Annotated in this window: 37 protein-coding genes (1 of these 37 running past the window's edge); 7 read left to right on the forward strand and 30 right to left on the reverse strand. The window is 56.9% G+C overall.

The genetic code is table 11. The annotated features are described in order from the left end of the window. The first annotated feature begins 264 nt into the window (after window positions 1-264). From WCO56_03745 to WCO56_03755, 3 genes are all read left to right on the forward strand, one after another. Window positions 265-876 (forward strand): site-specific integrase, encoded by a 612-nt coding sequence (locus WCO56_03745; GenBank protein MEI7728653.1) that lies wholly within the window; start codon window positions 265-267, stop codon window positions 874-876. A 956-nt stretch (window positions 877-1,832) separates the two neighbouring features. After that, entirely contained in the window at window positions 1,833-2,501 is a 669-nt protein-coding gene (locus WCO56_03750) for a hypothetical protein (GenBank protein ID MEI7728654.1), read from the forward strand. A gap of 92 nt (window positions 2,502-2,593) precedes the next feature. Further along, entirely contained in the window at window positions 2,594-2,869 is a 276-nt protein-coding gene (locus WCO56_03755; protein ID MEI7728655.1) for a hypothetical protein, read from the forward strand. A gap of 82 nt (window positions 2,870-2,951) precedes the next feature. Here WCO56_03755 and WCO56_03760 read toward each other — a convergent pair whose 3' ends face one another. The 3 genes from WCO56_03760 to WCO56_03770 all read right to left on the reverse strand — a co-directional run bounded on the left by WCO56_03760 (window position 2,952) and on the right by WCO56_03770 (window position 4,481). Beyond that, window positions 2,952-3,578, reverse strand: a complete 627-nt coding sequence (locus WCO56_03760) for a choice-of-anchor R domain-containing protein (protein MEI7728656.1) — start codon at window positions 3,576-3,578, stop codon at window positions 2,952-2,954. A gap of 396 nt (window positions 3,579-3,974) precedes the next feature. Further along, the gene (locus WCO56_03765) at window positions 3,975-4,124 is read right to left on the reverse strand and encodes a hypothetical protein (protein MEI7728657.1); all 150 of its coding nucleotides are present in this window, start codon (window positions 4,122-4,124) and stop codon (window positions 3,975-3,977) included. Window positions 4,125-4,169: 45 nt separating this feature from the next. Then, complete coding sequence (locus tag WCO56_03770) at window positions 4,170-4,481, reverse strand: hypothetical protein (GenBank protein ID MEI7728658.1); 312 nt, start codon at window positions 4,479-4,481, stop codon at window positions 4,170-4,172. Window positions 4,482-4,783: 302 nt separating this feature from the next. On the opposite strand from WCO56_03770, the gene WCO56_03775 reads away from it, so the two are divergent. Next, window positions 4,784-7,198: a glycoside hydrolase family 2 TIM barrel-domain containing protein gene (locus WCO56_03775; GenBank protein ID MEI7728659.1), complete on the forward strand. Its 2,415-nt coding sequence runs from the start codon at window positions 4,784-4,786 to the stop codon at window positions 7,196-7,198. Between the two features lie 159 nt (window positions 7,199-7,357). On the opposite strand, the gene WCO56_03780 is transcribed toward WCO56_03775, so the two are convergent. From WCO56_03780 to WCO56_03845, 14 genes are all read right to left on the reverse strand, one after another. After that, window positions 7,358-7,549 (reverse strand): hypothetical protein, encoded by a 192-nt coding sequence (locus WCO56_03780; GenBank protein MEI7728660.1) that lies wholly within the window; start codon window positions 7,547-7,549, stop codon window positions 7,358-7,360. 432 nt (window positions 7,550-7,981) lie between these two features. Then, window positions 7,982-8,407: a hypothetical protein gene (locus tag WCO56_03785; GenBank protein ID MEI7728661.1), complete on the reverse strand. Its 426-nt coding sequence runs from the start codon at window positions 8,405-8,407 to the stop codon at window positions 7,982-7,984. A gap of 7 nt (window positions 8,408-8,414) precedes the next feature. Continuing rightward, a complete protein-coding gene (locus WCO56_03790) occupies window positions 8,415-11,744 on the reverse strand; it encodes an RHS repeat-associated core domain-containing protein (GenBank protein ID MEI7728662.1) in 3,330 nt (1,109 codons plus the stop codon). Further along, window positions 11,650-13,581, reverse strand: coding sequence for a tetratricopeptide repeat protein (locus WCO56_03795; protein ID MEI7728663.1), 1,932 nt, complete (start codon window positions 13,579-13,581; stop codon window positions 11,650-11,652). Before WCO56_03795 ends, WCO56_03790 begins: the two co-directional genes overlap by 95 nt. A 202-nt stretch (window positions 13,582-13,783) precedes the next feature. Next, on the reverse strand, window positions 13,784-14,185 hold the full coding sequence (locus WCO56_03800; GenBank protein ID MEI7728664.1) for a hypothetical protein: 402 nt from the start codon (window positions 14,183-14,185) through the stop codon (window positions 13,784-13,786). Next, window positions 14,176-17,541, reverse strand: coding sequence for an RHS repeat-associated core domain-containing protein (locus WCO56_03805; protein MEI7728665.1), 3,366 nt, complete (start codon window positions 17,539-17,541; stop codon window positions 14,176-14,178). The genes WCO56_03800 and WCO56_03805 overlap by 10 nt, the downstream gene beginning before the upstream one ends. Next, on the reverse strand, window positions 17,447-19,378 hold the full coding sequence (locus tag WCO56_03810; GenBank protein ID MEI7728666.1) for a tetratricopeptide repeat protein: 1,932 nt from the start codon (window positions 19,376-19,378) through the stop codon (window positions 17,447-17,449). The genes WCO56_03805 and WCO56_03810 overlap by 95 nt, the downstream gene beginning before the upstream one ends. A gap of 21 nt (window positions 19,379-19,399) precedes the next feature. Beyond that, window positions 19,400-24,619, reverse strand: coding sequence for a LamG-like jellyroll fold domain-containing protein (locus WCO56_03815; GenBank protein MEI7728667.1), 5,220 nt, complete (start codon window positions 24,617-24,619; stop codon window positions 19,400-19,402). 497 nt (window positions 24,620-25,116) lie between these two features. Then, window positions 25,117-25,860, reverse strand: coding sequence for a hypothetical protein (locus WCO56_03820; protein ID MEI7728668.1), 744 nt, complete (start codon window positions 25,858-25,860; stop codon window positions 25,117-25,119). A 139-nt stretch (window positions 25,861-25,999) separates the two neighbouring features. Next, complete coding sequence (locus WCO56_03825; GenBank protein ID MEI7728669.1) at window positions 26,000-27,019, reverse strand: cysteine synthase A; 1,020 nt, start codon at window positions 27,017-27,019, stop codon at window positions 26,000-26,002. A 15-nt stretch (window positions 27,020-27,034) separates the two neighbouring features. Continuing rightward, on the reverse strand, window positions 27,035-28,027 hold the full coding sequence (epsC, locus tag WCO56_03830; protein ID MEI7728670.1) for a serine O-acetyltransferase EpsC: 993 nt from the start codon (window positions 28,025-28,027) through the stop codon (window positions 27,035-27,037). Window positions 28,028-28,029: 2 nt separating this feature from the next. Then, window positions 28,030-28,566, reverse strand: a complete 537-nt coding sequence (locus WCO56_03835) for a rhodanese-like domain-containing protein (GenBank protein MEI7728671.1) — start codon at window positions 28,564-28,566, stop codon at window positions 28,030-28,032. 51 nt (window positions 28,567-28,617) lie between these two features. Continuing rightward, on the reverse strand, window positions 28,618-30,303 hold the full coding sequence (locus tag WCO56_03840) for a cysteine desulfurase (GenBank protein MEI7728672.1): 1,686 nt from the start codon (window positions 30,301-30,303) through the stop codon (window positions 28,618-28,620). Beyond that, window positions 30,284-31,288, reverse strand: a complete 1,005-nt coding sequence (locus WCO56_03845) for a family 2A encapsulin nanocompartment shell protein (protein MEI7728673.1) — start codon at window positions 31,286-31,288, stop codon at window positions 30,284-30,286. Before WCO56_03845 ends, WCO56_03840 begins: the two co-directional genes overlap by 20 nt. Window positions 31,289-31,544: 256 nt before the next feature. On the opposite strand from WCO56_03845, the gene WCO56_03850 reads away from it, so the two are divergent. Next, window positions 31,545-31,730 (forward strand): hypothetical protein, encoded by a 186-nt coding sequence (locus WCO56_03850; GenBank protein ID MEI7728674.1) that lies wholly within the window; start codon window positions 31,545-31,547, stop codon window positions 31,728-31,730. A 22-nt stretch (window positions 31,731-31,752) separates the two neighbouring features. Here the strand turns inward: WCO56_03850 and WCO56_03855 are convergent, their stop codons facing one another. The 10 genes from WCO56_03855 to WCO56_03900 form a co-directional block, all read right to left on the reverse strand. Next, complete coding sequence (locus WCO56_03855) at window positions 31,753-32,406, reverse strand: sulfatase/phosphatase domain-containing protein (protein MEI7728675.1); 654 nt, start codon at window positions 32,404-32,406, stop codon at window positions 31,753-31,755. Next, entirely contained in the window at window positions 32,403-33,233 is an 831-nt protein-coding gene (locus WCO56_03860) for a sulfatase-like hydrolase/transferase (protein MEI7728676.1), read from the reverse strand. Before WCO56_03860 ends, WCO56_03855 begins: the two co-directional genes overlap by 4 nt. A gap of 3 nt (window positions 33,234-33,236) precedes the next feature. After that, a complete protein-coding gene (locus tag WCO56_03865; protein MEI7728677.1) occupies window positions 33,237-34,667 on the reverse strand; it encodes an arylsulfatase in 1,431 nt (476 codons plus the stop codon). 66 nt (window positions 34,668-34,733) lie between these two features. After that, entirely contained in the window at window positions 34,734-35,138 is a 405-nt protein-coding gene (locus WCO56_03870) for a YeeE/YedE thiosulfate transporter family protein (protein MEI7728678.1), read from the reverse strand. Next, window positions 35,135-35,716 carry a YeeE/YedE thiosulfate transporter family protein gene (locus WCO56_03875; GenBank protein MEI7728679.1) on the reverse strand — a complete coding sequence of 194 codons (582 nt, stop codon included), beginning with the start codon at window positions 35,714-35,716 and terminating at the stop codon, window positions 35,135-35,137. Before WCO56_03875 ends, WCO56_03870 begins: the two co-directional genes overlap by 4 nt. 63 nt (window positions 35,717-35,779) lie before the next feature. Beyond that, window positions 35,780-37,078, reverse strand: a complete 1,299-nt coding sequence (locus WCO56_03880; protein MEI7728680.1) for an outer membrane protein transport protein — start codon at window positions 37,076-37,078, stop codon at window positions 35,780-35,782. A 189-nt stretch (window positions 37,079-37,267) separates the two neighbouring features. Then, a complete protein-coding gene (locus WCO56_03885) occupies window positions 37,268-39,163 on the reverse strand; it encodes a sulfatase-like hydrolase/transferase (protein MEI7728681.1) in 1,896 nt (631 codons plus the stop codon). Between the two features lie 46 nt (window positions 39,164-39,209). Further along, window positions 39,210-46,181, reverse strand: coding sequence for an autotransporter-associated beta strand repeat-containing protein (locus WCO56_03890; protein ID MEI7728682.1), 6,972 nt, complete (start codon window positions 46,179-46,181; stop codon window positions 39,210-39,212). Between the two features lie 761 nt (window positions 46,182-46,942). Next, window positions 46,943-47,830 carry a hypothetical protein gene (locus WCO56_03895; protein ID MEI7728683.1) on the reverse strand — a complete coding sequence of 296 codons (888 nt, stop codon included), beginning with the start codon at window positions 47,828-47,830 and terminating at the stop codon, window positions 46,943-46,945. Continuing rightward, window positions 47,791-51,888 (reverse strand): PQQ-binding-like beta-propeller repeat protein, encoded by a 4,098-nt coding sequence (locus WCO56_03900; protein MEI7728684.1) that lies wholly within the window; start codon window positions 51,886-51,888, stop codon window positions 47,791-47,793. Before WCO56_03900 ends, WCO56_03895 begins: the two co-directional genes overlap by 40 nt. 557 nt (window positions 51,889-52,445) lie before the next feature. Between WCO56_03900 and WCO56_03905 the strand changes: the two genes are divergently transcribed. Continuing rightward, window positions 52,446-52,751, forward strand: a complete 306-nt coding sequence (locus WCO56_03905; protein MEI7728685.1) for an EF-hand domain-containing protein — start codon at window positions 52,446-52,448, stop codon at window positions 52,749-52,751. Between the two features lie 405 nt (window positions 52,752-53,156). After that, window positions 53,157-53,459 carry a DUF2325 domain-containing protein gene (locus tag WCO56_03910; GenBank protein MEI7728686.1) on the forward strand — a complete coding sequence of 101 codons (303 nt, stop codon included), beginning with the start codon at window positions 53,157-53,159 and terminating at the stop codon, window positions 53,457-53,459. Between the two features lie 133 nt (window positions 53,460-53,592). On the opposite strand, the gene WCO56_03915 is transcribed toward WCO56_03910, so the two are convergent. The 3 genes in view from WCO56_03915 to WCO56_03925 are tightly spaced (at most 23 nt apart) and all read right to left on the reverse strand, a layout consistent with a single transcriptional unit that may run on beyond the window. Continuing rightward, window positions 53,593-54,354, reverse strand: coding sequence for a tetratricopeptide repeat protein (locus WCO56_03915; GenBank protein MEI7728687.1), 762 nt, complete (start codon window positions 54,352-54,354; stop codon window positions 53,593-53,595). Continuing rightward, entirely contained in the window at window positions 54,351-56,156 is a 1,806-nt protein-coding gene (locus WCO56_03920; GenBank protein ID MEI7728688.1) for a BatD family protein, read from the reverse strand. The genes WCO56_03915 and WCO56_03920 overlap by 4 nt, the downstream gene beginning before the upstream one ends. Before the next feature lie 23 nt (window positions 56,157-56,179). Then, window positions 56,180-57,671, reverse strand: the 3' portion of a protein-coding gene (locus WCO56_03925; protein ID MEI7728689.1) for a VWA domain-containing protein. The gene runs 464 nt beyond the window's last position; only the last 1,492 of its 1,956 coding nucleotides appear in the window; the start codon falls outside the window, past its right edge — the gene reads right to left on this strand; its stop codon occupies window positions 56,180-56,182.

The following is a 57,671-nucleotide window of genomic DNA, read 5'->3' on the forward strand; positions in this document are numbered from 1 at the left end:
CAAAACAACAAAAAACAAAACAAAAAAACATTTACACAATTATATTTACAAAACCACCAGCCTATGAATGGCCTTTTTTTCTTTTCTGCGGGTCAGTTGGCTCGGAATGAATAATCATTGCCGGGGATGCCGAACACCCAGGCATTAGAACGCCCCAAGGCATCGGTGACGTTGGGCAACACTTGGCTATTCGGTCGGGGCATAAACTGGAATGGTCAGCATGGTCCCCATTTTTTGGTTCCTGGCGGTCGAACTTGCAAGTCATTGTTCGAGTTTGACCCCTTTTACTATCTGGCCATTGGCGCGTTTGCAGGGCTGCGGAGCGCGGAAATCGAGCGGCTGGACTGGGCCGAGGTTCACCTGGCCGACCGCTTCATTGAAGTGAAGGCCGCCAAGGCCAAGACCGCTAGTCGCCGGCTGGTCCCGATCTCCGACAACCTGGCGCAGTGGCTGGCCCCGTACGCCCAGGAAGCCGGACGCGTGGCGCCCGCTGACAACATTCAGAGCAACATCATGCGCCTGGTCAAAGAAACCAACGAGGCGTTGAAGGCCGCCGCACAGACCGCCGGCAAGGACCCGGCCATGGCCAAAACCGTGAAATGGAAACAGAACGCGCTACGGCACTCCTTTATCAGCTACCGCGTGGCCGAGGTTCAGGACGTGCCCAAAGTGGCGTTGGAAGCCGGTAACAGCCCGGCCATCATCTTCCAGCACTACCGCGAGCTGGTGCGGCCCGCAGAGGCCAAAGCGTGGTTCTCCATTGCCCCAGGCCAAGACGGGAAAATCATTTTCTTTGAGCCACCCAAGAAAGGTGCGAAGGCGGAGCCCGTGGCAGAGAAAGCAGTCCCGGCGGCGGCGGCCGCTCAGGGGGCTTAGAAAAAAGCGGACGCCAAAAGACGGTCGGTTACCCGGAAAGATTCGCCCAGGAGGCGCTGGTGTTCCTTTCGCCAGGCTTTTCCGCATTTCCCGCCGATTCTGCTCATTGGAAATGGGTGCTTGCCCCGTATCTACATCGGCGTAAACTCTCGGCCATGCGCACAACCTGTGTGATATTTGATGGCGAGCCAAACGCAATGCTTCCTTACCGCAAGGCGACAAGTGAAAGCATCCAATGTGCCAAAAAGTTAATTCCTATCAATTCAATAGCAAGCAAGGTAGGGCGCGGTGTCGCCACTGCGCCGGGGCCAAGGCGGAGAAAAACCCCAACGGGGTTTCGTCCCAAAGCCCACCAGTGGTCCGCAGGGCTGAAAGCCCGTCATGTGATAGCCCGGGCAGAAGGCCCGGGTTATCGTTCCCCAAAGCCACCCCAGTCCTGTAAGCGGCGCCACACTCCTTGCTCTCAATTATCAACCCTCAACTCTCAATTACTGGCAACTTGATTAGTTGAATACCTCGGGACAAAGCCGTATGTTTGCCACATGAAAATTGAGTTGGGCGTTTTATTTGGATTTACCCTACTGCTTCTGAGGTGGAGCATGGCTCCTCTCTCGGCAGGCGAAGTTGTGGTATGGAGTGGAACGGGTGGCTCAATGCACGTTGCTCATGCCCAAATACCGCGCGCAGCATCCAACATTGTCGCTTTGGCAGCAGGTTCCCAACACACTTTGGCTCTACGGGATGATGGGCGCGTCTTCGCATGGGGAAGGAATTCTGATGGGCAATGCGCCGTGCCCGCCGGTTTGAGCAACGTCGTCGCCCTTGCAGGGGGAGATTGCGCCAGTTATGCACTGCTAGCCGATGGCACTGTGACAGCATGGGGAACATTCGCCTTGCCCCCCGGGCTAACTGGAGTGCGCGCCATCAGCTGCGGATCCACGTTAAACGCAGCTGTTTTGAGCAACGGCACCGTTGTCTGCTGGGATCACATAAGTGGTGAACCATTTGCTGAGGCGCTATCTGATGTCACGAATGCGGTGGCGGTGGCAGCTGGGCTTTGCCATGTGATCGCTCTTAAAGATGACGGTACAGTGACGGCATGGGGCTGGGCGTACGCCCCCGTGATGGCTGTCCCTCAAAATCTTGCTGGGGTTAAGGCCATAGCAGTGGGGCAGAACCACTCGGTGGCGTTATTGAGTAATGGCACCGTTCGGGCCTGGGGGATTGCTTTCGGCGGCCCGACTAACATCCCACCGGGATTGAGCAATGTAGTTGGAATCTCGGCACGATCAGGGCATTCCCTGGCTCTGACATCTGAGGGAAAATTAGTGGCCTGGGGTAACAGTTGCTCTGGAAAGGACCGGATTCCGCCTAGCCTGGAAAAAGTTTCACTCATCGCTGCAGGGGATAGCCATTTTGCAACTGTCGCGATGGTGAGTCCAGCACTGTCAGCAGAACAAAATTACGATGGTGCGACGCTGTGTTGGCCCAACATGCGTTTGAGGTATGTACTTGAGCAGGCGTCGTCGCTTACCAAGACGAACTGGCTTACCATCACAAACCTCTCGCCGCAGTATCTGCCGGTTTCAGGGAGTGTGGGTTTTTTCAGGCTCCGGGTGCCGTAGAGCATAGAAGTCGAAAAGCTCCCGCCACTTGTTTGGACTGTAATTGTGTTTTATTACCCCCCCCTTTCCCGAGCCCGCCGCCGCGCCAGTATGTGAGCGGTGAGACGCACCGCTACCTGGGGCGGCAATACCGGCTGAAGGTGGTGGAAGCCGGGGCGGCAGAGGTGAAAATGCGGGGCCGATTCATCTGGGTACAACTACCGCAGAAGGGGGACACGGCGCAGCGGGGTGTGGCTGAACCCGGAGCTGGTGAAGACACCGGCGGCTTGCATGGACTATGCGGTCACCCACGAGTTATGCCATGCGGTGCATGGCCAATGGAAAAGGCCGCCCAAGCGGTGGAGTCACCCAGCGCCCAGGCAGCCTAAGTCCCCTACGGCCTCACCGCCGCCTTGATCGCCGCACCCACCAGTGATTACCGGCGGGGATGATAAAGATCCAAAGCCAACCTCACTTCCGGCGGCGGTACTGCCAGAGCATTCCCAGCCCGCCCAGAGCGGCCAAGGCCAGCGGCGAGGGCTCCGGTACAGCCGAAACGGAGACCTGCATGAGAAAACATTCATTAGAATAGGGATAGATACCATCATGGTACAGGGTGTGGTTAGCTGCCACACCCGTGCCATCAAAACCTGACGTCGATCCCCAAAAAATATAGCCATCGTTTGTGGTCGAGATTGTGATCCAATACTTGGTACTTGCTGCCAGTGTCGGTTGGTTGAGAGCCAAACTGACGTCGTATAGGTTGAAGGCGCTGTTATGGGTGAGCGAGCCCGTCGCGATCGTTCCCAGCAAGGCTCCGGGGGCACCTGAGTTATCCGAGAAAAGCTGAGCTGTGTAGGTGGCGACTGAAAAGGCTTCGTAGTAGAAATTTAGCTTAAGGCCACTGATCACGCCCGCTTCGCTGTCGCTCGTGAACAACTGGGAAGCGGAACCGAATGAACTGATCTCCCAATCATCATCTTGGTTGTTGCCTGTGCTGTCAAAGACGACGGCGGCGTTCGCAGAGAAGGTGAAGAGCGTCGGCGCGAGCATTAGTGCCGCCGACCATGGTTTTAATGTTTTAAATTTTAGTTTCATATATAATACATCGGTTTATGTTTGTGCCACCCGCACCACCACCCCCGACTTAAAAATAGCAGGAGTTGAGTTTTACCTCCTGTCTCCGGACTGGCGGTGATGCGGTTCTAAACCAGTCGTTTCATGCTCACAACTAGCTTTACTTCTTGCTAACCAGCTCGGGCTGGCACCCCTGTCCTGCTTACTGGGAAAAACCATTTTCTGGCGTTCCTCGGTGTGTCCGGAAATCTTGCCGAAAGACCCGCATCGGGGAAACTTCTGGGCCCCGGACTGCGCCGCTGCGCCGAGTTATTCGGCACATCTTCACTGTCCCGCTATTCTAGGAGCCAAGCTACGCAGCCACACTAATGCAGCCAGCGCGGATGACAATAGCTAAAACTAACTAAAAACTACCTTTTATAAGGTAGTCTCAAGAGAGGCGGGCGGCGAAAATAAACGATAATAATGACCGTAAACTCCTGCCCCCAACCTTCTATTTTCTTCGGTCTGGTTTTTCTGCAAAAGGAATTGGATTCCAATCTTTTTGCCAGCTAATTTTTTTGCCATGTCCGGTCCCATTTTCCTGCAAAAGTTCTTTCAGCGTTCGCGCCGTTACGGCCTCACCGCCGCTTTGACCGCCGCGCCCACCACCGATTCCACCAGGGCATTCAGGTTGGTCCGGGCGTTGGCTTCGAGTTCGAGGTTCCCGACGCTGTCCCCCTGGGTCTTGTCGGTCTGGCTGGCCTTCCAGCTTGCCAGACTCGACTTGCCCGCAAAGAACGTCGAGGCCGTGGCGTGCGTGGTGATCTCCCTGGCTGGCTGTCCCTCTTCATAGCTCAAATCCGTTTGCGTGGTGCTGAATCGCGCGCACCCAGCCGCCAGCATCAGCGCCGCAGCCTCCATTATTCCAATCATTCGTTTCATGCTTCTGCCTTTCGTTTCTGTTTTGCCATCAACTAACAACTTTAACTAAAGAAGATATGAGCCAGGGAGTTGGTGTGGCAGGAATCTGGAATATGAACAAACCCCGCCGAGAGAAAAACGAACCATACTATGAATGAACCCGTTACGAACGGTATGAGGACGTGGACCCGATGCCCGATTACGAGAATGTTATCAGTTCAGTTATTAGTGACTTTGCTGTCTCACACCCCGCTTGACTTTCATTCAGAATGTTTCACTCTCAAGTTAAAATTCTGAATGAAAAACGAAATACAATAAACAAGATGAATAAGCGAATCGTGACTGCCGTGGTGTGGTTGGGCCTTTTTGCGGGAAGTGGGTATATTCATGCGGAAAGTGCAAGGTCCAAGGATTTGTTTGATTACGATTGGCGATTTGCCAGCGGCGATGTGGCGGGTGCGGAGGCACCTGCGTTTGACGACGCGGCGTGGCGGCGAGTGGACCTGCCGCATGATTTCAGCATCGAAGGCCCCTTTACTGCCAAAGATATCAAGGGCGCACCCATGAATGGCTATCGTCCCCTTGGAATCGGCTGGTACCGCAAGTCCTTTGTCACCCCGCCCAATCTGGCGGGCCGCCGGATGTGGCTGGAGTTTGAGGGTGTGTATTGTGTCGCCAAGGTCTGGGTCAACGGCCAACTGCTCACCGAGCATCGCAATGGTTACCTGGGCTTCGCCTGCGATCTGACGCCCTTCCTCAACCCTGCGGGACAGCCGAATATTCTGGCGGTGTCGGCTGATAACAGAGCGCCCGACACCTCCCGTTGGTACACCGGAGGCGGCATCTATCGGCATGTCTGGCAGATGGTGTCGGGAGACGTCCATGTGGCACGCTACGGCACGTATGTGACCACGCCGAAGATCACGGATGCCGAGGCGCGGGTGGACGCACAGACTGAGGTTTGGAATGAGAGTGGCGCGGATATGCCAGTTGTATTGACCAGCGAGGTCTTGGATCCGTCAGGCAAGGCTGTCGCAAGCGCGAAGACCGAACTATCCGCACCCAAAGGCGGCCGAGTTGTCTTCAATCAGCAGTTCGCCGTTCCACAACCGCAGCGGTGGGATTTGGAGACGCCGCGCCTGTATCGGTTGGTTTCGCGCGTGCGTTCCGGCGGCCAAGAGACCGATGTCTATGCAACCACGTTCGGCATTCGTGAAATCCGCATCACGCCAGATGGGTTTTTCCTGAACGGTCGGCGGCAGTTTCTCAAAGGGTTCTGCATCCACCACGACAACGGTTGTCTGGGCGCGTCCGCGTTCGACCGCGCGATTGAGCGTCGTTTGGAAATCATAAAGGAAATCGGCTGCAATGCCGTGCGGCTTAGCCACAATCCGCACGCCACCGCGATGCTTGACTTCTGCGACCGCATGGGACTGCTCGTGTATGACGAGGCCTTCGACAAGTGGAACGATCAGTTTTACGCCGGCAGTGGGCTCTGGGGGAAGTTCTGGGAAAAGGATCTAACCGACTTCGTGCGGCGCGACCGCAATCATCCAAGCGTCTTCATCTGGAGCGTCGGCAATGAGGTGTGGGACGGCATGAAGGCTCCGGACTATGGCGTGAATCAGCTCAAGGCGATGATGGAAGTGGTCCACAAACTCGAACCGTCGCGTCCGGTCACCACGGCGCTCTTTCCCATGCGCAAAGATGGTGGACGCTCCACCACCAAGGATCATCCGAACTGGCAGAGCTACCCGCCGCACCAAATGGGGCTGGTCATGGACGTGATGAGCGCCAACTACATGGAGAACTTCTTCACCCGCGACCGCTTGCAGTACCCGGAACTCCGTTACATCGCCAGCGAGAGCAGCTCCAAAGAAGGTGGACGCCCGGCCTGGAACAGTCTGGATCGCGACCACGCTGTCGGCCTGTTTTACTGGGGCGGCATCAACTACCTCGGCGAGGCAAACAAATGGCCCAGCAAAGGCTGGACGGCAGGATTCGTTGATCGGACGGGATTCCGCCGACCGGCGAGTTGGGACGTGCAGAGTTACTTCAGCGGCAAACCGATGGTGCACATCATGGTTCTGGACAATCGTCCCCAAGCCAGTATCATCTGGAACGAGGTCAAGACGGTTCAAAATCAATCACAGTCACATTGGAACCTGGCTGGGCAGGCTGATGTTCGTGTGGAGGTGTTTAGCAACTGCGAGGAAATAGAACTTTTTCTCAACGGCAGGAGTCTCGGTGTCAAACTTCGCGTCGGCGAACCAGGCGTGGGGCCGCGTTTGACGTGGGATGTGCCGTTTGCACCGGGAGCGTTGTTGGCCGTGGCCCGAAATGGCGGGAAGGAAGTGGCGCGGCATGAAATCAAGACCGCAGGCGCGCCCAAGGCATTGCGGCTGACGCCGGATCGCGCGGAACTGCGGGACGACGGGCAAGACTTGTCGCACATTACAGTCGAGATCGTGGACGCGCAAGGGGTTGTGGTGCCGGACGCGAAACAGCGCATCATCTTCAAGGTTTCAGGTGCGGGTACAAACGCGGGCGTGGACAACGACGACCCGACCACCGAAGAGTTCTTCCAAGGCGATCAGCGTACGGCCTTCGGTGGCCGCGCCCTGTTGGTGGTGCGCAGCAAGCGCCAACCGGGCGAAATTGCCGTGGAAGCAACGGCTGAAGGACTGGAATCGGCGAACCTCAAACTACAAACAAAAACAGTTATTCGGACCAACTAAACAATACAGTTCAGACATTAACATAGATCGACTTTTTTAGAAAAAGTTACTGATAGGACTTTCCTTTTTGGCACATTGGATGCTTTCACTTGTCGCGTTGCGGTAAGCGATTGTGCTCGATGAAGGCGCGGAGTTCCTTTTGAAACCCCGGGTGTTGAGCTACCCAAAGTGGTTCTTGGTAGAGCCAAGGTTTGGGCGCAGGTGCCAGGCGTAGAGGTTGCTGAGAATAAACGCCACAGCCACGTAGAGGGCGAGCAGGCCGGACCGGTAGAGGTGACGCAATTCGCGGGCCGGGAACGCGGGCAGCACGGCCCAGATGAGACTGCCTGCAAAGGCGACAATTACCCACATTTGCACGAGATGAACGGGATGGACAGGATTGAATAAATCCGAAGCGCGAAAATGGAAATCTGAAGGAACTTTTGCAGAAAAAGGGGGGCGGACATGGCAGAAATATTATCTGGCAAAAAAATTGGGGACAAATTCATTTTTGCAGAAATATGAACGGGCAGAAATATGAAGAACGGAAAAGCAGAAATCGAAAGACAGGATGAACGGGATGGCCAGGATTGAATAAGACCGGAGCGCGAAAACGGAAATCAGAAGGAACTTTTGCAGAAAAATTTGACTGAAGAAGATAGGAGCTTGGGAGCCAGGGAGTTGGGGTGGCAGGAATCTGGAATCTGAACACCCCGGCTAGAGAAAAACGAACCTCCTTCGGTCGGGGCATAAACTGGAATGGTTATCATGGTCCCCATTTTTTGGTTCCTGGAGGTCGAACTTTCAAGTCATTGTTTTAATGCCCCCTTTTCCGTTATCATTCCGCATCTCGCAGTAGCAGGAGATTGCTACCGGCAATTGAAGCTCATGAAGCTGAGCGATGATGGATTCTGATATTTCAAAATTACACTGTTCATCATAGATGACGTCAATTCTTAAGGTAACAATTTCAGCGCCAAATTTTTTCCAAACCGGCAAGCATTGATGCACTCTGTTTAAAAAACCAAGCGCGCGAATTTCCAAGCTTTCATTGTCGGTTTCACATTCAAATGCTCCAAAACCAAATGGTTGAGGCTTTCCTATGTAGCGTCCGCAACGCCCATGTTCACCAGCCTCATTTTTTTCTACGAACACGATGCCAAGTTCTTTTTCAGCCTCAGTAGGCCGGAAATTGTCACCTTGTAATGCGCATGTGAAAATAATTTTCATAGGGGGGCTACGGGACAAATAATGATGGAGATAATCCAGTTGGAATCACAATCCCATTGGGACATTGAAGTACAAGATTTCCATTCGGATCAATAGCCATGTTAGGATTCGTGCATCCAGCTTTCTTAAGTTCTTTGCTAAACTGTTTCAGTACCTGGTTCTTAATTGCGTGAATATTTTTGCCCCAATATTTTTGAAGCTGATTTTGGGTGAGTCTGACACACTGTTTTGCCGCTGCTTTCAACGCTTGCTGCCTTGCAATGTTAGCCAAAGCAGCGCGCCCCATAGCAGTCTGTGCTGGCGACAGAATGCCTTCATAAGCGGTTAGTATCGTTTCGATCTGAACCGCATCTCCTGCTGCGATAGCCGTAGTAAGTTCAACTCCCGGTTCTTCTCCGAATGGATCAAGCCAATATACCGGATTATTCCGAACAAACTGGTAAAAATTAAGTCCTCCCTCTTCTTCGATAGGATCGTGGTTTAGCCATCGTTGCAATTCGGGATGATAAAACCGGTAACCATAATAACTTAATCCGGCGGTGCGATCACGTTCCTTGGAAGAGAACTTGAAGCGGCAAAGGTCCAGACCTGTCTGGGAGCGGATTGCGCCAAAGGGCGCGTAATCCAGTTCGAGCACTGTGGCCACCGTCCCGCCATCACTGCGTAGTGTGACAACATCCCCGCGATGATTGTTATGTGCGTAAAATGTACCGTTGGTCGTGGCACTCGCAGCATGGTGTGTCACCGCCACCAGCGTGCCAACGTCCCCAGCCAAGCCCACCCCACGGGTGAAGGTCTCGATCACCTGGCCGTTATCATTCAAAACGGCAATGATCTGCAAACCATCATACACATACATGCACTTATTGGTCACGCCGCCCCCCACTTCCAGTTTGGCCACCCGCCGCGACAACGCATCATACCAGTTTTGAAGCACCACCACGCCGTTGCTACTGACCCTTATCAGCCGGTCGGCCCAATCCCATTCATACTGCCAATTCACTACTCCGGTGTTCCAATTGGTCAAGGCCCCGTTGCCATCATGCCGGAAGTCTTCCACGCTTTGCTTGAAAACTGTGTTGGTCAACCGGCTTTGGTTCCCCGACACATCTGTCACCGTCACCACCAACTGGTTGGTGCCGGCTTCCAGCGGCACAAAGTTCAACACAAAAGTGCCGTCATTGGTGCTCACGCGCGCCCGCACCGCGCGACATTCGGCATAGGTTTGATACCATTTGTTGCTGCGCGGGCCGGGCGATACGGAACCGCTCACAGTGACCGAGTTGGTGGTGCTGGTGGAGGTGCAGACCAGTTCGTTATCCGAGTTATAAACCCGCCGCAACTGCCCTGGCGAACCGGTCCAGTTGCCCGCCTCGTCATATTCCCAGGCATTCGTCAGGACGCCCGTGATTACCTCATTGGTCAACTGGTTGGCAGCATCATAACTGTACTGGCTGACCTGGGTGCCGTTGGTGATGGCCAGGATTTGCCCGCTAGCATCCATCTGGTAGCCATACCTTTTGACTTCAGCAGTGCCGTTGCTGATAGTCAAGGACCGCAAGCGGTTTTCCAAGTCATACTCGTAATGCACTTGGTCCCCGTTGCCATAAAGCTTGTCCGTCAAGCCTTGCCCCGGCGCGTACCGATACCCGGCCTGGGCGGCCTGGACTCCATTGGTGCGCTGGATGACATTGGTCAGTTGATTCACGGGGTTGTAACGGTACTCGGTTTGCAGGCTGCCTGTAAAGCTCTGCAAGCCGGTAAGCTGGCGGTTGGTGACATTCCCCACGGCGTCAAACTGGTAATCCAGTTGATACTGCACGGCAGCAAAGCCGGGGATGTTGGTGAGGGTGCAGACCATGGACGTGGCCCGGTTCAAGGCATCATTGGTGAACTGGAACACGGAGTATTCACTGGCCACATAGACTGGCTGTCCCAGCATGGTGTAGCCCAGTTCCATGACCGTCTGGTTGCCAACGCTGACGGTGGCAAGACCGCCGAGCAGGTTGTAATCCAAACTGACCACCTGGCCATTGCCATTGGTCATGCGGGTCAGTTGGCCCCGGAATGAATACCCGTAGCCGGTGGTTTTGCCCAGCGGCGTAATCACCTGGCGCAATTGGGTCAGCCCGTTGGTCGGGGCATACTCGAACTGCTTCACCCGCGCCTGGCCCCCAACGTGGGTGATCAACTCGGATACTTGCTGCGCGCCATTATAATGAAACTCGGTGATCCGGTTCAGGGGATCGGTGACCTGCGATACCCGGCCCTCGACATCGTGAAGCAGATAGGTTGTCTGTCCAATCCGGTTGCGGATCAGTTCCGGTCCGCAACAGCCGTACTGGACATAGTTGCTGGTGGCATCGGGGAACACGGTGCTGGTGACGCGGTCCAGATCGTCACGGGTAAAGTTCAAGACCAGGCCCGTGTTTTGATTGGTGACGGACATCAGCCGGCCAATGGCGTCATGTTTTTTGCCAAGGCGGCTGCCATCGGGGGCGATGGATTCGAGTTCGTAGCCGCTGGGACCGTACACCCAGGCATTAGAACGCCCCAAGGCATCGGTGACGTTGGTCAACTGACCGCTGCCACTATATGCGAGGGTGGTGACCTGGTTCAACGCGTTGGTGACGGCTACCAATTGGTCCGCCTCATCGTAGCCCAAGTTAAGCGTTTGCCCCAAGGAGTTGGTGGTGGCGAGCAGGTTGTCGTGGGCGTCGTAGGCGTTGGTGACCGCTGAAACCAGCACCAAGCCGGTTTCCGGAATATTGGTATAAACCAGGGTGCGCAACACATTATGGTGGGTATCGTAAACATGGTGAACTTGCAGGTTGGTCTGGCTGGTCGTCCAATCGAAGACCGCAGGCAAGACATCCAGCGCATACGCCACGGAAGTCAGGTTCATTTCCGCGTCGTAATCCGCTTCTGCCCACGGGTTGGCATAGTAGCCAGTACGCGCCGAGCCATTGACCCCGGCAAAGTAGAGCAGGTCGCCGCCCCGGTCGCCGCCCACGGTTTTCTTGGCAAAATACCAATCATTGCCGCCGGGATCTTTTATGCCGATGGGGCCTTCCTCCGTGCTGGCGTGATAATAATACTCATGGACATGGCCGGAAGGGTCGGTGATGTTCATCAGAAATGCATCACCGAGCCATTCGGTGTTGGTGGTGTTGAGCATGGGGTAGGTGAAGGTGAGGGACTGGCCGTTGGGATAGGTGACACTCGCGGGCCAGAGATTGGTATTATAGGCAATGGTGGTGGTGAGCCCGCCCATGTCCGTAAGACTGGTCAGGGTGGATTGGGCATCGTACGCGAACCGGGCGGAACGGCCCAGCAACGGTGTTATTGGTGACCAACCCCGCCTCACTATACGCCAGCGCCAACGACCGGCCCACGGCATCCACCAAGTTGGTCAGCCGCCAGGCAGCACCGCCGCCGTATTGCAGGGTGACGGCCTGGCCGTAACGATCCTCGATGCGTTCGAGGCGCTGGCCCAGATCGGTGCCGGTCTGGAAATACCAGCGCTCCTGGTTGCCATGAAATTCAAGGACAAAGTAATTATTGGTACGGTATAGTCGGTTCTGGTTCCAGACATCGAACGGCTCGTAGGTATTGTTGGTGGGGGTGAAGATTTGGACGAAACCGCCCGGCAGGTTGATCCAGACATTGCTTTCCGGGGTTTCGGTGAGGTAGCTGGCGAAGTTGAACTGCCATTTGGGACCAAAGGCGTAATAATTGACGTTGCTATACGTGGCCATGCGGGCGGTGGCGACGCGGTTATAGGCCAGTTGCACTTCGAGGGCCGGCCCCACTGCCGGGGGATACCAGATGGGGCTGTCGAACAGCACCAGGTTGGCGTAGCTGGGATCAATCTGATACGCGGGAGCCCCGACCCCAACATTTAGCCAGCGACGACCGCCACCACCACCGCACGCGGGACAGCCCGGTCCGGGGCCGCTGCCACCAAACATGCCGCCGAAGTTGCCGCCGAAACTCCCGCCCGAACCACCCGCCCCGCCGCAACCAAAATTGCCAGGACCGTTTGGGGGATGCGGATCGGGCGGCGGCGCGCCGCAGCAACCGCCGCGCAACGCCCCGGCTGCGGCGTCACTCAACGTCCGCCCGGCCACCCGTTGACCCGGCACCGACAGCACCAGACCGGACCAGCGGTACAGGAATTGACCCAGCGTCCAGCGCATCCGCCCGTCATCCGGATCGAGCAGCTCCACCAAGTTGTCCGAAACCCGTTCCACCACCACAAAGTGGCCGGTTCGTTTGGGCTCTTTCGCCGACTTTGGGCGGGACAACACCGCGAAGGCGCGCGGGGCGGGCGGCGGTTTGAGATACACCAGCAACGGGTGGCCGGGGCGCGCCTGGCGGCGCAGTTCCGCCAGCGTCACTTCCAGGACCTGGCCCCCGCCCAACCGGGCCAGTTCCCTGGCGGAATAACCGTCGGGATGTTCCGCCGGGCGCTTGGCCCACTCATACCGGGCATACACTTTCGCCAGGGGAACGTTGCGCAGGGAGTCCCCCGCCGCGTTTTGCGAGGCGAGCGTGAGCGCGAGGGCTTTGGTGCCGCACCGACGGTTGGCATCCTCGGCCAGCAACGCCTGCTGGTACACGCGGGTGTAGTTTTCGAGGAACTGCCGTTCCTGCCAGTTGTCGGCGGTCTCGGCCAAATGCCGCAACACGTCCCGCGCCGCCTCCAGACGGCCCGTGCGCGCATAAATATCCGGCAGGTAATGCAGCACTTTGCGGCGCAGTTCCACCGCGCCCGGATGCCGCTGCAACAGCGAGAGAAACCGTTCCTCCGCCGCGTCAAACTGCCCGCGATATTTGAGATAGCAGGCTTCGTGCAGTTCGGCTTCCGCCGCCCACGGGCTCTCGGGATGGTTCTGCCAGAGGCGGCGAAACGCCGCCACCGCGTCATCCCATTGGTGGCGGTTCCACAGCTCCATGGCCTCGCCCATCGCACGGTTATGCGCGGCGGTGAAATTGGTGCCCAGCGCCAACAGCATCCCGCCCCGCTCGCCCGCCTCGCGGATGGCCTCGACGCTGTAACCCCGTGCCGAGGGGGCCACCACATGCTGGCCCACCGGCTGGGCCGACCGGGCAGACTGGCCCCAGCCACTTCCCGCGCAGGCAACCATGACAATCAAGATTTTGGTCTTCATAAATTATTCAAACCAGCGAGGTGCCGATCGGTCAATCTCCCCACACCGCATAAAAATTGTAAAGCTTGTCGGCCAGGCCCAGCCCCGGCGCGTAGAGACACTGCAAGTCGGCAATCTGGCGATTCAGCAAGGGCATAAACTGGAATGGTTATCATTGTCCCCAGTGTTTGGTTCTTGGCTGGCGAGTTTTTAAGTCATTGGTCTAGTTTGACTCTTTCTTTTCCGGCATTAAAGGATAACCATCAGGTTGTGGAAATAGTTTCTGATTTTTTTTAAAAGGCTTTTCTTTCAAACAAATAGTATAATAATTATTTATAGTGAAATACAATATGGAATTAGGTGTGTACTGTGGAGGTATTGGTTTTATTTTGTAGTAATTAGTAGTTTTAGAATTAGCTATTGAAAAACCTGCAACATCATCCGCTAGTGGAAATTTTTTTGAAGTGTTTGTTTCTATTCGAATTACTTTAGCACCGCAACTTACTACAATGGTGTCACCTGTGTCGTTATACAAAGAAACACAAGGCATAGGCGTACATGCTATAAAAATACAAATGCAAAAAATATAGAAGCGCCATTTCATAAAGCCTAGCATTACGGCCATGGATTTGGTGGGTTTGAATTTGGCCCTATTTCGAGCCAATTTCTTTCGTTATAGGTTCCGGAGAGAATTTCGGAATAAGTGATGGCAGATAAATGCAAAGGAAAATACAACGGACCTAACACCTGACCCTGGTAAGTATGTTGTTTTTCATGCCACCCAACTGGCAGCCCATTATATCTATTTGTGTTTGACGGACCAAATCCTTTAGGATAGCAGACGACGTTACCGTACGTTGTAGCGTATCGACCTTGCATAAAGTGGTTTGTAAACTGAATAGAGTTATTTGCAAAACTTACTTTCGCCCCAAAAGGAAGTGCAATGCCACCCCACAGTACACCTACAGCAGTATTAGGCAAATTCCATATTTTCCCAAAAAAACCACCAATTGCATTACCCACTGCTGTGCCATCAAAACCCAAATAATCAACGTAACAAATAGGATTATTGTTGCAAAAATAATACAAATTCAAACTTCCATTTTCTCCAATCGGATCCCGATTCACCCATCTCTGCAACTCGGGATGATAAAACCGGAAGCCGTAATAATAAAGTCCCACACTTGCCTCACGTTCCTTGGAAGAGAACTTGAAGCGGCAAAGGTCCAAGCCCGTTTGAGAACGGATTGCGCCGAACGGCGCATAATCTAATTCGAGCACCGTGGCCACCGTGCCGCCATCACTGCGCAACGTGACAACATCCCCGCGATGATTGTTATGCGCGTAAAATGTACCGTTGGTCGTGGTACTGGCAGCATGGTGTGTCACCGCCACCAGCGTGCCAATATCCCCGGCCAGTCCCACCCCGCGTGTGAAGGTCTCGATCACCTGGCCGTTATCATTCAACACGGCAATGATCTGCAAGCCATCATACAAGTACATGCATTTGTTCGTTATGCCTCCGCCCACTTCCAGTTTGGCAATACGCCGCGACATGGCATCGTACCAGTTTTGAAGCACCACCACGCCGTTGCTACTGACCCTTATCAGCCGGTCGGCCCAATCCCATTCATACTGCCAATTCACTACTCCGGTGTTCCAATTGGTCAAGGCCCCGTTGCCATCATGCCGGAAGTCTTCCACGCTTTGCTTGAAAACTGTGTTGGTCAACCGGCTTTGGTTCCCCGACACATCTGTCACCGTCACCACCAACTGGTTGGTGCCGGCTTCCAGCGGCACAAAGTTCAACACAAAAGTGCCGTCATTGGTGCTCACGCGCGCCCGCACCGCGCGACATTCGGCATAGGTTTGATACCATTTGTTGCTGCGCGGGCCGGGCGATACGGAACCGCTCACAGTGACCGAGTTGGTGGTGCTGGTGGAGGTGCAGACCAGTTCGTTATCCGAGTTATAAACCCGCCGCAACTGCCCTGGCGAACCGGTCCAGTTGCCCGCCTCGTCATATTCCCAGGCATTCGTCAGGACGCCCGTGATTACCTCATTGGTCAACTGGTTGGCAGCATCATAACTGTACTGGCTGACCTGGGTGCCGTTGGTGATGGCCAGGATTTGCCCGCTAGCATCCATCTGGTAGCCATACCTTTTGACTTCAGCAGTGCCGTTGCTGATAGTCAAGGACCGCAAGCGGTTTTCCAAGTCATACTCGTAATGCACTTGGTCCCCGTTGCCATAAAGCTTGTCCGTCAAGCCTTGCCCCGGCGCGTACCGATACCCGGCCTGGGCGGCCTGGACTCCATTGGTGCGCTGGATGACATTGGTCAGTTGATTCACGGGGTTGTAACGGTACTCGGTTTGCAGGCTGCCTGTAAAGCTCTGCAAGCCGGTAAGCTGGCGGTTGGTGACATTCCCCACGGCGTCAAACTGGTAATCCAGTTGATACTGCACGGCAGCAAAGCCGGGGATGTTGGTGAGGGTGCAGACCATGGACGTGGCCCGGTTCAAGGCATCATTGGTGAACTGGAACACGGAGTATTCACTGGCCACATAGACTGGCTGTCCCAGCATGGTGTAGCCCAGTTCCATGACCGTCTGGTTGCCAACGCTGACGGTGGCAAGACCGCCGAGCAGGTTGTAATCCAAACTGACCACCTGGCCATTGCCATTGGTCATGCGGGTCAGTTGGCCCCGGAATGAATACCCGTAGCCGGTGGTTTTGCCCAGCGGCGTAATCACCTGGCGCAATTGGGTCAGCCCGTTGGTCGGGGCATACTCGAACTGCTTCACCCGCGCCTGGCCCCCAACGTGGGTGATCAACTCGGATACTTGCTGCGCGCCATTATAATGAAACTCGGTGATCCGGTTCAGGGGATCGGTGACCTGCGATACCCGGCCCTCGACATCGTGAAGCAGATAGGTTGTCTGTCCAATCCGGTTGCGGATCAGTTCCGGTCCGCAACAGCCGTACTGGACATAGTTGCTGGTGGCATCGGGGAACACGGTGCTGGTGACGCGGTCCAGATCGTCACGGGTAAAGTTCAAGACCAGGCCCGTGTTTTGATTGGTGACGGACATCAGCCGGCCAATGGCGTCATGTTTTTTGCCAAGGCGGCTGCCATCGGGGGCGATGGATTCGAGTTCGTAGCCGCTGGGACCGTACACCCAGGCATTAGAACGCCCCAAGGCATCGGTGACGTTGGTCAACTGACCGCTGCCACTATATGCGAGGGTGGTGACCTGGTTCAACGCGTTGGTGACGGCTACCAATTGGTCCGCCTCATCGTAGCCCAAGTTAAGCGTTTGCCCCAAGGAGTTGGTGGTGGCGAGCAGGTTGTCGTGGGCGTCGTAGGCGTTGGTGACCGCTGAAACCAGCACCAAGCCGGTTTCCGGAATATTGGTATAAACCAGGGTGCGCAACACATTATGGTGGGTATCGTAAACATGGTGAACTTGCAGGTTGGTCTGGCTGGTCGTCCAATCGAAGACCGCAGGCAAGACATCCAGCGCATACGCCACGGAAGTCAGGTTCATTTCCGCGTCGTAATCCGCTTCTGCCCACGGGTTGGCATAGTAGCCAGTACGCGCCGAGCCATTGACCCCGGCAAAGTAGAGCAGGTCGCCGCCCCGGTCGCCGCCCACGGTTTTCTTGGCAAAATACCAATCATTGCCGCCGGGATCTTTTATGCCGATGGGGCCTTCCTCCGTGCTGGCGTGATAATAATACTCATGGACATGGCCGGAAGGGTCGGTGATGTTCATCAGAAATGCATCACCGAGCCATTCGGTGTTGGTGGTGTTGAGCATGGGGTAGGTGAAGGTGAGGGACTGGCCGTTGGGATAGGTGACACTCGCGGGCCAGAGATTGGTATTATAGGCAATGGTGGTGGTGAGCCCGCCCATGTCCGTAAGACTGGTCAGGGTGGATTGGGCATCGTACGCGAACCGGGCGGAACGGCCCAGCAACGGTGTTATTGGTGACCAACCCCGCCTCACTATACGCCAGCGCCAACGACCGGCCCACGGCATCCACCAAGTTGGTCAGCCGCCAGGCAGCACCGCCGCCGTATTGCAGGGTGACGGCCTGGCCGTAACGATCCTCGATGCGTTCGAGGCGCTGGCCCAGATCGGTGCCGGTCTGGAAATACCAGCGCTCCTGGTTGCCATGAAATTCAAGGACAAAGTAATTATTGGTACGGTATAGTCGGTTCTGGTTCCAGACATCGAACGGCTCGTAGGTATTGTTGGTGGGGGTGAAGATTTGGACGAAACCGCCCGGCAGGTTGATCCAGACATTGCTTTCCGGGGTTTCGGTGAGGTAGCTGGCGAAGTTGAACTGCCATTTGGGACCAAAGGCGTAATAATTGACGTTGCTATACGTGGCCATGCGGGCGGTGGCGACGCGGTTATAGGCCAGTTGCACTTCGAGGGCCGGCCCCACTGCCGGGGGATACCAGATGGGGCTGTCGAACAGCACCAGGTTGGCGTAGCTGGGATCAATCTGATACGCGGGAGCCCCGACCCCAACATTTAGCCAGCGACGACCGCCACCACCACCGCACGCGGGACAGCCCGGTCCGGGGCCGCTGCCACCAAACATGCCGCCGAAGTTGCCGCCGAAACTCCCGCCCGAACCACCCGCCCCGCCGCAACCAAAATTGCCAGGACCGTTTGGGGGATGCGGATCGGGCGGCGGCGCGCCGCAGCAACCGCCGCGCAACGCCCCGGCTGCGGCGTCACTCAACGTCCGCCCGGCCACCCGTTGACCCGGCACCGACAGCACCAGACCGGACCAGCGGTACAGGAATTGACCCAGCGTCCAGCGCATCCGCCCGTCATCCGGATCGAGCAGCTCCACCAAGTTGTCCGAAACCCGTTCCACCACCACAAAGTGGCCGGTTCGTTTGGGCTCTTTCGCCGACTTTGGGCGGGACAACACCGCGAAGGCGCGCGGGGCGGGCGGCGGTTTGAGATACACCAGCAACGGGTGGCCGGGGCGCGCCTGGCGGCGCAGTTCCGCCAGCGTCACTTCCAGGACCTGGCCCCCGCCCAACCGGGCCAGTTCCCTGGCGGAATAACCGTCGGGATGTTCCGCCGGGCGCTTGGCCCACTCATACCGGGCATACACTTTCGCCAGGGGAACGTTGCGCAGGGAGTCCCCCGCCGCGTTTTGCGAGGCGAGCGTGAGCGCGAGGGCTTTGGTGCCGCACCGACGGTTGGCATCCTCGGCCAGCAACGCCTGCTGGTACACGCGGGTGTAGTTTTCGAGGAACTGCCGTTCCTGCCAGTTGTCGGCGGTCTCGGCCAAATGCCGCAACACGTCCCGCGCCGCCTCCAGACGGCCCGTGCGCGCATAAATATCCGGCAGGTAATGCAGCACTTTGCGGCGCAGTTCCACCGCGCCCGGATGCCGCTGCAACAGCGAGAGAAACCGTTCCTCCGCCGCGTCAAACTGCCCGCGATATTTGAGATAGCAGGCTTCGTGCAGTTCGGCTTCCGCCGCCCACGGGCTCTCGGGATGGTTCTGCCAGAGGCGGCGAAACGCCGCCACCGCGTCATCCCATTGGTGGCGGTTCCACAGCTCCATGGCCTCGCCCATCGCACGGTTATGCGCGGCGGTGAAATTGGTGCCCAGCGCCAACAGCATCCCGCCCCGCTCGCCCGCCTCGCGGATGGCCTCGACGCTGTAACCCCGTGCCGAGGGGGCCACCACATGCTGGCCCACCGGCTGGGCCGACCGGGCAGACTGGCCCCAGCCACTCCCCGTGCAAGCAACCATGACAATCAAAATGCTCGTTTTCATAAAACCAAGGAGGGTCTGGGTTTAATATACGGTGCCGGGGGTCGGGCTGTTTAAAACAAATTCCGGCAGGGTGGTATCCGGCACCATGGGATACGCGTCCACGCAATTGGGCAAGCCATCATTGTCATAGTCCTTGAGACCATCGGGAATGCCGGTAGATTTGGTATCCGTGTTGCAAGGGTCAAGTCCCAGCATCACCTCCAAGACATCGGGCAGCCCATCGCCATCGGTATCCCACTGTGCCAGGGCTTGGGCCGAGAGCGGGTAATTCAGGGTTACCAACTCATCCAGCACACCTTGCGGACTGTTGCCTCCGGCGGCATCAGCCCCCAGCCGAAAGCCGCCGGCCCGCACACTGGCCGGGGGCCAGAAAGGCACGCCGTTGCTACTGGCCGCCAACGCGCCGTTGGTATAGATCGCCGAACTGTTGGCATCATAGGTAAGTGCGATTTGAACCCAATTGGTGAGTGCAAACGTGATGGGGGCATCCACCACCACCTGGCTTTGCCCGTTGGATTGCACCAGCAGGAACAGGTTGGTGCCTTCCGGTCCGAGCGCAAGCTGCCAGTTGCCAATTTCGGCGGTGTTCGTGTAGGTGCCCACTTCAATCAGGCGACCCTGGGTTTGCGGTCCGACGCCGTCCAGATTAGTGCTGGCCCAAAATGGTTTGAACCAGAACAGGAACGTGCCCCGGCGGCAGTTCAGATTGGGCACGGCTTGGCTGCGGTATTCCGAGTATGCCAGGTAGCTCGCACCATTCACGGCCCCGGTCAGGATGGCACCCCAGCCGCCGACCCCGCTATCAATCGTCACCGCGTTGTTGGTGAGCGGATACTGGCCCTGCTCGCCAACAAAATCATAGGTATCAAACTTCCACCGGCCCATCAGCACATTATGGACGCTATTGGCATCGGCTGGATCGGTGCCATCGGCCACTTCCTGACCATCATTAACGCCATCGTAATCGGTATCAGGATTTAACGGGTCCGTCCCATGCGCCACTTCCCACACGTCAGTCGCACCATCCCCATCTGTGTCGAGATTGGCAATCTCCGTGGCGCTCAGCGGATAATTGAAGGTTTGAAGTTCCTCGAACTGGCCATCCGGTGATTGTCCGCCAGAGGAGTCAATGCCCACCCGCAACCCGCCGGAGGCGCGCGCCGCCGCCGACGGCCAGGCATCCACCCCAGAACCCGTGGCCGCCAACTGGCCATTGATATAGATCGCCGAGGCCGATGGGCTATAGGAAACCACGATCTGGTACCAATGGTTGGATTGCCACGTGAGATTCTCCACTGTTGCACCGCCAGTCACCTGCCCATTGGTGCCAAACGCAAAGCCCAAACTGTCACCCGCCCAGTTCAGCCCCACGCACCACCAGCCTTCGGTCACTCCGTAACCACCCATTTCCAGTAGCCGGGCGTCGGTTCCCGGTCCGCCTCCGGTTCCAGAATTCCAATTAGGCTTGAACCAGAAGACGACGCTGCCATTCCGGCAATTGATGTTGTTGACATTCGTGCCGTTGACGATTTCCCGGTCATGATACACCAACCCGGCAAACATGGTTTGGCGCGGTATCCCCACCGCGTTGCCGTTCCAACTGGGATACAGCGTCACCCCGTTGGTGTACCAGGGCGTCTGGCCTTCCTCGCCTTTCAGCGTGCCGCTATTAAAGGTCCAATGCCCCAGCCGTTGGAGTCTGACACTGCCAGCTTCGAGTGGGTTGGTGCCATCAGTCATCAGTTCCTGACCGTCATTAACCCCATCATAATCGGTATCGGGATTGGTGGGGTCGGTCCCGTAATAGATTTCTTCCCAATCGGAGAGTCCGTCACCATCCGTATCCGCCAACCGCCAGTTGGTCTCCGCCGGACCATCCCAGATTCCATTGCCATTGGCATCCTCGATGTAGTCCGGCAAAGCATCGTTATCCGTATCCACCGGCCCGCCAAAGGCCAAGCGCGTACTTTCAATGGCGGCGTAATCCCAAGTGGCCAGCCCGTCGTTAAGCGTCAGGGCCAGCCCGTTGATGGTGTTTCCCACCAGCCCGATTTGTTCTGCCGCAATTTCGAGCCGGTTCCATTGCCCCGCCGTCGGCAAGTTACCCAGATAGGTCTTGGGGTCCCAGAGGTTGTTCGCCCCCCAGTAGCCGCGATGCCAGTCTGCAATTCCCAACCATTGCAGCATAATCGTAGAGGGGGTGCTGTAGGGGTCAGGATACACATAGACGACGAGTTTGTCACCGGTATAGAGGGTAATTGGAGCGGCTACCCCGCCAAAGTAGAGTTGATGCATGCCGCTAGCATTGGCGGATTGGATCGCCAGGCTGCCGGATTGCGGCGACGGGCTGGTGACCCAGTTGCCCCAATCATCCGTAGTTGAGCTGTACCAGACTCCATTAGGCAAAGCGTCCTCCAGCCACACATTGGTGAAAGTAGTAATGGTGGCCGTGCAGGCCACATAATGATGGCCTAAGTCCACCACGGAATTGGTTTCCTTGGCTTGATCATAGGTGGCGGTGTAATGGTAGAGGCCCAGCGCATCCGCTGTGGCACTGCCAGCGTTCAGCAACGGCGTGATGTCGCTGTTGTTGACGGGCAGATAGTGCCTTCCCAGCGGACCGGCTTGGAAGGGAATGTTGTTGATTGCCAAGACCACGTCGTTATTGCCTGAGGGGCTGAGGCGAGTGGCATCGGCGGTGTAGCCGTTATAATTGTTATCCACGTTGCCACTTTGGAGGACGTCATTGGTGGTGAACAGATTATCGTAAAAGGACCAAGTGCTACTGTTGCCATTGGTTAGCCACAAGGCACCATGCAAAAAGGTGTTATTCCAGAACCCGGCCGCGAACGCGGTGGTTGCATCGTTGAGTCCCAGGCAGGTTTGGTTGAATAGACAATTATTGGCGTACAGCACTGGTTGTTCCGAATAAACCGTGCCGCCCAGGAATTGGCAGGAAGCCAGAAAGTTCGAGCCCGTGCTACCGGCCACGCCCGCCAGATGCATGGCATTCCTTTCCAGCACTGACCATTCGGTAAAATTAGCCACTAGCGTTGCCGCTCCGGTCATCGCCACGCTGGCTGGGAACGAGCCACCCATCCAATTGGTGACGATTTGTTCCTGCACGGTGTTGTAACGCACGATTCGGTTGGGGACAGCGGCGCTGCCCTGGCTATACAGACTGGCACCATCGCACAAGGTCAAGCCGGCCCGGTCCTCTGGTGAGTAAACGCCCAACACCACGCCATTGCTGAGGGTAATGGTGGCGTTGCTGAGCAAGATTCCGCCAAAGACATAGTCGAGCGGCAGGTAATGATAGCCCAGCGCCAATCCGGAGACGTCGCGTGCTGCTTGAGGTTGAAGATCCTGAGAAGTGGTGTACGGTTCGGTGGATGTAATCACCTCGGGCGGATAGGTGGTACGTTTCTGCAATTCAGCCAGCAACCACGCGGGGATGTCGGTTGTGCCTGCTTCGCGATAGGTACTGCCAAGCAGGTAATGGCTGCCCGCACCAACGGTTTGGAAAACGCCGGCGTCGGTTTCCAGGGTGGCGGTGTGATCGGTAGTGAGTGTTGCGTCCCCCAAGTTGGTGACATAGGTTAAAATGCAGTTGGTCAAGGCCAGGGAACTGTAGGCGGGATTGGCCCAGTCCGCCGTGAGGGTGCCGCAACGGTTGATGGTGAGGTTACGGCCCACGGCATGATACTCGGTGCCATTGAACGCGTTTTGTACGTCATATAACAGCAGGTTGTCGTAGGTACAATTGGCGCCGCCATAGTCGGGGTACAGCGCGTTTTCGCAATGCTGGAATTGGCAGTTGCGCACGTTGGCACCATAGGCGGTATGCAAGGTGTACTGGGAGTAACGAAACTGGAGGTTTTCGAGCAGGGTACTCCATTGATCCACCGAGAGGGCGTTGTACGAGAGACCGTCTATGGGCGAATCGTCAATGGTCTCCCCCACCGTGCAATCATTGAACACGGTGAAGATGGCGGGTTGATAGGGGTCTTTGGGGCATTCGAACACGCCCCAGCATTGCAGGCAGGCGGTATTGGTGACGGCGTATTTGATAATCGCGCCCCCGCCGATCTTGGTCGAGTTCCAGACAAACACCGGGGCAGTGATCCAGTAGGTCTTGCCGCTTTCCAAAACAAGTTCGTCCAGGCTTCCCTCAACCAATTCATAGTCCAGCACCAGACCCGTGGCGGGCAGCGGCAGGCTGGCGATTTCAATGCGGCCATCCAGTTTGCCGGGTTTTGGCACCGGCGGCAACACTCGGCCTTTGGTCACCAACTTTTGACGCTCGGCAGGTTGCGGCAGGGCCGCGCGGGGTTTGCCTAATTTGGCCAAGAGCGGCTTTATATCAAGATACGCAACCCCCTCGACCAGATAGTTGCGGCCTTCAAATTGTTCATAGACCTTGTACACCGGCACGCCCCCAAAGAAAGGCGAGCCTTTGCCCAATTCAAAGGCCCGGCCCGGCCCAATCCGCAATGCGCCAAATACCAGCGTTTCATCCAACTGTCCTTTGATCGGGCGGATTCGTTTCTCCGGGGCTTGGGCGGGATTCATTTCCGTCCAGCATTCCAGGCGCGTGGTGGCGGGGTCCAAGCCGAAGTCCGCCGGATTGACGCTAAATTCCTGAAGCAACACGCATTGGGCAAACGTGGATGACGTGTGGGTGTACTGCACGTGAGCACGCACGCCTTCGCCCACCAGCGCATTGCGGTAGAGGATTTGGTTGGGCGGATGCAGTTCGCCAATGGCATCCGCCAAGGTGGCCACCATCACGCTGCGGTCAGTCTTGAGATCGCGCAAGGCCAGGCCCAGAATATGCGACTTCAGATGCCAGCCTTTGCCATCCTGCACGTCAATGGCCCAGGGTTGGTTGAGGTTGGGCGCAAAGGTGACTTGGCGCGCTGATTGCCGGGCCGCGGCACCGTGATCGAGCAGTTCAATGTCCGGCTTGTTCTCGACCCACTGGCCATGCTCCAACCGGTGCAGGCCGGTGTGGAGTTCGGTGACGGTGCCGCGCCGGGTCTGGGTGCGGCCATCGGAGAACCGGGTGGTGGTGTGGCGTTCCCACACGCGATGGTTCGGGCCACGCTCAATGATGTTGGCGGTGAGGTTGGTTTGGACAATCCGTGGCTTGTCCGCGGCGTGCAGGCCGGGCAGGCCGGCACACAACAGGAGCGCGAGCATACGGAAGAGGATGGAAGGGTGGAGGCAGATTTTCATCATGGCATGAAGGGGTTAAAGGTGAAGCGGACGGAGACCGGGCGGGCAGGCAATAAACGGCGAATTGTAAGGGTTAAGCGAGGCAAGCCCAGCAGCAATCGGGGGGGGGGTAGGACGATCTCCCCGAGGTGACACCCCGGTGATGAGGCACATCTATATGGGAAGCCATTCATAGATTCTGGCAGAACCCTAAACCGGCCGTGCAAGAAAGTCAATGGGCGCAGATACGATTTTAGTTATGCTGATAAAGTGATAAGGAATACTTATGAATCCTGGAAAAACGGGAAGAGATTTAGCAGAAAGATGAAACCGGCAGAAAAATTCGACTGAAGAAGATAGGAACTGGGAGTTTGGAGTTAGAATGACCGGAAGAAGACAGGAGCTTGGAGGCAGGAGTTAAAGCGGGCGAGGAATTCAAACCGCGAAACAGGCTAAAAACGCGAAAGCTGAAAGAGTTGTAACGGTACTCGGTTTGCTGCTCCCGCCCGTTCGGGTTTGGTTTACGGGGTCTGCACCCACTGGGTGAAGAGGGGGCCGGCGGGGATCCAACGGGCGTGAAATTTCACCGTGCGGTTCACAAACTCCTGCCCCAGGCTCTCGGCCAGATAGATCGTCCCGGCTCGGTCCTGGTACACATGCGGACAGAACATCAGCCCTGGCAACTCATCGCTGAACAGGCGCAGACCGCTGATATTCTTGGACTCCATCGTGGCCGGCAACTCGGCTGCGGTTGGTGTTCCATCGCTCAACGTCCGCACCACCTCGGCGATCAGCGCCGGGTCCGTGGCTCGTTTGTGCTCGGTGCGGCCAATCCTACTGCTGCACTCCAGCGCCTGGAATTTCGCGCGCCGGAAATCGAACGGTGGCCGTTTCGCGTTGCGGAAGACCTCGAACGCCGGCATCTCCGAGCCACAATCCACCGCCAGGTAATCCTGCGGCGACTGCCCTTCAATGGCGCAGACCAACGCGTTCCCGATCGGAGCGCGCCCAATGGCGTTGGTCGGCGAGCGCTGCAGCAACAGCGATGACTCCTCGAAATCATGGACGTACACTGCCGTACCGCACGTGGCGGTGCTGCGGCGATGCCACGGATGCGTCGAGTCCGTCTGGTCATGGACGTAGACGGGCAACGACCGGTATTGCGCTGGCACTTCATCGAACTTGATCCAAGCCCATGCCACGAATCCGACAACCGTCAACACCCCGGCAGCCGCTCCCGCGGCCCCCACGATCAGCCATTTCATTTTAACCTTCATCGCGTACTCCGTTCGTCAATGACAGGTTGGACAACCAGCCGTGTCAGCCGTTCAATTACATATTCACCGGTGGCAATGTAATAAAAAGCCGACTGGAGGTCGGCATCGGAAAAGCCAACGACAAAAATCACACTGCATTCAAAGTTTCCAATACCGATTCAAGGGGAAGCGAAACGTCCAAGTTGTGCTCCGCGAGCCATTGGGGATTAAAAAGTTTTGATTGATATTTCAAGCCGGAATCGCAGAGGAAGGTCACAATGGTTTGCCCCGGACCGCGCTCCAGAGCGTAGCGGACCGCACCAGCGAGATTGATGCCGGAGGACAACCCGAGGAACAAGCCTTCTTGCCGGAGAAGCTGATAGACAATGGTCAGCGCCGGCTGATCCGGGATGCGATAGGCACGGTCCACTCGAATACCCTCAAGGTTTTTCGTGACGCGCATTTGCCCAATCCCCTCAGCAAAAGAGTCGCCATCATCGGTATCCGTATTGCCCTGCGTAAACCAGGACCACATGGCTGCGCCATAAGGATCGGCGCACACCACGGCAACGTCGGGGCGCTGCTCCTTGAAAAAGAGCGACAGACCACCCAGCGTACCACCGGTACCAACGGCGGAAACCACAGCGGAAACGGCACCACCCGTTTGTTCGAGGATTTCCGGTCCAGTGGTGCGGTAATGGGCAAGGCGATTGGCGGTGTTATCGAATTGATTGGCCCAAAACCAGCCGTTTTCAGTGGCCAACCGTTCCGCAACCCGATTGTAATTACCGGGATTGCTATACGGGTTTTGCGGCACCGTAATGACCTCTGCACCCAGAACCCGCAGCAGACTGATTTTTTCCGGGGACTGGGTTTCGGGAATCACAATCACGGTACGATATCCTTTGGCGTGACCAATAACCGTCAACCCGATACCGGTATTGCCCGCAGTTCCCTCAATAATGGTGGCACCGGGTTTAAGCCGTCCAGTTGCCTCCGCATCGGCGATGATACCCAAGGCGGCCCGATCCTTGATTGACCCACCCGGGTTGAGGAATTCGGCTTTGCCCAGAATTTCGCAGCCAGTGAGTTCAGACAATCGGCGAAGGCGAATCAAAGGCGTACGGCCAACATGGGCCTGAATTCCGTGGTAGCGCGAAGTGCTCATATCACCAAACTGGGTTTAAATTGAATATTCAGAGTCCACCGGCAGGGCTCGTTTGGTTTTGTCGCGAATGGCCAGTTGTTTCTCTTCATAGATCACCAGGGAGTTGGCCGGGACACTCTGCATCAGAAAGACGTTCGCGCCGATGGTGGAGTTGGCGCCAATAAACGTCTTGCCACCAAGAATCGTGGCGTTGGGATAAATGGTCACATTGTCGCCGACATCGGGATGGCGCTTGCCGCCCTTAATGATGTGGCCTTCCTCGTCTTTCACAAAGCTGCGCGCACCCAGCGTGACCCCGTGGTAAATCTTCACATTGTTACCGATGCAGCAAGTTTCGCCAATGACGACGCCAGTACCATGATCGATGAAGAAATGGGTTCCGATCTGCGCGCCAGGATGAATGTCAATCCCCGTGCGCCAGTGCGCCCATTCGGTCATCATGCGCGGAATCACCGGAGCGCCCAACCGATACAACCGATGCGCCAGCCGCTGGATGGCGATGGCCTCGATGAACGGATACGACAGGATAATCTCTTCGCGACGAAGCGCAGCGGGGTCGCCTTCATAGGCAGCTTCGATATCGGTACGGAGAACCTCGCGGACTTCCGGCAGCGACAAGCAAAAAGTTCGGATGATCGGTGGAGTCTTGCCGGTCGGCTTGTGCGGATTACCGATACGCACGCCCTTGCGCACTTGTTCCATCAGGCCACGGATCACGCTGGCCAGGCGTGCTGCGGTGAGTTCCTCGATGGAACCATTATGGACCGCGTTTTCATCGTGGAAACCGGGGAAGAGGATTTGCAGCAGGTCTTCGCAGATCTGCGCCACTGCGCGCTTGCACGGCAGGTTATCCAAGTCACGATTATTTATACCGCCGGCGCGGCGATAGGACTGAAGCAGGTCGGGTAAAGCCTCGTCGCGCACTTCTTTCATCCATACTGCGTCACGGCGCGATTCCCGAGCCGATCCGGGGACAGGTTCTTGCTGGTCAAGGATCAGAGTTGTCATAATTAGCTGGAGACACGTTTATTCCATGGGGCTTTGGCAAGCAGCAAGCCCATGCCACAAAAATCAGTGATCCCGGCAAAAATGAGCCCGGCACCCACGAAGCCGGACAGCCAGATGAACGCAGGATGAACCAATTTGGAGAGCAACACCCCGCTGAAAACCAGCGCCCCAGCCGCAATGCGGACTTGCCGCTCCAGGCTGATCACCTTGCTGGTGCCGCGCACCACCGGCAGGTTGGCCGCATCCCAGGCCAACGTCCCACCGGTCACGACTGTCGGCTCGGAGAAACCAGCACGCTCGAAGAGTTCCGCCGCCTTGGTAGCACGCTGGCCGCTGCGGCAAATCAAATATACTGGCTTTTCTTTGTTCACCCGGTTGCCATCGAGCAGCGCTTGGGGATTGAGTTGATCCAGCGGAATGTTGACCGCCTGGAGCACATGCACTTCCGCAAACTCCACCGGAGTGCGAACATCAAGCAACGGCAAAGCCGGCTGGTCAGCCAGGAGCTTTGCCAATTCAGCAGGCTCAATTGTTTTCATGACATCAATTTACAGTAATTTCGGAGCACGATAAATCGTCTTCCCAGATATTTACCCTTGGCGCACCAGTTGGTGCAGCGCCTGAACCAGCGCATCTACTTCCTCGCGGGTATTGTAAAAGGCCAGCGAAGGGCGCACGGTGCTTTCCAGCCCGAATCGCCGCAAGGAAGGCTGCGCGCAGTGATGTCCGGAACGCACCGCAATGCCCTGCCAGTCCAGGTGCTTGCCGATTTGCTCGGTCGGTTTACCGGCAATGATAAAGGACAGCACGCTGGCCTTGGCCGAGGCGGTACCGATGAGCCGCAGACCACGAATGGACTCAAGAGCCGAGGTGGCATACACGAGCAATTCATGTTCATAGGCCGCGATGGCTGGCAGCCCGACCTGGGTCAGATAATCCACCGCTGCGCCCAAGCCAACGACACCGGCGATGTCAGGCGTTCCCGCTTCGAACTTGGCCGGAATGTCCTGATAGGTGGTGTGGGCGAAGGTGACATCTTTAATCATGTTGCCGCCGCCTTGCCACGGGGGCATGGCTTCCAGCAGTTTGGCTTTGCCATACAGCACGCCAATGCCAGTCGGCCCGAATATCTTGTGCCCAGAAATCGTGAAAAAGTCCGCATCCAAGGCCTGAACATTGATGGGAATATGGGGCGCGGATTGGGCGCCATCCACAAGCACCGGAACGCCGTACCCATGCGCCAATTGGATAATCTGCTCCACCGGATTAACGGTCCCCAGCGAATTGGCAACGTGCGTGACGGCCACCAACTTCGTGCGCGGCCCCAACAGGGTGGCGAATTGGTCGAGCAGCAGTTCGCCATGATTGTTGATCGGTGCCACCCGGATGACGGCCCCGGTCTGGGCCGCGAGCATTTGCCAAGGCACAATGTTGGCGTGGTGCTCCATGGCCGTGAGCAGAATCTCATCGCCAGCACCAATGTTCTTGCGCCCGTACGTTTGGGCAACGAGGTTAATGGCTTCCGTGGTGCCCCGAACAAACACGATTTCCCGCGTGTCTGACGCGCCCAAAAACCGGCGGACTTTTTCACGTCCGCCTTCAAACAACTCCGTCGAGCGCGCGGCCAAGGCATGGGCCGCACGATGAATATTCGAATTGTCGCGACGATAGAACTGCGAGGTGGCGTCAATCACCGCCTGCGGTTTATGCGTCGTGGCCGCATTGTCCAGCCAGATCAGCGGGTGCCCGTTGACGAGTTGGTGCAGGGCCGGGAAATCGCGCCGGACAGATGCCACATCAAATTTCACCGGAACTTGGGTGGCTCCGTAGGGTAAATCCGGGGTGACAGAAGTGGCCAACTGCCCGGGATTGCTGAGGAAATAGTAGGCGGGTGGCAAAGCCACATTTCGGGCTTCAGGGGTGTGCGTTCCAACCGTTTCCCGCGCGACACCTGCCGGACAGCGTGGTTCACCGAACGGGTGAGAATCGTTGGAGCCGGGGGTATGTCCACCGCTTTCAAGATTGGCTGGATGCGCACCACCCGTCTGGGCTGCCGGATGCACCGGGGGAGCAAACGACTTGGTTTCGGCAGGATAAGCTCCGGCCAACCCGTTCCCAGAGGTTGGGATTTCCCGCTGGGATGTGAGGTCCCCACCCGCGGGAACACCTTGATGGTTTTCCAAGTAAAGCTCGTTGGCCAACTGCGTGATCAACGCCGTGTCAGCCGAATGCTCATCGCCCCCGGGCGCTGGCATATCAAGCCTTGGGGTAGACATATTTGTGATAGGAATCAACGTGAACGTTGTCGAGGCGTGCAATGGCATCCTGGGTCAGCACGGCCACCGAGAAATAACGGGTAACCAGATGTGACGCAATGGAGTGTTCATTCGTGCTCATGTAACGGACCGAGAGACCCGGCTCGAGTTCCCCAGTAACCCCGGCTTTTTGCAACCCCACTACCCCCTGGTCGGCCTCCCCCACGCGCAGCAGGATGATCGAAGTCGTCTCCGGCCCGCCCTTGGACTCGGCTTTGATGTCCAGTTTGTTCGACGGAATCAGGGGCACCCCGCGCCAGGTCAGGAAGGGGGAACCGAAAATCTGGACGGTAGGGGGCGGAACCCCGCGCCGGGTGCATTCCCGGCCAAAAGCGGCAATGGCCTTGGGATGAGCCAGAAAGAACGCCGGTTTTTTCCAAACCAACGCGAGCAACTCATCCAAGTCATCCGGGGTCGGGGCACCGGAGCGCGCGTTGATGCTCTGCTCAGGCGCAATTTCCTTGAGCAACCCGAAATCGGCGTTGTTGAGCAGTTCCCATTCTTCGCGTTCCTTGACGGCCTCCACGGTCAACCGGATCTGCTCGCGCAGTTGATCAATCTTATTGCTGTAAAGATCGGTCACACGTGTATGCGTATGCAATACCGTCTGCACGGTGTTCAGATGGTATTCGCGAGGGCTCTTCTTATAATCCACAAATGTGGTCGGCAGCAGCGGTTCACCGCCCTCTGCGGAACCACCCTCTGAGGTCAGCAATTCCACCTGACGTTCGCCATACTCATTGGCCAACTGCCCTTTCTCGGCCTTGGCCACCTGGTTGACGCGGTAAACTCCGCCGTCCACATGCACATAAGGCAGCAGCCGCAGGAGCCAGCGCGGCGTGATTTGCACCGTTTGAGGCACCGTTACGGTCGCGGTGGCCAGATTGCGTGCGGCAGCAGCGCTGACACTTAAGGCAACGGACGTTGAATTGTGAACATTACTCATAATATAGTTGTTGTTTTCGTTTTTCCGGGATTCACCGGCAAATTACATCTACCTTGCTCGTAACGAGCAGGAAATTCATGGCTGGTAAAGTTGGAAACACAATCCCGAAGCGACCGTTATGCGCCGCTGCGATCTCAACACCTGACCGATCCATGAACATGTTAAACTATTCAAAGCCGACGGCCTCCAGTGGTCTGGTAAGCCGCCTGCGGTACTAATGTTCTGGATGGCGTGGTCGCCTCTCCATAGGGAGGTAATGTTAGTTAATATTCGGAAACTGTCAATTTCTTCAAAAGATTTTTTTGCTATGGTCGCCCAGCCAGCCATGATCACTATCATTCGCAGGAAAAAACAAAATTCCAGCATGCGCGGCGCCAGTCCCGCCGCAACCGGACAAACCAGCGGAAGCAACAACATGAGAATGGCAGCCCGCGTGGCGTGAGCCGGAAAAAAGACGTTCCCGATCACTCATTTGCACCGCCCGTTTTCTGCTGGCGCCGTTTTTTTGCCTTAACCCCCGCCGCCTTGCCATCCCCAGGCGTTTGTGGCGTGGGCAACGGGGCACCAATTGACTTGCGCCAGACAAGCAGTTTCTCGTGCAATGCCCTCGTTTGCTCCGGTTGTTTTGCCGCCAGATTATTTTTTTCACCGATGTCTTCCTTCAGGTTGTAAAGCTCCAACCGTCCGGTTTCAAAAAACTCGATCAATTTCCAATCCCCAGAACGAATGGCACCTGCGGGAGTCGTACGCCAGGTGCCTCCGCCGGCTCCAAGATAACCGGGGAAATGCCAGTAGATGGCATCACGCTTTAGCGCACCCTTTGCGCCTTGAAACAGCAGTGGGGTGTAGCTTTCACCATCGAGCGGGTAATTGGGCGGAGGCGGCACCCCTGCGATTTCCAACAGCGTTGGGTACAAATCCACGGAAATAATCGGTGTGTCGCTGATGGTGGCGGGGGCGATTTTTCCCGGCCAGCGAAAGATGTACGGCACCCGCACGCCACCTTCGTAAAGCATCCCTTTGCCGCCTTTGAGCGGTGCGTTATCGGTAATGCTGCCACCCTGAATGCCCTCCCGTTCGTAGCCGCCGACACCGCCGTTGTCGCTCGAATAAATCATATAAGGGTATTCTCCGCCAGTTTCAATTCGTCCAATAACGCCATTACACGCCCAACGCTTTCATCCACGCTGGCAATCATGCCCGCATACGTTGGATCCTTGTGACCACCCACCGGCGGTTTGGATGCAAACTTGGCGATCCAGTTCGTCTTCGCCTCGTGGGGCGCATGCACGGCGAAATGCGGAAGATACAGGAAAAATGGGCCGTCCTTGTGCCGGCGGATGAAATCCACCGCTTTATCGGTCAGGAAATCCGCCAGATAAGTGCCCGCAGGGTAATCCGTCTTCGGTCGTGTGGCGAAATTGAAGTGTTGTCCTTCGGACACAATCGCTTCGTCAAAACCGCGTTTCGACGGATGATGCGCTTCATCGTTGCCCAGATGCCATTTACCAAACATGCCAGTGGCATAGCCTGCTTTTTGGAGAGTCTGAGCCACAGTGATTTTCTCCAGGGGCAACTGCTGGACGTTATCCACGGGCCGAAGCGGGCGGCTCGGCCAGTCGAAACGGTCAATGCTGCCGACCGTATAGACGCCGGTGCGCGGTCCATACTGGCCGCTGAGCAACGCGGCGCGCGTGGGCTGGCAGTTCGGGCCACAGGTGTAACCGCTGGTGAAGCGAATACCTTGTTGCGCCAGCCGGTCTATGTTTGGTGTTTCGTAATAACCGCTGCCGTAGCAAGCCGAATCGGTATAACCCAGGTCATCGGCGAGGATGAAGACAATGTTAGGACGCTCTGCCGCTGCAGCGGCGAAAGCGCCGAGCAAAAGCGCAACGAGTATGAAGCTGGAACGGAGAAACTTCAGGACAGATGTGAATGTGGTCATGACTCAGTCTTTCTCTCCCCAAACTTTTGGCGCTTTGAAATCCTTGCTGGCTGGAGCAGCCTTCGGTGGCACGGCGGCCTTGGCGAACACATCGAGACGGGCACGCAGCTCATTCGCCCTCTCCGGCTGCGCAGCCGCGAGGTTGTTCTTCTCGTAGGGGTCTTGGACGAGATTGAAGAGTTCGACGAGTTCGTTGGTCGAGACAGCGGCGGCCCTCCGCTCGCGGCGGGTGGCCAAGGTTTCGCCGTCGTTCTCGCTGTCGCCCATCGCGATTCTCCCGTTCAGCACCAGTTTCCAGTCACCGACGCGGATCGCGCCATTCTTGGGTGTGGAGTTGAGCAGGATCGCGGAGTGCGGCGATGGTTTTCCTTCCGCGATGGTGGGCCAGGCGTCTTTGCCGTCGAGCGGGAGCTTCTGTTCGAGCGAGGCACCGGCGAGTTTCAGCAAGGTGGGATACCAATCCACCACATGGAGCGGCTCGTTCACAACGGAGCCAGGCTTGATATGACCGTCCCAGGTCGCAAACGCCGCCACGCGCGTGCCGCCTTCGTAGAGCGTGCCTTTGCCCGCGCGGAGCGGACCATTACTGGTAACGCGCCCCGGCGCAGGGCCGCCGTTATCGCTGGAGAAAATGATGAGCGTGTTCTGCCGCAGCCCTTGCTTCTCCAGCGCAGCGATGATCGTGCCAATGGCCTCGTCCATCGCGGCGACCATGCCGGCGTAAGTGCGGCGTGGTTCTTTAAGGTGGGCATACGGCTCCTTGTATTTCTCCGGCACCTGATGGGGCGCGTGGACGGCATTGAAAGGCACATAAAGGAATAGCGGCTTGCTTGCGTCATGCTCGGTGATGAGTCGCACCGCTTCCTTGGCGTCGAGAAATGTGCTGTAGCCTTCGTCGTGCGAGACTTTGTCATCGCGATGCCAGTCGAAGCCACCGTCGCGGATGTGCGTGAAGTAATCCAGCGCGCCGTTGTAGTGACCGTACTGATGGTCAAAACCGCGCCGTGTCGGCAGATAAGCCGGCTCAAAATGGCCGAGGTGCCACTTGCCAACAATGGCCGTTTCGTAGCCAACTTCCTTGAGCGCCTGCGGCAGGGTTCGTTCTTCCAGCGGCAAGCCATATTGCGCCCAAGGGCGCACGACACCCACCTGCAAGCCATGCCGGATGGGATAGCGCCCGGTCAACAGTCCCGCCCGCGTCGGAGAGCAGACGGGCTGCACGTAGAACTGTTCCAACCGCGTCCCAGCAGCCGCGAGCTTGTCGATGTTCGGCGTCTGGATGTCGGGACCGTGAAACCCAACGTCCGCCCAGCCGAGGTCATCGGCAAGGATGAAGAGGACATTGGGCCTCGGTGCGGCGGCTTTGACTTCTGGCAGGGGGAGGCCGGACAGCAGCGCGACAAGCAAGGCGAGCGGCAAGCTGAGTAATTTCATGATGGGTTTGCGGTGGGAATGTTAAGGCGGCGGTTGTCAATAAAGGGGCTTGGGGCCAATCGCTGTTCAGCAACCCGACGATGGATCTCCGCGTTCCGGCCAGATGCGGGTCTGAATCCAAATGCCTGCAAAAATCCCGGCCAAAGTCGCCCACGCCGGCCAGATTCCCTGGCCGACCTGGATCAGCGCGACGCCAGGGCAGGCCCCCGTTATCGCCCAGCCTATGCCGAACAAAACGGCGCCGGGAATGATGCCAGCGTGGAACTTGACTAGGCCAAATTTCAGCCGCCCGCGCAGCAGGGCAAAGAGGGCGATGGTCAGGCTGACAGCGGCGGCAAAGGCGAACAGGAGCCGCAGATCGCGAAACAGAAGCATCCGGTGAAGTTCATTGAAGTCAGCAAACCCGAGCCGCGCAACGGTGAAGCCGAGCAGGAGCCCGGGCACGATGGTTTTCGACCAATTGGTTTTCACGACAAGATCCTTTCCAACAAAAACGAAACTCCGATGGCGACTCCGAAGAAGACTCCCGTGGCTATCAAACTGGCGGGCTGCAACCGTCCACAGCCGCTCAGCCCATGCCCCGAGGTGCAACCGCCCGACCAGCGGGTTCCAAACCCAACGAGGATTCCGCCGCCGAACAAGACCAGCAAAGCTTGCAGACCGTGGCCGAAGAGCCTGTGGAACTCGGGCGACAGTTTCGTCTGGCCCCAATGCTCTCCGCCGACCTGGCCCGCAATGACACCACCGACGACGACCGCCAAGAGAAAGACCAGATTGGCCAATCTGTCTGGCCCGCGACCAATCGCCGCCGAACTCGCGGAAGCGGAATCACTCGATGCAGTGGCTGATCCCGTTTCAGGCAGAGTCGCTCCACCGCATTGGGGTGCGGATGGAGTGGCAGAGTCGCCTGGCTTGTCACCGCCCCACTTCAAGAGCCTCGCCAGCGCCCCGGAGACGCCCAACGGCGCTCCGGTCAGCAGAGGAAACAAGATGGCCACGGTCGCCAAAAGCGCACCGCCCAGCCACCACGGCCAATAGTGTATAGTCATTTCAGGTGCCTTGTCTTCCTGCGTGGATTGTCGCTGCGACCGACGGGTCAAAGTGCCGGAACGTTAGAATTTGTAGCTATACGCGATCCCAATCGAATCTTGCGACATTGCGATAGTTTCGCGTGTGCCTGCCGGAGCCTTGCCCAGCGCGACAAATTTGCTTTCACCCGTGACGGAGTTTTCGAAGGCGTGCAGGTAGAAGACTGAAATATCATGCCGGCCAAAGTCGTAAGTCGCGCCGAACGTGAGATGATGTTGCACCACAGCCGGAGCCAAGATGTTGAACGTGACATCGCGCGCCTGCACAGGGTTCTCCGAGAAACCGTAGCCAGCGCGGAAGGTCAACGCCTTCGTCACCTGCCAGTCGGCCCCCACCTTCACGGTGCTGATACTCCGCCAGCCGAAGCCAGGTCCATGCTCCTGTCCCAACTGGCCAGCGTTGCTGCTCGGATTTCCCACCGCCGCGATGCTGGCATAATCAATCCACTTGTAATCCACCCCCAGTCGCAGCGCCGGGAGTGCCTGCCAGCCAATTCCAACACCGACGCTCTGAGGAATGTCAAACGAGCCGTTGCCCGCGAACAGGCCGCGATACTTGTCGAAACGCGATGTATAGACCCGGCTAGAGTAGGCCGCGCCCAACGAAACGTCCGGCGTGACCTTCCACAGATAGCCGAGACGGGCACCGCCGCCAAACGAATAGTCATTCCCGACGTTGGAGAGGGCGGTGGCATCCTGCGATAGCGGGCTAAAAGCCTGAAGTCCGTACGCCTTGAAGGTCTGATAGGCGAGGATGGGGGCCAAACCAATTGAATGATTCTCCGCAAACTTCCACGCCACCGTTGGCGCGATCAGCAACTGCGAGAGGTTCACGCCCAGATGGCCGCTGCCAGCGAGCAGATTTTGGCTGGTCGCGCCAGGCCCCAGGTTGAGTTGGCCGCCGGAATAGTCCGTATTCATGCCCCCGTTTCCGTAGATTGAAATGCCCAGCGAGAATTCTTTGCCGAAAGCACGTTTGTAGGCAATTTCGGGGATGAAGAAGTCCCGGCTATCGCTCACCACCCGGGCGTTGAAGGGCTTGGCCGGACCGGTTCTTTCCGCGCTGCGGTCAGGACGAAACCAATCAATCCCAAGATTGAGCTGATTGTCCGCCCAAGTGAGCGCTGCCGGATTATTGGCCCCACCGAAGGCATCGTCGGTCTCGGTGAGCGCCACGCCAGCACGCCCCTTGGCTTTGATGCCGTAGCCGTGGGAGAAATAGCCATCCGTGGCCTGGACCGAACAGGTCGCCAGCGTCGCTAGCAAGGCTAAGTTGGAAATCAGAGTTGGTTTGTTTGTTTTCGTTGTTGTTGTTTTTTTCATGTCATTTAGGGTTGAGGTGCATTTGTAAGATGGTCAGATTCGCAGCGTGGCCATCAGGATAGAACTCTCGGGTTGCGTTGGAGTGAGGCGACCGGTGGAAAGAAACAAGCAGCAGCCAGTTCAAGCGCGACGAAACCGCCGACCAACCGATCCAGATTAAGGGTTTTCTTTTCACGGTCCAAATCTATATCAAAGTACCCGGACCGTGACGTTTTCGATTTTCCCGCTGAACGGATTGGGCGTTTCATATTCTCCCACTGCCGCACCGGTCTCCGCATTACCCACGGACAGCCCGCGGCCCGGTTGGGCATCAATGAGGCCAGAGGCCTTGCCTTCGGCCAATTTGCGGCCATCCATGAGCAGGCTGAGTTTGCCCCCTTCTTCCAAACGAGCTTCCACCCGATAATGACCTTTCCCCAACGGCTCTTTGCCGCCAATGGAGGCCAGTTCCCCGGAAATGCGTACGGCAAAGGCCAGCTTGCCGCCATCCAGATATAACGCATAGCCGTTCCGACCGGCTCCCTGGGTCAGAATGACGCCGTTGGTGCCTACGGGTTCGATTTCGGCCGAGATTACCAGCGGATGCCCGGCAATCTGTGGCGCATCATTGCGATTCAGCACATCGCCGGATTTCCACGGTCCATTGGTTGAAGTGTTGGAGGTTTGCGTCACTGCACCCGCCCGGCGCGGACCATTCTGGCGCGGACCGGGGCGCCACGCAGGTTCCGCCAAATCGGCGTTCCACGTATTCCAAGCGGCGGCGAGTTCCTTGAATTTTTCCGGTTCATTGCCCGCCAGATTGTTGGTTTCTCCAATGTCTTTGGTCAGGTTGTACAGTTCCGCCCCCTCCGTGCTGGCTTTGGTTTCGGCATTGGCGCCACCAAGACCGCGCTGCCCCGGCGACGGGGCCTTGACCAGTTTCCAATCACCCTTGCGGATGGCGATCTGCTGGCCGAAACGCCAGTAAAGCGCTTCGTGAGGCTCGCCAGCTTTGGCCCCATTGAGAAAAGGCAGAAGGTTGACGCCGTCGAGTTTCCACTCGGGTTTGATTTCCACGCCGGCAGCAGCCAGCGCAGTCGGGTGAATATCGAGTTGGATGACCGGGCGATCATCCACTTTGCCCGCCGGGAGATGGCCTTTCCATTGCACAATCCACGGCACGCGAATTCCCCCCTCCCAAGTCTGGGCCTTGAATCCACGCAGCGGGCCGTTGCCCGAGGTGGTTTGTGCCGTGGGGCCGCCATTGTCGCTGATGAAGAAGATCAGTGTATCTTCCTCCAAACCATGCTCGCGAATTTTGGCCAACACACTGCCCACGGCATCGTCCAGCGCCGAAAGCATCGCGGCAAAGGTGCGGCGTTTTTTATCCTCGATGCCCTGGAAGCGGGCGAGATACTTCTCAATGGATTCGAGCGGCGCATGCACGGCGTTGAAAGGCAAATAAACAAGCCATGGCTCCGCATGGTGCTTCTCGATGAAGTTTACAGCCTCGCGTCCAAAGGCGTCGGTGGTGTAATCAATATTGCTGACGCGGTTGGTGCCTCGGAGAATCGGGTTGTTCGAGTCTCCAGCGGCGTCGAGGTAGTCATGGGCACCGCCCAGGAACCCGAAATATTCATCGAATCCACGTTTAAGCGGATGAAACTGCGGTTCGTAGCCAAGGTGCGATTTGCCAAACCATCCGGTCGCATAGCCCGCCTCCTTCAGACGGTTGCCCAGCGTGGTCTCCTTCAGAGAGAGGCCAAACGTAACCGAGGCTCCCTGCACTGGCCCGGGGTTAAACTCGTGACCATAACGTTGTTGGTACCGTCCGGTGAGCAAACCGGCGCGCGTTGGGCTGCAATAGGGGCCGCTGACATAGCCGCTGGTGAAGCGAACGCCGTTTTTTGCCAGGGAATCAACATTGGGTGTGGGAATCTGCGGATTTCCCTGGGCACTCAGTTCGCCATACCCCAAATCGTCGGCGACGATCAACAGGATGTTAGGGCGTTTGTTGGCTTTGCCTGAGTCAGTGATGGCAGCCTGACCATGGGCCGTAAACACGGCCAGTTCTGCGATGAGTATGATGGGGATAAGCTTTTTCATAATTTGCATGATTGCATTGTTGGATGTCACTCAGCCTCACATTGGATCAAGGTTTCACGGCGCGATAGAACGCATTGCCCGGGGGCGGGTTGGTGTCTGTGAAAATCAGGATTCCATGGGGCGGCGCCACCTGCTCACTTACATTCGTCCAGCCTGAGATAGTCAGACTGGTCGTCCGCTGGTATGCATAGTTTTGTCCGGGCTCACCCGCAAACTTAAACGTCACCCATCCGTTCGTCCCGGGTAATGGCGGGCTTACATGGTTTAATGTTGGCAATGGGGTTGCAGAAACATGAATCGCCACAATCGCGCTCGCAAACCCTCCACGACCATCCGTGATGGTGTAGTTGAATTCGTCGTTGCCCGTAAACCCAGACACCGGCGTATAGGTGATGACCTGGGTCGTAGAGTTCCAAACCACCTCACCGCCATTCGCACTCGTCGTCGAGACATTTACGAGCGTAATGGGATCGTTATCCGGATCCACGGAATTGGTGCGAAGCGTGGCTTCCGGGATTGGCAACGGGACGTTGATCAGGGTTGTCGCGCCTTGGTTGGTGGCAATCGGCGGACGATTGACAATCAACTGGGCCACTTGGCTGGTCACCGCCGCACCAAATGGATTGGTCACCACCAACGAGTAATACCCCTCGTTAGCCTTCTGCACATTGGTCAAGGTCAGACTGGCCGTGGTGCCAAACCCAATCACCGTATTCGTGTCAAAATACCATTGATAACTCAAAGAGTTGCCGTTTGAAACCGCCGCAGTGAAGGTGACATCGGTGGCGTTGCTGATGGTCACAAGCACGGTGGCTGGAGTAGGCTGCTGCGTGATCTGCAGCGGGCTTCCAACCGTCAAGGTCACCGGCCCGCTGGTCGCGGCGCCATTCACGTTGGTCACCACCAACGTGTAGGTGCCGGCATTCGCAGCCTGCACATTGGTCATTGCCAATGCGGCGACATTGGTTACGAAGTTGGTGGCATTCAAATACCACAGGTAGGTTGCCGGCTGGCAAGAGACCGCCGGTCCTAGTGTTGCGGTCACATTAGTGCTATCGCCCAAAGAGAGGGCGATATTGGTGACACTCAAAGCGGTAATGACCGGTAGATTGGTGTCACTCACCGTCACATAGGCAATGAGGCTGTTGGTGGAAACCCCAAAGGCGTTGCTTGCTTGCAGGTAGTACTGGCCGCCTGCGCAAGTGAGGTTACTTAAGGAAAGTGACCCGCCGTTGGCTCCTGCAATGGGCACACGGTTTACGAACCATTGCAGTGCCAGCGGTGGGTTTCCAGCGACACCCGCCACCAGAGTTACGGTGTTACTCAACACCACATTTGTGCTCGCAGGATCCTGCGTGATGTATGGCGCAATCCCCTGGACGGTTAAAACGGCCACATCGCTGGTCGCCGTGCCAAGCGCGTTGGAGGCGATTGCATAATAACTGCCCGCGTGCGCCGGAACCACGTTGCTCAAAGTCAACGTGGCACCATTTCCGACCAAAGTGTTCCCATTAAAAAACCACTCATAGACGGGGGCTGGATAACCGGAAGCCGCCACGTGAAGACTGACGGTGTCGCCGCCAGATACCGTCTGGCTGGACGGCGATTGGGTGATGACAGGGACGTGCAAAACGGCCAGAACACCCTGACTGAGGAGACTGTTAGTGTCCCAGGCCACACCGGTTCCAAGCACGGGCAGATTTACGCTGGCAAACGCGCCGCTGAACGTGTTCGCCTGGAAAAGCTGAAACGTATCCCCTGCTTGCAGCGCCTCACTATTGGTAGCCAGGGAAAGATTGAGCGTCCCCCCCACCGTCAACGAACTGACGCCAATAATCCGATCATTGGTCACCACGCCAGCAATTCGGCCGAGGCGCAAGGCGGTCGTTCCGCCAAGGCTCAGGGCGTTACTCACCACCAGCGTGTCGGGACTGGCACCATCAATTGCCAATTGGCCACCCGGCTGAATCGCAAGGGGACCGAGCACCGTGCCGCGTCCCACCAGGGTCTGTCCGGCAACAACATTGTAGCCGTTGGCCACGCCGGAGACATCAAATGTCGTACCGGGCGCGAGGGTGATGTTGGCACTATTGGAGATAGAATAGGCGTTACTGACCACCAGAGTTCCCGCGCTAATCAGCGTGGCCCCGACATAGGTGTTGGTTCCAGTAAGCGTGACGATGCCAGGCAGCAATTTTTTCACCCCACCCGCGCCACTTATGCCGCTAGCGACGGTCAGGCTGGAATTCGCCGCGGCTCCCAGTTGACCAAAGCCGCCGGGTACGGTTACAGGCCCTACCACATAGTTGCTGGTGCCACTGCCCCCCTTGATTTGTCCGCCATCCGACAGGAGCACGTTTTTGTCCAAGGGATGGGTATTCAGCCAAAACTGAACATAAGCATTGGAGAAAATGGTCAACGTGTTGGTGGGATTTCCCAGTGAAGTTGTGCTCACTTCAAACCCAAGACCGCCTTCCTTTACTTCAATGTCTCCCAAGGCAGGGTCCACTTGAGCATAAACCAGGCTGACAAAATTAGGCCCCACCTTGGTCAATTTGTACGGCTGCCCCCCGGTGCCAAGCACGGCGTTGGCAGTGGCGGTACCGCGCACATCCCAACGTTGCGTGCCACCAAGGGTGGTGTCTCCCGCCAGTGTGACGAAGCGCGTGGCATTATTCTGTGCGGCTGCACCGTTGTTCACGATCGCACCGTTCCCGCCGACGCCCGCGCCAGAGACGGTGATGGATTCCCGATTCAGCAAACTGCCGAAGACATCCAACGTGCCCCCATTGGTGATGATTGTGCCACCCGCGACAGAACCCAACGCATTGCTATGGGTGGCCACGAGGGTGCCACCGGAGATGGTGACGCTACCGGTGAAGTCGTTGTTATTGCTGATAACGAGGGTACCGGCACCCTGTTTGGTCAAACTGGCAAGCCCGCTGATTTTTCCCGGACCGCTGAAACTGTACACGGAAAGAACTTCATTGCTGACCGTGACGGAAGCCGGCAGAAGCGCACTGGCCAGATTCACGTTGGTGTTCTGTACCGCACTATCATCGAAACGGACTCCGCTGCCGTCTGAGTAGCTTGTGTCACTGCCGGTCAATTTCCAGTTCACCGTGCCAGTGGTATTCCAGTTGGTATCGGTGAGCCCCGACCAGACCAAGGGGTTAACGAAGGTGATCAACAGGTCCACCGATGAGTTGGCGGCGTTATCCACCAGGTTACCCTGAACACCTACGGGTAATGATCCGAGACTAAAGCTAGAGAATCCACTACCGCCAATCGCACCGGTATAGGCAATCAGCGGGAATTGTCCCAACGCAAAGTTTCCGCCAGCAAGGTTGATGGTGCTGGTGCCGTTGGCGACCAGGTTGGTCGCGTTAATCACCGGCGCTGTGGGATTGCCGAAAGCGCCCAGATTCAGGTTCAGCGTGGTCGCGCCACTGGCGCCGACCGTTAGTCCGGCAACGTTTAGCGATGTTCCCGACGACGCCAGGCTCAGGTTCAACTGTGCGCCATCGGCGATGCTGAACGCGCCGCCACCCGCGTGGGTCGTGTTGATGCTCAAGTGACCCTGGTTCACCAGCGTGGCCCCCGTGTAGGTGTTCGTGCCCGTGAACGTGAGCGTGCCAACGCCGTTCTTGGTCAAACCGCCGGTTCCGCCCGCAAGCAAGGGCTGGGCGATGGTGAGATCAATGTTCGTGGTGTCAATAATAGCCCCGCCGTCCTTAATATAAGTCGCCGTCACACCGGTGAAGAAGGTGCTGGCCTTGCCCGAGGAGCTGGGGCGAAGCGTGCCGCCGTTGAAATAAAAATAGCCGGTGCCGCTGCCGCCCACAACCCGCGGCGTTTCCAAAATTCCGCCGTCGAAATTATAAGTGCCCACACTGCCAGCGGAAGACCCGAGGAGCAATCCAGCGGTGGCGGTGGTGTTGCTCTGGAATTTAACGGAGCCACCAGTCTGATTGACCAACGCGAACGTGTTAGCTGTGTCACCAACGTAGATTTGAACAAAGTATTGATCGAGAATCAACTGGCCCGAACTGATATCGAAAACATTGGTCCCCGTTAGACCAGCGGTATAACCCAGCCGAAGATTTAGGCTGCCACTCACATTTCCAACGGTCAGGGATGCGTTGTTGGTGATGGCCAGGCGCACAACGTCTGTGCCATTCGCAAAGAGACGGATCGCGCTATTCTCGTTGGTCCAGCTTCCACCATCCAGCACGAGCCCGCCCTGGTAGAGTTCTATGATACTCCCAGACCGGGTGGGTACGGCAGAAGCGATGCGCAAGTCGTTCGTTCCGGTTTTGGTGAGAGTGGTTACGGAAAGGGCAATCGGGCCGAGCAAAGCCAAGTTGCCAGCGGAGGTATCAATGCCAAAGGTGCTGCCGGTGGCGCTAACAGCGTTGGTTAAATTGCGTGGACCACCATAGGTGGCCAGCGAGGCGTTCGCCACGGCCAGCGCGCCGAAACCCAGTGCGCCATCCTGCCCCAATTGCAAGGTGCCGCCCGCAAGCAACGTGCCGCCAGAGTAGGTGCCATTACCGGTGAGGGTGAGCGTGTTGGTTCCCACTTTTTGAAGCGCCAGTGCCCCCGTGGTTTCTTTGAGGGTACCGCTGAATGCAACCGCAGTATTGTTACTCCCGACTGACAAAGTGTTGGTCACACCCGCTACGCCGCTGTTATCAATCGTGCCGCTGCCGTTCAATCCGTTGATGGTATCGCTGTATCCGCCCAGGTCGAGAGTGCCGTTCGCACCCACTTGCACATTGCCTTTGCCCGCGCCATCAGGGATCACATTGGCCTTGCCCAGTTTGAAGGTGCCCTTGGTGATAATCGTATCTCCGAGATAGGTATTGCTGGATACCGCCACCGTCAGGGTCGCCGCGCCATCCTTGGTGAACGTTCCCGGACCCTGAATTTGTTCCGTTCCGAGGAAGTTGGTAAGAGTGTAAGCTTTGGTTTCATTACTGACAGTGATGGAGAGCGGGCTGACGTTGGTCACCAGCGTTACCAGGTTGGTCAGGCTTGTATCGTCGAGGGCCACCACCAACCCCGAGAGGAAAGGGTTAGCGATACCGGCGATGATATCCTTCCAATTGGCCGTAATGCCGATATCCCAACGGTCACTCAGACCACCGATACCGGTGTACGTTACCGATACGGATTGACCATCAGTAATGCCGCCGGCGGGAATGCGCTGAATCCCCGTCACGTTGCCTGCAGTGACGATGGAGTAATCCACGCCTGCCGCATACGTGGTCGTAAAAGGACTGTCCGTGACCACGATGGTATTGGTCAGCACTCCCGCAAACGCCAGATTGGTGGTGCCCGTTCCCGTCAGCGTCACCAACTCCGTATTGGGCGCATTGGTGGCGCCTGTCCAGACCAGGCTCGGCACTTTCGTAATGACCAACAGGAGGGCGGAAGCGGTGGTGTCATTGGTGATGTAACCGGTCACTCCCGACGGCAGGGTGTTACCGACGAAGGTGGTACCAGTGACATTGTTGGCGTTGGAGTACCCGAGGAGTGTGACCGTCCCAACGCTCAGCCCCAAGCCGGAGACGTTGACATAGACGCTGCTGCCGGCAGCCACGGTCAGGTTGGTTGCCAGCACCACCGGTGCGGTCGGATTACCCGAACCAAAGTTGAATTCGTTGGTGACCGGGCCAATGCTGCTGCCGAGGTTCAAGGTCGGGCTGAAGAGGGTGCTGCCCGGAATGGTGTTCGTGAATCCCAGCGTTTTACCGTCACTCACCGTGATGGCGCCACCACCTGCATGGACGGTGCCGAGGATCAGTTTACCATTGCTGACGAGGGTCACGCCCGAGTACGTATTGGAGCCCAAAAGTGTTACCGTGCCGGTGCCGGTCTTGGTGACGGCGAGCGTGCCACTGGTGTTCTTGATGACGCCACTGAAGGAGCTGGAAACATTGTTGTTACCGACAGTCAGCGCGGATGTGCCACCCCCCGAAATGTTGTCAATAATGCCGCTGCCGCTCAATCCGTTGACCGTTTCACTGAAGGAATTGAGATCCAGCGTGCCGTTGATCGTGACATTGCCCTTGCCGGAGCCATCGGGAATGCGTTCGGCAGCGCCAAGTTTCAGAACCCCGCCGCTGAGGGTCGTGTCGCCCGTGTAGGTATTGGTTCCCAAGAGGGTAAGCGTACCAGTGCCGGACTTGGTAAACGCGAATTTGGTGTCGTTGGCGTTCGGGCCACCTAAATCTCCCGAATAACTGTAGTCGCTCGTGTTAGTGACGGTGAAGGTGACCAGTGTGCCACTGCTATTGACGACGCGGTTGGACGCGCCTCCAACAGTCGTCAGGCCAGCGACGGTTTGCGAACGGCTGTTCAATTCAATGCGGCCACTCGTTCCGCTCGCATCACCCAAGGTAACGACACTGGTGATCGGAATGCGGTTGTTACCCGTATCCAGGCGAAGCGCACCATCCTTGACGAAGGTGTTTCCCGTGTAAACATTCGCACCTCGGATCACATTGGTGCCCGGCCCGGTCTTGATCAGACCGCCACTGCCGTAGAGGATGCCCCCATTGGTCAGGAAGCCGGCGGCAATCTGGTAAATGCGATCCACGCTGTTGGTCACCCCAATATTCCAGAAATTGATACCCGCGATGTTGGTGAAATGCCCATTGAAATCCACCGCTTTGCTGCCGAAGATGGCCCAGCCACCGTTGGAGAGCGTAATCCAACCAAGGCTGGTCACCTGGTTATTGTTGGTCGAGTTTTGCTTCAAGGTGCCGTTGAAGATGAGATTGTCGCCGCTTGCTGGACCACCGGAGGGACTCCAATTGCCAGCCAGCCCCCAATTCCCGTTGGCCGCCGCCCCGCCCCCCACCCAAGTCTTGGTGGCTGCGGGAAGTTCACCAGTCTGCGCGAATAGCGCCACCAATCCAAGAATGGTTAAACTGCGACGAAGGAATTGCCGCGACAGTGAATAACTCCGGCGCATCAGCGCCAGACCAACCATGTTCCATCTAATTCTCATAGGCACGCTTCTCATTGTTCAGGCCACTTCCAGTCGAACTGCAAAACGAGCTGTCCGACCGATTGAGTTTCACGCGCCTCTGGAGAGGTAGCTGACGACCGCTTGGTAGCCATCATTTTGTCGGCATTTCAAATGCCAACAACATAATACACGACCAAATATATAGACTTGGTTATGTTTTCGCAAATATTTTTTCAATATTTTTTGTCTGGCAGAAAAAACCGCTTCATTTCAACGAGCATATTTATTTGTATATATCTGCACCCCTATATGTTGCATAAGCTACTCAGTTTCATAACTTGAAAGAAAAGCAGGACACTTTTGACGGGTATTATCTTGAGTGGCGTTTGATTGTATCTCGGAGAAAACGTCTGGTTCACTATTTTTTGAGGCAATGTTTCCCCCCCCCGGCATGGATGCGTCTGCCCAACGACATTATCTGGATTAATTCGTTCCATTTGAGTTTCGAAAGCGACAATCACGCCGGAGACGGTTTTCATGTATGTTAATTATTTCTGTTGTATATATTAATATATTTGTAGTCCCAAACCAGGCTCTTCACACTTTCCAGGTGGTGATAAGCCTGCCTGTAAAACAACCGATTGTTTCAAGATCCAAGGCACAACAAAGGTTTCGGCCAGAACCTTCCTGATTGAGCGATTTCGCCACTACCGAATACAACTTGGTTCGGCGGCGCCATAATAGCCTGAAAGAACGCAGGCAGTGAGCGTGTGCTCGTGGCTTGAGGATGGCCGTTTCAACTACAACGATCCGCCGGAGCGTTTTGGAGCATTGGATGCAGGACGTCGGATGGCGCCGATCTTTTTCAATTCATTATCCCAGTCCACGCGGAGCAGCAGATCCCAGCCGGGGTTCTGGGCTTTGACTTCACAGGAACAAGATCCGAGGAGAAACCGCGTCGCCTCCTCGATCAAATCTTCTGTCAAACGCGCATGCGGCCAGGCGCCGAACACGCGCCCACGACCAAACACCACGGCCACGAACGGCTGTTCGGCGGGAAAGGACTTCAAACCAGTCGGACCTGCGAGCAGCGAAAGGAACAAAAATTCATTGGCATCGGTTCGCTTCACACGCAGCAGCGAAAATTGCACCTTGAGTTCCGGTCCGGGGCCCAACCGGCTTTCGGGATCGTTGGGATCCAACGGCGGGAGGCCGGTGGCAGCTTCAAGGAAGCGCAAACGGCCCGCCAATAAACGGGCGGCAGCTTCGTCCTGATCGCGATGCCCCGACTCGACCAACACCCAGATGGCGGAATCACCAGCCAAAATACGCTTGATCAAATCCTGCCGCGCGGGCGAATCAGTGAGGGTTCGGTAGGCCGCCAGGGAAAGCTTCCCCTCCCACACCGGTGCCGCAGCGCCACGAACATGCGACGGAAAGAACATCCGTGTGCTGTTGGTTGAAATGCTAGCCTCAAGATTCAGGCCAGCGCCGCCGCTCAAATTCCGGATTTCCGTGGCCAGCGGTTCGGTTTGCAGGACTGTCGTCGGTGCTTCAAGCCGGAACGCATCCGCCGGCCAGCGATCCAATGCGTAGCGAAAGACCGGGATGTCGCAGCCGAAGATGGCCGGCCCACCGAGCGCCAAGGCTAAGGCAAGACCGGTGGTTTTGGGGGTTGTCCGTAGCATCGAATTTTTCCGTCCGTGGTCACAATAAAGATGCGGCCTTGGGCGACCGATACGCCATCCCAAACCGGTGGGCTATCAATGGTAAAATCACGCGCAACCTGGCCGTTGCCAGAATTGAATATTTTCACGAGCGCCCCACGCTGGCCATTTAAACTCGCGTCTTGTTCTTCAAGCTCCTTCTGGACGGTCGGATCCTTTTTTGTGAGCCGCTCAAAGATTTGTTCTTCGTTGACAAGATCCGGAGGACCAGCCACGACCAAGTTGGTGCCGGCCATGGAGAGTCCACGCGTGGAGACTGGGACATAAGTGTTCCAGTCATATTTTACAAAGGTGCCGCCACCTCGCTGGAGGGCGGCGGAGCCCGCAGGGCCAGTCTGACGAGCTACGGCGTTGGAACCGCTGGAAACGGGCGGCTTTGCGGGCGCGGCCTTTTCGCCAATTTTGCTCTCTTTGGAAGGCGCCGCCCCCAAGGCTCCGGCGCGTGTCAAATCCCCTTGATCGGTGGGCAACGGAACTGCGGACGCGACACTTGGAGTTACGTTCGTTGAAGCAGCAACGGCCGGTGGAGTCAGTTTGTGGAACCATAGTGCCGCCCCGTGCTTGCCCTTGCCAACATCCACGCCGGTGAGGACACCATTGATGTGGTTGGTGGAATCGTCGCGGGCGTCGTTATTGTCGAAGGAACAGGCGATGATCGCTCCCTTGGCTGAGTGGGCGTCAGCCACGAGCGCGCGTTGCTGGATTTCCTCAGTGCCAAGGGCACGGTAATAAATCACGACTTCGTCAATCAACCCGGCGTAAGGATTGTCTTCCTCGTAGTCGCCAACCGAACCGCGGGTATCCACTCCGAATTCGAGTGGTTGCGCCGGCTTTGCCTCGAGCAGGGAAGTAGCCGTGCCAGAGTTGACGAAATGGCCATCCACGTAAAGGCGGATGGCACGGTCGGTGTCGAGTACGCCTGCCAGATGATGCCACCCAGCGCAGAGCGGGGAAAGCGCGGTGACCGAGGTGAGGTCGCCATGATTACGGATGTGGAAGACCGGAGCGCCATCACGCAGGGAAAGCGCGTAACCATACGCCGGTCCGCCGTGGGCAATAATAACACCGTTGGCGCTGTCTGGCAGAACCCAAGCCTCAACCGTGATCCCCTTGCCTGCCGGATTCAACCGTGCGTCATCGGGGAATCGAACCCCAGGAAATTTATCCTCAACCGTCACGGTCGCATTCGTGGCGCCTCTGCCTTGACGGTTGCGGCGGTTAGCCTGCCGGTTTGGGGCTTCGAGTTGCGGTTGAACATCCGGCGCCACGCGACTCGACGAGAATAGTTGATTTTGCATCGTCGTGGTCCACTTGAGATATTGTGGTTCCCGTCCATATCCAAAGACCTTCTCATCGTCGAACACGAGCAGGCGTCCCGACGGAGCATACTTGCCCGCCTGAAAATAGCCGCTGTGGCCGCCAGAAAAACTTTTACCGTAAACCCAGTAACTGCGGTGGAAGAGCGCCTCGTCCAGAAAGCCGGTGGGCGAAAAGAGGTGGGCTCCCTCACCTTTTTGGGCGGCGCCCTGTTCGACCGCGTTGCCGGACACCGGGCCAATATCCACGCGTTTGCCGTCAGTGCCGATTTTCTGGGTGCGCAGGTAGGTCCACTTGCCATCACTCACCAAAATGTCATTCAAACCGACCGGCATCTGCAGCGTCTTGATCCGCAACTGGAGATCGCCACCAGTTTCAGGATCCACCTTATCGTAGGTTTGTTCAATCAGCTTCTTACCCGTCGCCGCGTCAAGTTTGAAGAATCGCAATCCGCCATCGAGGAACACCGACCGACCCGTCACAAAACTAACCTGATCCTTTTCCACCAGTACGCTGCCGGGAACTGGCTGCACGCTCTCCAGTTGTTCAAAGGCAAACATCCGCTGGTCAGGATAAGGCCCGTACCGCCAGACTAAAGCACCGTCGTCCGCCCGCAACGCATAAACGCTGCCATCGCGGCTGCCGAACAGTACACGCCCCTTCCAATAAGTTGGGGGCGAATCCACCCGTCCACCCGCGATGAAATGCCACAGCGGTTTGCCAGTATTGAGGTCAAGGGCGAAAACCGTGCCGGTGTCAACTTGCGCGACAAAGGCTTTCCCATTAGCCACCGTCAGCGCGCTCAACCTCCCGCCGAGCGGAACATCCCAGGCCTGCGAGAGGTCCTCGCTTAGCGATTGATCCGAAAAGCCGCTCCGTTGCGTGTCGTGCCGGAAGGTGGGCCAGTCGAGCAGGCTCGGTTCGGCTCCGAGCGCCGCGTCGTAGGCTGGACCGCGTTCGAGACGTTGGTCGTCGGGCAACGGATTCGGAGCCTGGCTGGCGCGACGTGGTGCCAAGGCGTTGAGTCCGTCCAGCTTGGCCTCGGGATAACATGCGCAATTATGCGGTCCGGCGTAAATCAAGCCATTGGCGGGCATGGAACCGTAAAGACAGGCTGCACGCACCCAATGGTTAATTTCCCAGTGCTTGGCTTTAAAATCAACAAACTCAATGCCGGTGCGGGAGGGGATGATGAAGCGTTCCGTAGCCTTGGCAATATAGCAACGATGATGAAACCAATACGTATCCACGTCGGGCAGGAAACGGCTCTTGATCTCACCGGTTTCCGGTTCGCGACCGATAAACTCGCCGGACATGTTTCCTGAAATGGTCGGGGCGTTCCAGAGCAGTCCGCCCGCCAGAATCAAATCTTCCGGCGAACGGTAACCCGATTTGCTGTGTGGCGCGTTCCACAGCTCTTTCCCACTCCTGGCATCGAAGCTTTTCATCGCTCCGTCACCGCCAGCGTAGAGCACCAGGTTACTGTATAGAATCAAGCGTGGACCGAAATTATATTCAAACAATTGCCGACGACCGGCAGGCGCCGACGACCAAGTCGGATTGCCGGTCGCAGCATCCAGGCTGATCAGTTTCTCTCCGTCGTGATAAACGACTCGTTTGCCATCAGCCGCGAGCGTGAGCGGCGCAATTTTACCTTCCTTCTTCCACAGCACCCGTCCGGTCGTCGCTTGCACGGCCTGAAGTTCGCGCGGCTTCGCATCCCAGTTGAACTCCGTCTCGACGCGCCGCTGGTCACCGGTGTTGAGTTTGGGAGCGAAGTCTTCAAGCGTCCAATTCCTTGGATTGACCAGAACATAAAGAACTCCGTCCACGTTTAGGATTTCCTCGGCGCCTTTTGTGCTTGGGTAAACGTGCAGCGTACGGCCTGAGGCCCCATCCAACTTGCTGACGGGTGCATCTATGGAAAGAGTAACATAAACATGATCGCCCTCGGCAACCAACCGCCGGGCTAGCTGTGTGGGACCGGACTTCAGTGGCCAGAGGTGCGGCTGCCAGTGGGGAATCTCATTTGTCCACAAGATGGTCCCGTTGAAAGCATCCCGGGCCGTGAGCACCCAATGGGCCGGCAGCAAAACCGAAGACCGGGAACCTTGATCCATGATATAGTAGAGTCTGCCTCCCGCCGACACTTGGGCGCTGAGACTCGACATGCGATCATGATGCCGCGACCACCGGGGACTGCCAATCCACTGGTATCCTTCAGGTGATGCCACTTGCAAATCTCGCGATACGGCGTTGCCTCTGGCGTCATAGTAGTAGTGCGTCCAGTCATCTATGTCCGTGGGGCGCGGCTTCACCAACTTCCGCCACTCCCCCCCCTCTTTGAAATAGGCGACGCCATCGGGAACCAGTACTCGCAAAACTTCGTCGCGAGAGACACCATCAAGCTCCCCGGCAACCAACAAGTTGACCAGATTATCAATGTAGGGCAGCGAACCTGGACGCCAGAGGTCCACCGTGACCTGCCCGTTTAGTTTCTCAGCGAGCAACCATTCGCGCGATGACTGCACCTTTGCGGCATCGTGCTCCAACCCTTGCACTTGATAACTGGCATTGCGTCGAAGCGCCGCCGTCAATTGCGCGTCCCCCGATCCCAAGTGCACAACGAAGCCGCCCTTTACACCGGTCGCGTCAATGATGCGAGCGGCTTCCGTCTCAGCGGTTGGACTGGCCGCGCACATGGATGAAGCCCCGGTAACAACGATGGCAAGGCATGCTGCCAGCGAGTGACCCAGGGTGGAGAAACGGCGAATATTTCGCCATACAGGCGAATCGAAAGAAACTTTTCTTAATTGTGTTTGCATAGGCGCGCTATCAGTTTCGGTCAAGACCATTTGGGAACCATTCCCAAACAAACTGGGGAGTCATGCGCGCCCCTGGAGAGGTAGCAACCGATTCATTCCCAGCTCGAATGTATTGCAGCCAAAGTTACTTACCGCAATAACTTTAGTTACTCTAGTGTATAAGTGTAGATTTGTCAACAACCAACTGATAAAAATTAGCCGGTCAGAATCCTGGATCGGCAAAATTTTCGAATTCCTTGAGAAAAAGACGCTATCGAAACGATTGGAACCGGGCTTCTGTTTTTCCTAAAAACGGCTGTTTTGAAAAAAATGAAAAAAGAATTTGACAATGTACAGTAGTATTATAGATTTTCTCATGATTAGTGTCAACGACGCAAAGTGTCGTCGGTGGAAATCCAGCCAGGCAGTCGGGGCGGCTATCACTACAGATACGTATGAACTCGATCGAATGGCTGGAGATCTGCACTAACAAAACAACAATGCAGTTAAGCAAAACATATCGTATGAAGAAACTAGTAACATTCGCGCTGGCGCTTCTTTGCGCCGTAGCCATCAATGCCTATGCTGGCGAAGGCAAGAAGTCCCAGCTCACTGACGAACAGAAGGCACAGGAGAAAACCTTGTTGGACAAATACGACAAGAACAAGGACGGAAAGATTGATAAAGAGGAGAAAGCGGCTTTCAGCCCTGAGGATAAGGAAGCTTGGGACAAACTCCACCCGCACAAAAAGAAAAATTGATAACCAAACCTGTCTGATTGCGTGGACCAGCATTGGCTGGGAGTAAAACCGAATATGGCTCACCTAACATCACCATGGCTTTGGAACCATGGTGATGTTTTTACTCAACAACAGATAGGCGTTAAACTGATGGAACCGTGCTAATTAATTTAACCCGAACTTGACTTGAAAAATTGGATGATGTGGTTGGTCATCAGAAACCAGCCGAAGAGGCCACGGTAGAACGGTGGTAGCTACCTCTCGTGAGGCGCATGAAACAGGATTGGGCAAGGGGAGTTCCCAAGCCCGGACGTGGTCCGAAACAACGACATGCCTTATGAGAGACAATGATAAAATTCACGGTCCAGCTTTTCAGAGCTGGAATCACCCACCGACAAACCCTTGGGTACCTGAACGGAGGACCATATGCGGGTAACCCTTATTGGTGGCATGGACCGATTGGCGCGACACTATCTGAAAGCGGCGCAGGAGGTGGGTGTTGACTTGCGGATCTTCAACCGTCCTGAGGCCGGGCTTGCCCAGAGGATTCATGGTAGCCAGGCCGTTGTCCTCTTCACGGGCAAGGTTTCCCACCAGGCCCGCGACCTGGCCATGGGGATTGCCAAAGCGCACGCCATTCCCGTTTATCAGTACCACAGTTGCGGTGTCTGCACCCTGCGCAAGTGCCTGAGCTGCTTGGGCGGGACCGGAATGGCCGCGCGCAGCTAACTCTTCGCATCAAAACATATGAAGCCCCGTCCGACGCGGCATAGCAGCCTGCCTCATGTCGAGGGATAAAATATCAGGAAAACATTCCTGACTGGGAGCCGATCTGTTTGAGGTGGTTTTTCATACCCGCAATTCAAGGCTTTGAGATAAATCGGAATTGCGATTTTTCGATCCAACCTGAATCCCCCGAGCTGGTGTGGATAAAAATGTAATCTCCACGAATAGACTGTCCACCGGCCATTTCGCCCGCAGCAAGGCGCGTGTTAATCTGCGCGTGACGCGTAGGGGTCAGGCGCAATGGCGTGTCGGAGGACAAAACTACTCCGAGATCGGTTCGCGTGTGAACACCCACCATCCCGGGAATCGTCAGCAAGAACAATCCGAATCCAACGGCGGCGAGGGACTGAGTCCAAGCTGATCGGCGCCAACCAAGGAAAACCGGCAGTCCAAAGGCCAAGGTAACCGCCAGCCAGAAACTAACCGTGGCCGTCCACCCCCACGCGTCCACCGGCAACCAAGTGGAGAATCTCTCCCACCACCTTAGCGGCGCTGCAGCAAGTTGCGCCGTCCGACGGGCATGGCGCAGACTGGCACCAGCATCCGCATCAAATGGATTGATCCACAAAGCCCGTTCCCAAGCCAGGATTGCTTCTCCGAAATGACTGCCTTGCCATTCAGCATTTCCGAGATTGCGCCATGCCTCGGCAGAGGGCTTGCGTTTGAGTTCGTCATTAAACTGTCTCGCAGCCTCCGCGAAGTCCCGCGCCTCATAAGCCGCGCAACCTCTTTCAAATGTATTGGTACTGTGCTGGGATTCAGAAGCAGAAATCTGCCAGACCGCGACTGCGAACAGGATGACGATACCACGGGTGAAGTGTGAGCAACGGATTATCATAGCCGCCTCCGCAATGCTGCGAGCAATATCTCCAATTCCGGTTGAAGCCACCACAGCGTTTTCGGGTTGGGTACTTTGCCCTTGAAAGTCACCTCCTCCGCTAGGGTGAACAACTGGCGCACCAGGTTGCCTGACTGACCCTCCCGCTCTTCGCACGGTAAAACGCCGAGCACATCGTCGCACACCAACGCTTCCGGACTGGCCTGCAAATGGGGAGCGCAAGCTGTGCGTAGCGCCGCCACCGCCGCCATGGTGAACGCCGTCGCATCGCCATCAGCCGCAGCGCGCCGCCATTGCCGTGTTTGCCTTCGGAGTTCGCCACGGGCCCTGGCAAAACGGACAATCTCTGGATGCGCGGCCAGAAAACGGCGGCGACGTTCCCACCAGCATGCGCCCGTCAGCACGCCCCCCAGGAGAAGTTGGAGCATCCAAAAGGAGGTGCGCTGCTGCGTCGGCACCAACCCGGCTGTAAAATGAACCGGGCGGCTCGCCATTCTTCCCAAGCCCTCCGACGCGTGCTCATCCGGTGCGCCAGAGGTTGCACTTGTGGCGTTCGATATTTGTCCCATCGTGCGTGCTCCGGCGGACGGCAGCACCAGAACTGGGATCGCAGGAATCGTCAGATCCACGAAGCTAGTCCTTTGCGGATCGAAGTAGCTGAACGGAATCCTGGGCGTGTCCGTCATTCCAGGATTCAGCGGAATCAAAGTGTAATAAAACACGTTGCTGCCACGCTGCCTGATGGTTGGCGGCGAATTGCCATCCGGCATGGTGTTTAGAACCCGCCAACCCGGCGCGTGAGCAATACCGGGCGGAATCAGGCGCCCAAGGTTTCCCTCCCCACGGACAGCAACGGATAGTACGAGGGGATCACCCGCATGGACTTCACGAGTTGCGGGTCTCGGCGACGCTCCCATAGACTGTCCGATCAATCCAGTGAATCCAGGGAGCGCACCGCCCGGAAGGTGCCTGACCACAATCTCTACTGACCCGGATTCCAAAAAGGGGCGAAAGCCTGGCAGCAGGACGCTTTGCGGATCGGTGGTTGGCCGGCGTTCCACAAAAGCCTGGGCACTCATCGGGAGCCGGCCTTCACGGATGGGAATGGCGATGACTTCCTCGATTAGCGCTGAAACACTATGTCCATTGTGTGTGCGCAACTCGCGTCGCTGAGAACCCGGAACTCGATCAAAGAGGAACGCATCGCCCAACGCTTTCGGATCCACCAGACCTAATACGCTGCTGTCTCCCGGATCCAGCACCACGATTTTCAAAGGAATTGCCTGGCCAACGAAGCAATCGCCCTCTGGAATTTCGAGATGCAAGGAGGCAGGCCGTCGGGCCTCGGGTGAACCAGGAGCGACCACCGTGAGCGTCCGTGACGGAACGGTGATCCGCCGGTTCCCAACAACAACGGTAAAGGGAGCAATGGTAAACGAGCCTTCCGCGTGCGCGATGATCCGATAGTTGAACGTGGCCTGATATTGAGCGGTCTGCCCTTTGGTTATAAACGATTTTCCGACACCACTTTTCTGGAGTTTGAGATCCTTCGGAATGGGAATAGGGTCCGGCAAGTCCACCGCTTCCGGTTCGGCCGTGACCACCACGCGATAGAATGCCGGTTCGCGCATGGCAATTACCAGCGGATCAAATCCCGCATCCGCCACCACATTTGACTCCCCTTGCGCCTGCCGCAGCAATTGTGCCATGGCAGCATTGAGCGGCGGATCGGCAGGGTGAGCGGCTTGGCTTTGCGAGCGGGCCGGGGCACCCAGCAGTAGCAGGCTGGCGGCAAAAGACATAACGTGTCGTGCAATCATGTTCATCACCAAGTGCGGCCCGCGCGGTTTTGACGGTCATTCGGCAAATTGCCGGTGGAATATTGGCGGCTTAAATCCAAGCGGAGTGAGGAAAGCAGCCGCATGGCTTCTTCCGGGGTAAGCACCATTTCCTTGCCATTTTCCCCCTTGTGCTCCTGCTCATCCGGTTTGGACGACTGGCTCGGGTCCTTTGACGCATCATCATCCGCACCGTGTTCCCCCCTGCTCTCTTCCGGCGGCAAGCGGCGCTTGAGTGCATCCAATCGTTGCTGCAATTCCATTTTCTTGGCATCAACCGCGTCGCGAATCTCCTGAATTTTCCATCGCTCCTTCGTCAGTTCTTCAATGTGCAGATCCACAATCCCGGCATTAATCCTGGCATTTTCGTAACCAATTCGTAGTTCCAACGCACTCTTGAAGTCATCTGCCGCGCGTTGCCAGCGCTGCAGCACCATCCCATAAGTATCCGCGCTGCCTTTGACGGCATCCAATGTCTGCCTGAGACTCTTGACCGTCGCGCGGCCCATTCGGTAGGCCGACACTGCCGCCCGCAAATCGCTTCCCGCCAAAGCGGCATCCGCCGTCTTGATGGCTGAATCGGCGGATAGAATCCCCTGTTCGCTCCGGGTTTCCAAATCGCCAGCAGTCGGGGTTCCTTTTAAAACCTCCTGGGCAGCACGAAACCGCACCTGGCCCAGATTGTAGAGCGCCAATGGTTGTACCGTCGCGTCGTTGCTGGTGACGGCTGCATTGATTGCGGCTTCAGCCTCGCGCCACCGGCCTTCGCGCAAGCTTTGGGTGCCGCAGTTGAACAAGGTTCGTGGTGATCGCGACAGTTCCGTTCCCTTCCCGGCGCCTTGCGCTGCCAGCACGCATCCAAACACGATTACAATTGATGCCTGGAGGCCCGGTGCCGGATGGCGCTGCAGGGCAACGTTTTTCTGTTCCCGGCGACGCGTACCAAGTAATGATTCGCCAATCATTAAGATCAGCAACAAGCCCACCGGAATGTGAAAATGATCCACGCCCTCCCGCCGGGTGGTCACTAATCGTGCGAACCCCTCCGCACCCTCTAATGCCAGGCGAACATGCTCCAAACCATCGCTCAACGTACCCAGCGGTTGGTAGCTCCCGTGCGTAACTTCCGCAATCGCGCGCAACGTCGGTTCATCGAGCCGACTGAGTACAGGTTGCTCCTGTTCATTGCGCAAAATTTCCCGCCCACCTGCCGCACTCGTGACGAATATTTCGCTGCCCGTCGGGGTGCCCACACCGACGGTGAAGATGATCACATTTTTTGCCGCCAACTCCTTCGCCCGGGCCACGCTGGCTTTTTCCAGGTCTTCGCCGTCGGAAACCAAAATGAGAATTTTCCGCCGCCCGTTTTTCTCCACCGCCGAAAACCCCTCGTTCAAGGCACGACCAATGTCCGTTCCTGGCACTGGAATAGTCCGCTCGTCCACGGCTTGCAAGGCATCGCGAAACTCCTCGTAGTCA

This window comes from Verrucomicrobiota bacterium, assembly GCA_037139415.1.
Lineage (GTDB): Bacteria > Verrucomicrobiota > Verrucomicrobiia > Limisphaerales > Fontisphaeraceae > JBAXGN01.

What these genes read in the sequence shown, in the direction of transcription:
- WCO56_03760 (MEI7728656.1), bottom strand. Translation starts at nt 3,578, where the DNA reads ATGAAACTAAAATTTAAAACATTAAAACCATGGTCGGCGGCACTAATG.
- WCO56_03765 (MEI7728657.1), bottom strand. Translation starts at nt 4,124, where the DNA reads ATGGCAAAAAAATTAGCTGGCAAAAAGATTGGAATCCAATTCCTTTTG.
- WCO56_03770 (MEI7728658.1), bottom strand. Translation starts at nt 4,481, where the DNA reads ATGAAACGAATGATTGGAATAATGGAGGCTGCGGCGCTGATGCTGGCG.
- WCO56_03775 (MEI7728659.1), top strand. Translation starts at nt 4,784, where the DNA reads ATGAATAAGCGAATCGTGACTGCCGTGGTGTGGTTGGGCCTTTTTGCG.
- WCO56_03780 (MEI7728660.1), bottom strand. Translation starts at nt 7,549, where the DNA reads ATGTGGGTAATTGTCGCCTTTGCAGGCAGTCTCATCTGGGCCGTGCTG.
- WCO56_03785 (MEI7728661.1), bottom strand. Translation starts at nt 8,407, where the DNA reads ATGAAAATTATTTTCACATGCGCATTACAAGGTGACAATTTCCGGCCT.
- WCO56_03795 (MEI7728663.1), bottom strand. Translation starts at nt 13,581, where the DNA reads ATGAAGACCAAAATCTTGATTGTCATGGTTGCCTGCGCGGGAAGTGGC.
- WCO56_03800 (MEI7728664.1), bottom strand. Translation starts at nt 14,185, where the DNA reads ATGGCCGTAATGCTAGGCTTTATGAAATGGCGCTTCTATATTTTTTGC.
- WCO56_03810 (MEI7728666.1), bottom strand. Translation starts at nt 19,378, where the DNA reads ATGAAAACGAGCATTTTGATTGTCATGGTTGCTTGCACGGGGAGTGGC.
- WCO56_03815 (MEI7728667.1), bottom strand. Translation starts at nt 24,619, where the DNA reads ATGATGAAAATCTGCCTCCACCCTTCCATCCTCTTCCGTATGCTCGCG.
- WCO56_03820 (MEI7728668.1), bottom strand. Translation starts at nt 25,860, where the DNA reads ATGAAATGGCTGATCGTGGGGGCCGCGGGAGCGGCTGCCGGGGTGTTG.
- WCO56_03825 (MEI7728669.1), bottom strand. Translation starts at nt 27,019, where the DNA reads ATGAGCACTTCGCGCTACCACGGAATTCAGGCCCATGTTGGCCGTACG.
- epsC (MEI7728670.1), bottom strand. Translation starts at nt 28,027, where the DNA reads ATGACAACTCTGATCCTTGACCAGCAAGAACCTGTCCCCGGATCGGCT.
- WCO56_03835 (MEI7728671.1), bottom strand. Translation starts at nt 28,566, where the DNA reads ATGAAAACAATTGAGCCTGCTGAATTGGCAAAGCTCCTGGCTGACCAG.
- WCO56_03840 (MEI7728672.1), bottom strand. Translation starts at nt 30,303, where the DNA reads ATGTCTACCCCAAGGCTTGATATGCCAGCGCCCGGGGGCGATGAGCAT.
- WCO56_03845 (MEI7728673.1), bottom strand. Translation starts at nt 31,288, where the DNA reads ATGAGTAATGTTCACAATTCAACGTCCGTTGCCTTAAGTGTCAGCGCT.
- WCO56_03850 (MEI7728674.1), top strand. Translation starts at nt 31,545, where the DNA reads ATGTTAGTTAATATTCGGAAACTGTCAATTTCTTCAAAAGATTTTTTT.
- WCO56_03855 (MEI7728675.1), bottom strand. Translation starts at nt 32,406, where the DNA reads ATGATTTATTCGAGCGACAACGGCGGTGTCGGCGGCTACGAACGGGAG.
- WCO56_03860 (MEI7728676.1), bottom strand. Translation starts at nt 33,233, where the DNA reads ATGACCACATTCACATCTGTCCTGAAGTTTCTCCGTTCCAGCTTCATA.
- WCO56_03865 (MEI7728677.1), bottom strand. Translation starts at nt 34,667, where the DNA reads ATGAAATTACTCAGCTTGCCGCTCGCCTTGCTTGTCGCGCTGCTGTCC.
- WCO56_03875 (MEI7728679.1), bottom strand. Translation starts at nt 35,716, where the DNA reads ATGACTATACACTATTGGCCGTGGTGGCTGGGCGGTGCGCTTTTGGCG.
- WCO56_03880 (MEI7728680.1), bottom strand. Translation starts at nt 37,078, where the DNA reads ATGAAAAAAACAACAACAACGAAAACAAACAAACCAACTCTGATTTCC.
- WCO56_03885 (MEI7728681.1), bottom strand. Translation starts at nt 39,163, where the DNA reads ATGAAAAAGCTTATCCCCATCATACTCATCGCAGAACTGGCCGTGTTT.
- WCO56_03890 (MEI7728682.1), bottom strand. Translation starts at nt 46,181, where the DNA reads ATGAGAATTAGATGGAACATGGTTGGTCTGGCGCTGATGCGCCGGAGT.
- WCO56_03895 (MEI7728683.1), bottom strand. Translation starts at nt 47,830, where the DNA reads ATGCTACGGACAACCCCCAAAACCACCGGTCTTGCCTTAGCCTTGGCG.
- WCO56_03900 (MEI7728684.1), bottom strand. Translation starts at nt 51,888, where the DNA reads ATGTGCGCGGCCAGTCCAACCGCTGAGACGGAAGCCGCTCGCATCATT.
- WCO56_03905 (MEI7728685.1), top strand. Translation starts at nt 52,446, where the DNA reads ATGAACTCGATCGAATGGCTGGAGATCTGCACTAACAAAACAACAATG.
- WCO56_03910 (MEI7728686.1), top strand. Translation starts at nt 53,157, where the DNA reads ATGCGGGTAACCCTTATTGGTGGCATGGACCGATTGGCGCGACACTAT.
- WCO56_03915 (MEI7728687.1), bottom strand. Translation starts at nt 54,354, where the DNA reads ATGATAATCCGTTGCTCACACTTCACCCGTGGTATCGTCATCCTGTTC.
- WCO56_03920 (MEI7728688.1), bottom strand. Translation starts at nt 56,156, where the DNA reads ATGTCTTTTGCCGCCAGCCTGCTACTGCTGGGTGCCCCGGCCCGCTCG.